The organism is Xanthobacter autotrophicus (genome assembly GCF_029991245.1).
GTDB classification, from domain to species: Bacteria; Pseudomonadota; Alphaproteobacteria; order Rhizobiales; family Xanthobacteraceae; genus Xanthobacter; species Xanthobacter autotrophicus_C.
The window spans coordinates 1-56,416 of sequence record NZ_JAIVFO010000008.1; the positions used below are offsets into that span (position 1 = coordinate 1).

Genomic DNA, 56,416 nt, shown 5'->3' on the forward strand with positions numbered 1-56,416 from the left:
CGCCACATCCCCGCGCACGCCCCCGGTGCCGCACCGGGAGCCGAGCCGAAGCCGGCGCGCCTCGGCGGACCGCTCGCGGTGCTGTTCTGGTGCTGCTGCGGCATCACCGCGCTGCCGCTCGCGGGCCTGTTCACGCTGGTCGCGGAATTCGGCATCGCGGGGGCCAGGTCCGCGCTGTTCGATTCCTTCGCCGGCCCCGGCCTGCAACAGCAGGTGCTGCGGTTCGGCCTGGTGCCGCAGATCCTGCTGTTCGCCTGGGCGGCGTCGGTGGTGGTGCTGACGGTGGCGAAGGCGCGCATCGCCCTTAGCCTGTTGCCGTGGATGCTGGTCGCGGTGGTGGCCGCCTCGGCCTACGGCCAGTTCGCCATCCGCGACGCCATCTCGCCCGATGGTGCCGACCTCGGCGCCTTCGCGGCGCTCATGCCGGGCCTGCTGGCCCAGGCGGTGGGAGCGGCCACCTTCTTCGGCTATTTCCGCGAGGGCCGGCGGCCGCAGGCCTATTACATCAAAGGTTAGAACTCAGGCCCCGCGCGGGCTGTGGGGCGGGACCTCCTCGTCCTGCTCCGGCCGCGCGCGACGGCGCCGGGCGGGTTCGGCCGCGGCACGGGCGGCAAGGCCCGAGGCCCAGCCGGACGCCGCGTGCAACGCCGCCCGCGCCGCGTGACGCGAGGCGGACGTGGCCGCCGCCACACCCCGCCGGGGCCGCGCGGGGGGCGCCGGAACGGCGGCCGGGGCCGGCGAGGGCATGGGCGGATGCGTGTGCGCGTCCGCGACATCCTGGTCCGGGATCAAGTCCGGCGCCGAAACCTCGGCATCCGGTGCGGCCGATGCCGCGATCTTGTCCATATGCAGCCGTGCCGCCAGCCGCACATGCCAATAGCCGGCGAAGCGCGCTACCCGGCCGGCCCAGCCGGACATAGGCGGCGCCGCGAACGGCTGGAGCAAGGCGATGCGGTCGTCCTTCTCGGCGATGGCGCCGCAGATGAGGCGGCCGGCGAGGAAGCCGTGGCTCAGCGCATCGCCGGCGGACGCGAGCGCATACCACACGCCCCGCTCCCCTTCGTGCACCAGCGGCATGCCGGCCGGTTCCGGCAGCAGGCGGCCGGCGGCCCCATCGGCAAGGCTCGACCCCACCGGATAGAGTTCGGCGGCATGGCGGCGCAAGACCCGGGCCGCGCCCACCCGCGTCATCACCCGCGTGGCGGTGGCGGCGCCAAGGGTCAGGCGGCCGGCATCGAAATGATAGCGCAGGCCGGTGAGCCCGGTCTCCTCGACCATGCCCGCATAGGGCACGTCCACCCCCGGCAGGCGGAAGCCGCCGTAGACCCACGGCGCGCGCGGCAGCACCGCCACCTTCGGGCCGAGCCGGACGAAGGCCTCCGGCCCGGTGATCACCACCTGGAAGGCCCGGATGCGCCAGCGGACCGCCGTCAGATATTTCCTCAAGCCCTTAAGGTCGGCCGCCAGCGGCCCCTCCACCGGGAGCGTGCGCACGCCCGCCGCCAGGACCTCGGCCTCCAGCGCCACCTTCAGGGTCGCGGGGGAAACACGCTCCGCCGGAACCACGCCGAGGCCGGCGGTGAAGGTGGAGGTGCCGAGCAGCGCGGCGAGATCCTGCGCGCCCACCAGCACGGTGGTATCGGGCGCAAGCTCCTGCCTCAGCTCATGTTCGCGAATGAGGGCCTCGGCCGCATGGGGGCGCGCCACCGAAAGCCGCCCGCGCGGCCCCACCGCCACGCCGGCCTTGTGGGCGAAGGCCAGCGCCCGCTCGGTCGCCTGGGCGGAAAGGATCAGAAGCTCCTGCGCATCGTGGCGCCCCACGCGATCCACCAGCGCGGGCGTGGCCATGGCGAAGCCGGGGGCCAGAATACCGTCGAGAGGCAGCGGCCGCGTGCCGCCGAAGGTGAGCAGGATGACCTCACGCCCCCGCCGCGCCAGATCAATGGCGATGGCAAGCCCCGCCACGTCGTCCCCGACGACGCAGATGTCGCAGTCATAGGTGCGCTTCAGCGCCGCGTCCGACCGCTCCCGGTCGGTAACATCCTGCGCCGCCGCGCGGGACGGGGCCGTATCGATCATGAAGACTGTCCGCTGAGCACCGGCTCATGCTGATGCCTTCCGCTTGAGAAACCGTTTATTTGCGGCGCTCTCGTGACATTTTGCGCGGGATGCCGGCGCTGGTATCGGGCGGGGCGTGACGCTCAAGCGCGGGCATTCTGGTTGCACTGCACACATTCCCTACGTCATAAGAAGCGGCATTTCGTTGATTGGTTTGGAAGCTCATGCGCCGTCTCATACTGCTGCGCCACGCCAAGTCCGACTGGCCGGACGGCATCGCCGACCCCGAGCGCCCGCTGGCGGTGCGGGGCCGCACGGCGGCGCCGCGCATCGGCGCCTATATCGCCCATGAGCAGTTGGTGGCCGACCGCGTGCTGGTCTCCCCGGCCCGCCGCACCCGTGAGACCTGGGACCTGGTGGCCGCCCAGTTACCGCCGGTGAAGGTGGTGGCCAGCGAGCCGCGCGTGTACGACGCCTCCGCCGCGCGGCTCCTGTCCGTGGTGCGCGAGCAGCCCAGGGAAGCCCACAGCCTCATGCTGGTGGGCCACAATCCGGGCCTCGGCGACCTTGCCGCGCTGCTTGTATCGACGGGGGCGGCTTCCCATCTGTCGAAAATGGCCGAGAAATTCCCCACCGGCGCCCTCGCCGTCATCGATCTTCCGGTGGATGAGTGGTGCGATGTCGTGCCCGCATCCGCGCGGCTCGATCGCTTCGTCACCCCGCGCGAGCTGTCTGGAAACGACTAGGCATGGCGCGCGTCACTGACGCCATGACCGGGGCGCGGACTGCGCTCAAAACCTTGGGTCACCGCGTGGAAGGCCTGGCCCAGCCCGCCCTGAGCCTGAGCGTTACCGACGCCATGGACGAGGCGCGGATCGCCCTTCGGACCCTGGCCGACCGGGTGGAGGGCATCGCCCATCCCACCCTGCGCCTCGGCGTCACCGGCCTGTCGCGGGCCGGCAAGACCATCTTCACCACCGCCCTCATCCATGCGCTGACCCGCGGCGGGCGCCTGCCGGTGTTCGAGGCGCTCCAGTCCGGCCGCATCGCCCGCGCCGAGCTGCAGCCGCAGCCGGACGACGCCGTGCCGCGCTTCGCCTATGAGGACCATCTGAAGGCGCTGGGCGAGGCGCGGCAATGGCCCTCCTCCACCACGCGGGTCAGCGAATTGCGGCTGTCCATCCGCTACGCAACGGCGCGCGGCAGCCTGCGCACCCTCACCCTGGATCTCGTGGACTATCCCGGCGAGTGGCTGCTCGACCTGCCGCTGCTCGACATGAGCTATGCCGACTTCTCCCGCCAGAGCCTCGCTTTGGCCCGCGCCCCGGCCCGCTCGGACGTGGCGGCGCCCTGGCTCGCGGCGGTGGCGGCCGCCCCGGTGGACGGGCCGCAGGATGAGACCCGCGCGCGGGAAGTCGCGGCGCTGTTCACCCAATACCTCTCCGCCTGCCGCAGCGAAAAGCTGGCCATGAGCCTCTTGCCGCCGGGCCGCTTCCTCATGCCCGGCGACCTTGAAGGCTCTCCGGCCCTCACCTTCGCCCCCCTCGACGTGGGCGCCAAGGCGCCGAAGGCGGGCAGCCTCGGGGCCATGATGGAGCGGCGCTTCGAGGCCTACAAGAATGCCGTGGTGCGGCCGTTCTTCCGCACCCATTTCGCCCGGCTTGACCGGCAGATCGTGCTGGTGGACACGCTGGCCGCGCTCAATGCCGGGCCGGCGGCGCTGGCGGATCTGGAACGGGCGCTGGACGGCATTCTCGCCGCCTTCCGCACCGGGCGAAACAGCCTGGTCAGCACCCTGTTCCGGCCGCGCATCGAGAAGGTGCTGTTCGCCGCCACCAAGGCCGACCACCTGCACCGCTCCAGCCATGACCGGCTGGAAGCAATCCTCGCCCGCCTCGTGGAGCGCGCCCGTGCCCGGGCGCAGGACCACGGCGCGGCGCTGGACGTGGTGGCGCTGGCCGCCATCCGTGCCACCCAGGAAGCGCGGGTGCGGCGCGACGGGCATGAACTCGACGCCATCGTCGGCACGCCGGAAGCGGGACAGGAGGCGGGCGGCCACCGCTTCGACGGCACGGAAGACATGGCGGTTTTCCCCGGCGACCTGCCGGAGGATCCCGATGCGCTGTTCGATCCTTCGGGGGCCGGCTTTCGCGGGCTCGCCACCGGTATCGACGGGGACGCGGACTTCCGCTTCCTGCGCTTCCGCCCGCCGGCGGGGATAGGCGACGGCCCGATCCCGCACATCCGCCTTGACCGGGCGCTGCACTTCCTGCTGGGCGACCGGCTGGCGTGAGGCGTTTGGGGGCCCCCGCGCCAGCCCGACGGCGGCGGCGCGAGGCGGCCCTCAGAGCATCGGGACGGGCGTGCTCAGAACTTCGCGGAAGCCCAGCGCACCATCTGCACCAGCACTTGTTCCTGCGCTGAATCGAGGGCGGCGGTTGCAGCCGGACCCGCCGTGGACGCGGCGGGTACCGCCGCCTTGAACACCTGCGCCGCGAGGATGCGCCCGCTCTGGGTGCCGATGAGCTTGGCCGACAGCTCCACCACCGCCACCGGCCCCTGGTCGGTGATGCGCAGGGCGAAGGTGCGGATGTCGATGACCAGCTGGTAGTCCGCATTCACCCCGTCGCCGGGGCGGGCGACGCGGCGCAGCTTGCTCGCATTCTCGAAGGCCTGGATGGTCCGCGCCTGGAGCAGCGCCGGCAGATTGTCGCTCCACTGGGCGTCGGAGAGATAGGCCACCTGGCCCGGCCCCGGCTCCACCATCACCTTGTCGGTGTTGAGCACGGCAAGCGCGGTGGGCGCCACCACCACCATCTGCCCGTTGCCGCTGCCGCCTGCCGTGAAGCCGCTGGGGGCGGAGAGGTTGTAGGTGGGGGTCGGCGTGGAGCCGCATCCCGCCAGCGCGAGGGCGAGGGACGCGCCGAACAGGAGGGCGGCGAGCCGCGGAACGACGGGAGCGAGGGAGGCGAGACGGCGAGCGATACGCTTCCTGCGAACGAAGGTCATGGTCGGCTCATCGCCCGTATTTCGGAATGGAATTGCCGCCGCCGAAGATGAACTGCTGCGGGTTGCGCTCGATGTTCCGGAGCACGCGGTCGATCTCGTTGAGGGTGCGGCGGCCATCGGTGGCCAGCGCCTCATACTGCTTCAGGCCCGGCCCGGTGAAGCGGCTGACCTGCTCGGTGAGCAGCGCCGTGCGCTGGTCCAGGTTGTCGGCGAGCCGGCGCACCGAGGTGGCGGCGTCGGTGGCCTGCACCAGCAGGCCGTCCTTGTCCTCGGTGGCCTTCTGCAGGTTCACCACCACCTTCTCGACCTTCTCGGCGACGCCGTTGAGCTGCTTGACCAGTGCGTTCGACTGCTCGATCAGGCTCGCCACATCCTCGGACTTCGAGGCCACAGCCTTCGAAAACGTATCGATGTTGGAGATGATGTTCTTGATGTCCTGCGGATTGATGGCGTCCAGCACCACCTCGATCTTCTTGGCCACGCCCTGGGCCGAGGCAAGGAGCCCGGCCATGCCCGCGCCGCCGTCGGCGGTGATGCGCGGAACGCCGTTCGGCCCCAGCGGCAGGGGCGGGGCGCCGGGACGGCCGCCGCGGATTGAGACCACGACGATGCCGGTCAGGCCCTGGGATTCGAGACCGGCCTCGGCATCCGACAGCACCGGCACGTCGTTGTTGATGGCAACCCGCGCCAGCACCTGACCCGGCTGGCCCGGCACCAGGCCGAGGCCGGTGACCTGGCCCACGGGGATGCCGTTGAAGAGCACGTTGTTGCCCTGGCGCAGGCCCGCCACCGAGCCGTCGAAGAGGACCTCGTAAGCCTTGCGCGCGGTGGAATCCTGCGGTCCGGCGAACCAGTACACAAAGCCGAACGCCGCGGCGAGAACCACGAGCGTGAAGGCTCCGATAATGGTGTAGTTGGCCCGTGTTTCCATACCTGATCCCGGCTCCGTTCCGACCTCGCCCCCGCTGTCCGGTCCGCTCCCTTACGTGTGTCTCATCGGCGCGCAGCCTGCACCGCCCGCGCCCGCGTGCCATGGAAATAGGCCCGCAGCCAAGGGTGCTGCTCGGCCATCATGTCCTCGATGGTGCCCTGCGCGATCACCTTGCCATCCGCCAGCGCGGCGATGCGATCGCACACGGTATGCAGACTGTCGAGATCGTGGGTTACCATGAAAACCGTAAGCCCCAAAGTCTGTTGCAACGTCCGGATAAGCTCGTCGAACTCGCCGGCGCCGATGGGATCGAGGCCGGAGGTGGGCTCATCCAGAAACAGGATTTCCGGGTCGAGGGCCAGCGAGCGGGCGAGCGCGGCGCGCTTGATCATGCCGCCGGACAGCTCCGACGGCAGCTTCTCGGCCACGTCGCACTTCAGGCCCACCATCTCGATCTTGGTATAGGCGATCTCGTCCAGCAGGCGCTGGGACAGCTGCAGATTCTCCCGCAGCGGAAACTGGATATTCTGCTTCACCGTAAGCGAGGAGAACAGCGCGCCCTGCTGGAACAGCACGCCCCAGCGCCGCTCCAGCGCCGAGCGTTCCCGCTCGGAGAGGTCGTCCAGGTTCTGGCCGAACACCTCCACGGTCCCGGACTGCTTGGGCACCAGGCCCAGGATGGTGCGGGTGAGCACCGACTTGCCCCCGCCCGAGGTGCCGACGAAGCCCAGGATCTCGCCGCGATACACGTCGAGGTCGAGATGGTTGAGAATCACCCGGTCACCAAAGCCCACCACGATGTCGTGGACGCTGATGATGGCTTCCCGATGGTTGGTCGCCTCGGCGGTGGTGGAGGTGCGCGCGTCCATGCCGCCTCACATGTCGATCGCGGCGAAGAACATGGCGAAGACGCCGTCCATCACGATGACGAGGAAGATGGCCTTCACCACCGACGCGGTGGTGTGCGCGCCGAGCGACTCGGCGCTGCCCCCCACCCGCAGGCCTTCGAGGCACGCCACGATGCCGATGGTGGCGGCCATGAAGGGCGCCTTGATCATGCCCACGTTGAACTGGTCCATGTCGATGGCGCCCTTGAGGCGGTCCAGGAACACGTCGGGCGTGATGCCGCCATAGCCCCACGAGACCAGCCCGGCCCCCAGCAGGGACGACATGGAGCCGATGAAGGTGAGCAGCGGCAAGGCGATGATGAGCGCCAGCAGGCGCGGCACCACCAGAACTTCCACCGGGTCGAACCCCATGACCCGCAGGGCGTCGACCTCCTCGCGCATGCGCATGGACCCGAGTTCGGCGGTGTAGGCGCTGCCGGAGCGGCCGGCGATCATGATGGCGACGATGAGCACACCCAGCTCGCGCAGCACCAGCACGCCCACCATGTCCACCACATAGATATCGGCACCGAAGCGGCGGAAATTGAAGATGCCCTGCTGGGCCAGGATGCAGCCGATGAGGAAGGTGATCAGGATGATGATCGGCACCGCCCGCAGGCCGACCCGGTCGAGCTGGTTCACCATGGCGGTGAAGCGGAAGCTGCGCGGACGCAACAGCACCCGCCCCATGGCGGCCACCGACGCCCCGACGAAATTCAGCAGCGCCCCGGCATCGGCGGCGACATTCACCGTCTCGTGGCCGAACCGCTCCAGGATCGCCTCGTGCCGGCGGGCCGGAGGGGGCTGCTCCTGCCCCATGCGGCCCATTTCCTCGATGAGCACCTTGTAGCGCGGGGCCAGCCCCTTCACCTGCGGCTCGACACCGGTGCCCTTCCACGACCGCTTCAGCCGCTCGAACAGCAGCGCGCCGAAGGTGTCCATGCGCTCGACGGCGGACAGGTCGATCTCGACGCCCTTGGGATGGGCGTAGGTGTGGGCGGTGTCGTCCACCGCCTGTTCCAGCTCGTCGGCATATTCGGACGTCCATGCGCCGCGCCCGGCCACGGTGAGCCGGTCGTCCTGGCTATGCACGGAAATCAGGGAGGCGTGGGGCAACGCTTGGTCTCCATGGGGGCGCCGCGAAACGGCGCGGCGCCGGCCTGTCCTTCTCGCCGGAGGCCGCGGGCGATCCGGCCCGGTCTGACCGAGCCGATGCCCCAACTTCCGACCGCCTGTCGCCCCGCATATGGGTGATGCGTGTCCGCAGGAACGCGCACTCACCCATTCAACTCTTATCAGCTTCGCCTGCTGCGATGCGACACGCAGCCGACACTGCGCCCGTGGAGGCACATCCCGGCGACCCCACGAACGATGGATTAAGCCATACAGACAACAGGCCCTTACGTCGAGATCACCAGGGACACACCCCGGCAGCATCCGCTCCCGCACCCGCGAAGCGGACCGCGGAATCGGATATTAAGCTTAATCCATGGCCCAACTCGCCCTCAGCATCGAGCGATTCCCCATCGCCGGCACCTTCACCATCGCCCGCGGCTCCAAGACCGAGGCGGTGGTGGTGGAGGCGCACCTCACCCACAACGGCGCCACCGGGCGCGGAGAATGCGTGCCCTATGCGCGCTACGGCGAGACGGTGGAGGGCGTCGCCGCCGCCATCGCGGCCCTCGGCCCCGACATCGCGGCGGGCCTCGATCGCGAAGCCCTGCAATACCGCCTGCCGCCGGGCGCCGCCCGCAACGCCCTCGATTGCGCCTTCTGGGACCTCGAAGCCAAGCTCTCGGGCATGCGGGTTGCAGAGCGCGCCGGCCTTGGCGCGCTTCACCCGCTGACCACCGCCTACACCTTGAGCCTCGATACGCCCGAGGCCATGGCGCAGGCCGCCGCCGCCGCAACGGCGGCCGGGCGCCCGCTGCTCAAGCTCAAGCTTGGTGCTCCCGGCGACCGTGCCCGGCTCCACGCCATCCGCGCGGCGGCGCCCGAGGCCCGCCTGATCGTGGATGCCAACGAAGGCTGGAGCCCGGCCGATTTGCCGGTGCTGCTGGATGCCTGCGCTATCGCCGGCGTCGAGCTGGTGGAACAGCCCCTGCCCGCCGCGGCCGACCACAGGCTGGCGCGCATGGAACGCCCGGTGCCGGTGTGCGCCGACGAGAGCGTCCACGACCGCGCGGGCCTCGCCGCCCTGCGCGAGCGCTATGACGCCGTGAACATCAAGCTGGACAAGGCCGGCGGCTTCACCGAGGCGCTGGCGCTGGCCGAGGCCGCCGAGGGGCTCGGCTTCCGCGTGATGGTGGGCTGCATGCTGGCCTCCTCCCTCGCCATGGCCCCTGCCCTGCTGGTGGCGCAGCGGGCGCAGGTGGTGGACCTCGACGGCCCGCTGCTGCTCGCCCGCGACCGCACGCCGGGGCTGAGATATGAGGGCGCCCTGGTCTATCCGCCGGAGCCGGAGCTGTGGGGCTGAAGCCGCGCCGCCACCAGCGCGGCCAGCGCCCCCGCCAGCCCGATGGCGCTGGAGACGAAGAAAGCCAGCGGCCCGAAGGCCGCCCACAGCGGGCCTGAGGCCACATTCGCCGACGACATCAGGATGCTGCCGATCCAGGCGGCGGCGGTCTGGCCGGTGCCGGAGCGGTGCTCGCTGACGCTGCGGCTCACCAGTTCCACCATGGCCAGGAAGGTGGCGGCGAAGGTGAAGGCGTGCAGCATCTGCAGCGGCACCAGCACGGCCAGCGGGGGGTCGAACGCCATGGCCGCGAAGCGCACCACCGCCGCCATCCCGCCCACGGCGATGAGCGCATGGGCCCCGAAGCGGACCACGAGGCGGGTGCCGAAGCGGAACAGCGCCATTTCCGCCGCCACGCCCACCGCCCACAGCACGCCGATGGTGGCGAGCGAATAGCCCTGCGCCTTCCAGCTCACCGACGCGAAGGCATAGAGGGTGGCGTGGCTCGCCTGCACCAGCGCCGCCGCCACGATGCCGGCGAGAACACCCAGTCGCGCCCGCCGCCCGGTGACCGGCGCGGGCCGGGGCTCCGGACGCGGCAGTTCCGGCAGGGCGAGGGTGGCGAGCACATAGGCGAGTTGCCCCGCCAGCATCATCAGCACCACGGAGCCGGCGCCCAGCATGCCGAGCAGCGCCCCGCCCACCAGATTGGCGACAAGGAAGGAGGCGGAGCCCCATTGCCGGGCCTTGCCATAGTCCGCCCGCCCCGCCCGCGCCTGCCGGGAGGCGTAGGAATCCAGCAGCGACAGGCTCGGCATCCAGGCCAGCGCGGTGCAGGCGAGGGTGACGAGAATGGCGAGGAAATCCACGCTGAGGGCGAGCACCGCCATGCCGCATGCCGCCGCCAGCGCCAGGGCCACCAGCATGGCCTTGGGGCGGCCAAACCGGTCGGAGAGCACGCCGAGCAGCGGCGTCGAGACGAGGCGCGCCAGCATGGGCACGGCCAGGGCCACGCCGATGGCTTCCGGCCCAAGGCCCCGGTCCTGCAGCCACAAGGGCAGGTAGGGCACCTGAATGCCCAGGGCGAGGAAGAAGGCGGCATAGGCGCCGCCAAGGCGCAGCCCCAGGGCCGGAGCTACACCCGGAGCCGGAGGCCGACCCGGCCGGCCGTCGCCCTCCCCCACCTGACGCGCCACCACCGGGCTCAGGCGGTGAGGCAGCGGATGAAGGTCTCGGGCTCCACATTGCCGCCGGAGAGCACGATGGCCACCGTGCCGCCGGAGACGCCGAGCCGGCCTTCCAGCAGGCAGGCCAGCGCCACCGCGCCGCCGGGCTCCACCACCAGCTTCAGCTCCAGGAAGGCGAAGGCCACCGCCCGCGCCACCTCGGCGTCGGTGACGGAGGCACCCTCGCCCACCAGCGGGCGGGTGATCTCGAAGGTCAGCGCGCCGGGGGTCGGCGCCAGCAGGGCGTCGCAGAACGAGCCCGAGGGCTCAGGATTGCGCTCGCGCACGCCGGAGCGGAACGAACGGGCATGGTCGTCGAAGCCGGCGGGCTCGCAGGCCACCACCCGGGCACCGGGCGCCCGCGCCTTCACCGCCAGGGCGATGCCGGCCACGAGGCCGCCGCCGGAGACGTTCGCCGCCACAAGATCGGGCACAAGGCCGAGCGCGGCGAGATCCTGCACGATCTCGAGGCCCACCGTGCCCTGCCCGGCGATGATGTGCGGATCGTCATAGGGCGGCACCAGGGTCGCGCCGCGCGCCTGCGCGATGGCACGGGCGATGGCGTCGCGGTCCTCGGTGCGGCGGTCATAGCCCACCACCTCGGCCCCCAGCGCCCGGGTGCGGTCGCGCTTCAGGGCCGGTGCGTCGCGGGGCATGACGATCACCGCCGGCATGCCCAGCAGCCTCGCGGAGGCAGCCACCCCCTGCGCGTGGTTGCCGGACGAGCAGGCGACCACGCCGGCGGGCCGGTCCGCCTCGGGGATCTGTACCATGCGGTTGTAGGCGCCGCGGAACTTGAAGGAGCCGGTGCGCTGGAGCGTCTCCGGCTTCAGGAACACGCGCGCGCCGGTGCGCTCGCTGAGGATCGGGGAAAAGACCAGCGGCGTGCGCACGGCGACGCCGGCGATCCGGCGGGCGGCGGCCTCCACGTCATCGGCGGAAGGAATCGGGACGGAACCGGGGATGGGTTGGGCGCTCATGCCCCGGACGCTATCCGACGCCGGCGGCGAAGGCGATAGCGGCGGGCGATGGGCCCGATGTCGTGGGCGATGAGCACGTTGTCGATGAACTGGCGGGCGCTCTCGCGCCACGTGTAGCGCAGCGCGAAGCGCCGCGCCGCCGCCGGCGACAGTTCCAGCGCCTTCAGGCAGGCGGTCCGCAGGTCGTTGTCGAGGATGCCCACCGGTTCGGTGGCATCCGCCAGCACGTCGGTGGGGCCGGTGACGGGATAGGCGGCCACCGGCAGGCCGCTCGCCAGCGCTTCCAGCAGCACGATGCCGAAGGTGTCGGTGCGCGAGGGGAAGCAGAACACGTCGCAGGCGGCATAGACCTGCGCCAGATCCTCGCCCTCCTTCGGCCCGAGGAAATGGGCCGCGGGGAACCGCTCCTTCAGGCTGTTCAGCGCCGGGCCGCCGCCCACCACCACCTTGGAGCCCGGCAGGTCCAGCTCCAGAAACGCCTCGATGTTCTTCTCCACCGCCACCCGGCCGACGAACAGATAGACCGGGCGGGGCAGGTTCAGCGTCGCCTCCGGGCGGGGGCGGAACAGCTCCGCATCCACCCCGCGCGACCAGCGCATCAGCCGCTTGAAGCCCCGCGCCTCAAGGTCGCGCTCCAGCGTCGCGGTGGAGACCATGACGCCGCCGCCCGCATTGTGGAACGAGCGCAGCCAGGCATAGGTCAGCCGCTCCGGCACCGGGGCCCGGGCGGAGAGATATTCGGGAAACTTGGTATGATAGGAAGTGGTGAAGGTCCGCCGCGAGGCGATGCAGGCCCGCCGCACCAGGATGCCGATGGGGCCTTCCGTTGCGATATGCACGAAATCCGGCTGCATGGCCTCGATCCGCCGCATGATCATGCGCGGCGTGGCCAGCGCCAGGCGGATCTCGTTGTAGCTGGGCATGGGAATGGACCGGAACCCCTGCGGGCTCAGGAATTCCAGTTCTGCACCGAGGGCGACCGCTTCATTTGCGGTGTACTCCAGGGAGCGCACCACACCATTGATCTGTGGATGCCACGCATCGGTGGCCACAAGAACCCGCATCAAGCCGCCGCGCGCGCCCCCTCGACCATGTCCTGCTGCTCCGCCGGGGCCTTCTGGAGGTTCCGCGTCCAGCAGATGATCTCCAGGTGGCCGTCCTCATATTCGGCGATGGCGGTGCAGCTTTCCACCCAGTCGCCGCAATTCACATAGCTGACGCCGAACTGGTCGTGAATGACGGCGTGGTGGATATGGCCGCAGATGACGCCGTCCACCCCGTGGCGCTTGGCCTCGTCGGCCACCGCCTCCTCGAACTTGCCGATGTAGTTGACGGCGTTCTTCACCTTGAGCTTGGCCCACTGGCTCAGGGACCAGTAGGTGAGGCCGAGCCGGCGACGCACCTTGTTCACGTAGGTGTTGGTGGTCAGCGCGGCGGAATAGGCCCAGTCGCCGAGAAAGGCGAGCCACTTGGCGTGGCGCACCACCACGTCGAACACGTCGCCGTGGATGACGAGGTAGCGCTTGCCGTCCGCCGCCTCGTGGATGGCGGTTTCCACCACCTCGATGCCGCCGAAATGGGTGCCGTAATAATCGCGCAGGAATTCATCGTGGTTGCCGGGCAGGTAGACCATGCGCGTGCCCTTGCGGCCCTTGCGCAGCAGCTTCTGCACCACGTCGTTGTGCTTCTGCGGCCAGTACCAGGAGGACTTCAGCCGCCAGCCGTCCACGATATCGCCCACCAGATAGATGGTGTCGGCGTCGTGATACTTCAGGAAGTCGATGAGGAGGTCCGCCTGGCACCCCTTGGTGCCCAGATGGACATCGGAAATGAAAAGGGCGCGGAAGCGGCGCGCTTGGGGACTGTCGCTCACGCAATCATCTCCCGCCTTGACCTGCCGCTAGGGAATTTCCCTTGGCGGACAGGCGACTTGCGACGGCCTTTCGACGTCGAAGTCTCTACAGCTGACCTTGCGCCGTCAAAGCGCAGCCCGGACTTAGCCGGAGTCGTGTTTCCCTTTTATGACGCCTGCGCGAAAAACGGAAGCACCAACGCTCATCGTTGCGTCATGATCAGAAAAACAGCAGTAATACGCTGGCCGCTACAGAGGCGGCTAAAAGTCCATTGACGCGGCGGCGCAGCTTTTCATCGGACAGCAGCTGCGACAACGCGACGCCGAACACCGCCCAAAGCGCCAGGGATGGCAGCGCCGTCGCCGAGAATACCAGCGCCACGGCCAGAACCTGCGGCAGGACATCTCGCGCAGGGTCGACGAAAGTCGGAATGACGCTGAGGGCCACCGTCCACGCCTTCGGATTGACCCACTGGAAGGCCGCGGTCCCGAGGAAGGAGGGCGCCGACTCAGTCCCATCCTCCCCGGCGTTCGGCGCATCGGCATGCAGCAGGCTCCAGGCAAGATAGAGCAGATAGGCGGCACCGGCGAGCTTGAGCGCCAGATGCAAGGCCGGCACCGCCACGAACACGCCGCCGAGCCCCATGCCGATGGCGATGACCAGCAGCGGAAACCCCGCCGCCACCCCCAGCATCTGCGGCACGGTCCGGCGGAAGCCGAAGCGCGAGCCCGACGCCGCGGCAATCAGATTGTTGGGGCCCGGCGTCACGCTGGCCGCAAACGAGAACAGGACGAGGGGCAGGATCTGGTCGGTCATCGGCAGGTTCGGGGCATGGCATGCATTTTCTTGGAGCCCCACCATTGACCAATGCCCGCGTCCGCGCCAGCGTGCGCGCCCGGCGAGCGACCGCGCGCCGCACGCGCTTGACATTCAATGATACCACTAGGGAGTTCGACCGATGAAGCTGGTCCGCTTCGGGGACAAAGGGCAGGAAAAGCCGGGTCTAATCGATTCAACCGGCAAGGTGCGCGACCTGTCCCCAGTCATCCCCGACCTCGCCGGCGAGGCGCTCTCGCCTGCCAGCCTGAACAAGATCGCGGCGGTCGATCCGGCCTCCCTGCCGCTGGCCCCCGAGGGCGTGCGGCTCGGCTCCTGCGTGGCACGGCCCGGCAATTTCATCGCCGTGGGCCTCAATTTCGCGGACCACGCGGCCGAGACCAACAACCCCATCCCCGAGGAGCCGGTGCTGTTCAACAAGGCACCGAACTGCGTGGTCGGCCCCGATGACGACGTGATGATCCCCAAGGGCTCGCTGAAGCTCGACTGGGAGGTGGAGCTGGCCTTCGTCATCGGCACCCGCGCCCGCTATGTGGAAGAGAAGGACGCCCTCGCCCACGTGGCCGGCTATTTCATCTGCAACGACGTGTCCGAGCGCCATTTCCAGATCGAGCGCTCCGGCCAGTGGGCCAAGGGCAAGGGCTGCGAGACCTTCGGCCCGCTCGGCCCCTGGCTCGTGACCACGGACGAGCTGACCGATACCTCGGACCTTGCCATGTGGCTGGAGGTGAACGGCGAGAAGGTGCAGAACGGCTCCACCAGAACCATGATCTTCCGGATTCCGTTCCTGGTGCACTACATCAGCCAGTTCATGGTGCTGGAGCCCGGCGACGTGATCACCACGGGCACCCCGCCCGGCGTCGGCCTCGGCTTCAAGCCGCCGCGCTTCCTGAAGGCCGGCGACGTGATGCGCGTGGGCATCGCCGGCCTCGGCGAGCAGCAGCAGACCGTGGTGCCGTTCAAGCTGTGAGGCCTGTCCTGCGGCAGCGGTCTTTGGCCGCTGCCGCAGGGACTCCGCTCATGGGCCCGTCCATCAGCCTTCCCTCACTGCAGCGTGGTGTGGGCCAGCCAGGTCTTCACCGCGTCGAGGGCATCGCCGCGCTTGCCGGTGCGGTGATGGGCTTCCTGGAAGACCGCCAACTGCACGTCGGCGCTGGTGCCCGCCTCGGCGATGGTGCGCACGTGCAGGAGGGCGTCGAGGCAGCCCAGCGCCTCCGCGTCCTCTCCCACCAGATGGACGAGGCCGTCCACCGCATCGCGCACCGAAACCGCGCGGCGCTGGGCCAGATCCACGAACGAGCCGTGGATGCCGTAGCGCTGGGCGCGCCACTTGTTCTCGTCGGCGATGGCCCGGTCCACCGTGCCCACATCCTTGTTGTGGTGGCGGTTGCGCACCAGGAAGCGCACCAGGGCGCGATACAGCGCCGCGATCGCCACCGTGTCCTCGATGCGGGTGCAGCTGTCGGGCGCGCGCAGCTCCAGCGTGGGCAGCTGGCGCGACGGGCGGATCGCCCACCACACATAGCTCGAATCGGTGATCGCCCGCGCCTCCACCATGGCATCCACATAGCGCTCGTAGGCGGCGGCGTTCTCGAACATCTCGGGCAGGCCGGTGCGCGGCAGCTCGTCATAGGCCGCCAGCCGGTAGCCCATGAGCCCGGTCTGCTTCGCCCCCCAGAACGGGGATGAGGTGGACAGGGCGATGAAATGGGGAATGTAGGGCACCATGCGGCGCATCACGTCCACCCGCTCGTCGGGGTCGGGCAGTTCCACATGCACGTGCAGGCCGCACACCATGTTGCGCTCGCCCAGCATCTTCAGGTCGTTCATGACGCCGTCGTAGCGGTTGGCCTTGGTGGCGCGCACGCCGTCCCAGGTGGCGGTGGGATGGGTGCCGGCGGCGATGAGCCCCAGCCCATGCTCCGCCGCCACGTCCGCCACGGTGCGGCGCAACCCCTTCAACTGGTCGAGGGCGCTGCCCGCCCCGGTGGAGGGCCGGGTCGCAAGTTCCAGCTGGGACTGGAGCATCTCCACCGAAACGCTGTCGCCCAGAATGTCCTTCAGCTCGTCGAAAAAGCCTGACGGCATGCGCCTTTGGACCGCCTTCGTCTCTGCGTTCACGACGAAGAACTCTTCTTCGATGCCGAAGCTGTAATCGTACGACACGCAAGCCTCCCGCAGAAAATGCCAAAAAATATGCGCCAATAACGCCCGACCAACGGCCAAGTTCCGGACAGACTGACGCCGAATCCGACAAAAATGCGGCACCACGATGATGGCTTGTAAGATCTACTCTTTCGATATTTTAGCAAAATGCGACATGCTACGAATCACTTGTTTGAAAGTGTTTCAGGATTCGCTGAAATTCTTATGGGTGGGACGGGAACAAAACCGCCGTTCGCGCGTTTCTGGCGTTCTGACCAACGGCCCCGGTCCTTGACCGGCGCCGAGTGGGTTGCGCTCAGCCGCCCCGCGCCGCTCCCACCAGGGCGAGGGCAGCCACCGCCGCCGTATCCGCCCGCAGGATGCGCGGGCCGAGGGACAGTGTCACCGCGCGCGGGGCGATAAGGGCGCGCTCGTCCGGGCTGAAGCCGCCTTCCGGCCCGATCAGCACGCTCACCGGCCCCTCGGGTGCCGTGCGCAGGGCGTGAATGGGATCATGGTCGGCGGCGGCTTCGTCGCAGAAGACGAGCACCCGCTCGGGGGGCAGCGCCTCCAGCCACTGGGCCAGCGGGCGCGGCTCGGCGACGCGCGGCAGGCTGAGGAGGCCGCATTGCTCCGCCGCTTCCACCGCATTGGCCGCCATGCGCTCCAGGTTGATGCGCGACACCTGGGTGTAGCGGGTGATGACGGGCGAGAGCACGCCGGCGCCCATCTCCACCGCCTTCTGCACCATGTAATCGAGGCGGGCGTGCTTCAGGGGCGCGAAGGCGTATTCCAGCGTCGGCGCCACCGGCTGGGGGCGAACCTTGGTCGTCACCTCCAGGCGCACCTCGCGCTTGCCGCCAGCGACGCGGGTGGCCCGCCACTCCCCGTCGCGCCCGTTGAACAGCAGCAGATCCTGTCCCACGGCGAGCCGGATCACGTTCGCAACGTAATGGGCCTGCTCGGGTGCGAGCAGAACGGCGGCGTCGGGGCCAAGCGCGGCGTCCACGCAAAGGCGCTGCGCACGGAAATCATGATCGGGCATGGGATGGTGCTCCTCCGGTCCGGGAGGGACACCACGAGACGCCGGTATTTGGCAAGTTCCACCGCGACCAGACGGATAAGCCGTGCCTGGTCCAACCCGGAGGCGCGATGCCGTCGGGAACAGGCGAGGTCCCAAGAAGACCCCGCCTGCCGCCCCCCAACCGAACGGGTGAGGGTGCTTGCCCTGACCGGCACAACCCTTGATGGCTGAAGCGTGGCCGGCCTTCATCCCCCAAATGCGGGATGAGGTATCACTGCACGTGCGATAGGGGCCCTTGGCCGGGCCGCGTCGCCGGCCTTACTTCTTGCTGCCGTCGGCGTTGAACTGGGCGAGGAAGGCGATGAGGTCCTTGCGCTCGTCCTCGTTCTTGATGCCGGCGAAGGCCATCTTGCCCTTGGGGGCGAGCGCCTTGGGGTTGGTGACGTAGGCGTCGAGGGTGGCCTCGTCCCACACCTTGCCGGCGGCACCGCCGTCCTTGATGTCGGCGGAATAGGCATAGCCGTCGAAATGCGCCCACTTGGCGCCGACGATGCCGTTGAGCGGCGGGCCCACCTTCGCCTTGGCGTCGGGGCCGACGGCGTGGCACGCCATGCACTTCTTGAAGGCGATCTCGCCCTTTGCCACATCGGGATCCGCAAGGGCCGAGCCGGTCGCGGCGAGCACGAGAACCGAAGCCAGAATGAGACGCATGAAGCTTTCCTCTCTCAACTGTCGCGACCGGTCATGTTCTTCACATACTCGAATATACGAAAAACACCCGCATCGCCCAAACCCTTGCTGCAGCGCACAAAACTCCTCCATTGGAGGCAGCGCCGCGCCTCCTTAGCATGACTCCAGCAAACCCACCGATGCGACCTTGAGACCGAGCGGGAGACCACGTGACCATCATCGTGAAGATCGGCGGCAGCCTGACGCGGGGCGCCGCGCCGCGCCGCCTGCTGGCGCGCCTTGCCGCTGGACAGGGGCTGGTGGTGGTCCCCGGCGGCGGAGCGCTGGCCGACCAGGTCCGCGCCGTTCAGCCGCAGTTGGGCCTGTCCGATGCCGCCGCCCACCGCATGGCCCTGCTCGCCATGGAGCAGATGGCCCATGCCATGCTGGACCTCGAACCCCGCCTGCAGCCCGCCCGCACCCCCGCCGAGCTGGCGGCGGCAGCGATGCGGGGCGCCGCCCTGTGGTTCCCGGCCGCCATGACGCTGGGCCACGCCGACATTCCCGAAAGCTGGGACATAACGTCTGACAGCCTGGCCCTGTGGCTCGCGGCCGAGATGGGGGCGGAACGGCTGGTGCTGGTGAAGGCGCCGGGCGCGCCAGTTCTCGCCCCCTCCGGCGCCCGCGCCGCCGACATGGCGGCCTGGACTGCGACCGGACTGGTGGATGCGGCCTTTGCGACCATGGCGGTCCGGTTTACAGGCGATATTCTCGCCGTCCCCGCCGACGATGGGGACCGGCTCGACGCCGCCCTGCGCACCAAGGCGGGCACAGCCGCAATAAACGAGGAAACCAGGGAAGGCCCGCGCCTGTCATGACCGCCAAAGCGCCCCGCGCGAAAACGCCCCGCTGGGCCTGGGCCCTCACCGGCTCCGGGCACTATTTCACGGAGAGCATCGAGATCATCCGCGCGCTCCAGGACGTGGACCTGTTCATCTCGGACGCGGCCGACGAAGTGCTGCGCATGTACAAGCAGGACAAGGAGCCGCTGCCGGAACAGACCCAGGTGTTCCGCGACAACAGCGCCTCCTCCGCCTCCATCGGCCGCTTCTATCACGGCGAGTACCACACCCTGGTGGTGTCGCCCGCCTCGTCCAACACGGTGGCGAAGGCGGTGCATGGCATCTCCGACACCCTCGTCACCAATTGCTTCGCCCAGGCCGGCAAGTGCCGGGTGCCTTGCATCGTCTTCGCCTGCGACAGCATGCCGGAGATGATCACCATGGCCCCCGAAGGCCCGGTGCCGGTCTATCCGCGCCGCATCGACCTGGAAAACACGCGCCTGCTCAAGGAGTTCGATGCCACCGTGGTGGCCGAGACGCTGGACGAGCTGCGCGCCGCCATCGCCCGCCGCCGGGCGGAACTCGCCCAGCTCTTCCCCGCGCCGGCGGCCTGAGATGGCCGAGCGCGTCGCCCTCGTCACCGGGTCGCTGGCCGAGCCGCGCATCCGCCGCATCGCACAGGAGATCGCGGATGACGCCCTCGACCCGGTGGTGGTGAATGTGGGCGTGAAGGTCGCCGCCCTGATGACGGCGGAGATCGTGGAACGGCGCCTGAAGCTGCCGGAGCGCATCGACCGCGTGCTCATGCCCGGCCGCTTCCGCGGCGACCTCGACCGCCTCGCCACCCGCTTCGGCCTGCCCTTCGCGCGCGGGCCGGAGGAGGCAGCGGATATCCCCGCCTATTTCGGCAGGGGCCGGGGCGGCGCCGTAAACCTCGACCGGCAGGACGTGCTGCTGTTCGCCGAGATCGTGGACGCCACCCGCTTGTCCATCGACGAACTTCTCACCCGCGCCCGCTTCCTGAAGGACGAGGGCGCGGACGTGATCGACCTCGGCGCCCTGCCCGACAATCCCTTCCCCCATCTGGAAGAGGCCATCGCCGCACTGAAGGCGGACGGCTTCAGGGTGAGCGTGGACAGCTTCGACCCGCAGGAGCTGGCACGCGGCACCCGCGCCGGGGCCGATTATCTCCTCAGCCTCAACGAGCACACCCTTGCCATCGCCGAGGAAGGCCCCGCCGTGCCGGTTCTGGTGCCGGCGCAGGCGGGGGACCTTGCCTCCCTCATCCGGGCGATCGAGATATGCGAGGCCAAAGGCCGGCCGTTCCTCGCCGATCCCATCCTCGATCCCATCCATCTGGGCTTCACCGCCTCGCTGCTGCGCTACGCCGAGCTGCGGCGGCTGAAGCCGGACATCCCCATCCTCATGGGCATCGGCAATGTCACCGAGCTGACCGATGCCGACACCACCGGCATGAACGCCTTGCTCATGGGCATCATCTCCGAGCTTCGCCTGAACGCGGTGCTGGCGGTGCAGGTGAGCCCCCATTGCCGCACCGCCATCCGCGAGTTCGACCGGGCGCGGCGGGAATTCTTCGCCGCGCGGGAGGCCGGCGCCCTGCCCCAGGGCTTCGGCGGCGGCCTCATGGCCCTGCGCGACCGGCGCCCCTTCACCACCACGCCCGAGGAGGTGGATCGCCTCGCCGGCACGGTGGCCGACCGCAACTTCCGCATCGAGGTGACGGAACAGGGCATCCACGCCTACAACCGCGACGGCCACCACGTGGCGCGCGACCCGTTCGACCTCTTCCCCCATCTCAAGGTGGAGGACGACGGCGCCCACGCCTTCTATCTCGGCGTGGAGACGGCGCGGGCCGAGATCGCCCTGAAGCTGGGCAAGCGCTACGCCCAGGACGAGCCGCTGAAATGGGGCGTGGCGGGCGAGACCGGCAGCAGCGCCGAGGACGCCCACCGGTTGACTTTCAAGGAAGCGGGCTCGACCCTTTCCGCAAAGAAGAAAGGCGACGCCACGTGATCCGGGAGACCATCGTCAGCACCCAATCGGCTGCGGGAGAGCCCCATGTGGCGCCCATGGGCGCGACCCTCGTGGAGGGCGGCTACCTGCTCCAGCCGTTCCGGCCGTCGCGGACCCTGGACAACATGGCGGCCCATGGGGTGGCGGTGGTGAATTTCACCGACGATGCCCGCGTGTTTGCCGGCTGCATCACCGGCCGGCACCGGTCCTGGCCCACCGTCCCCGCCACACGGCTCGACGGCGCGGTGCGCCTCGACCGGTGCCTCGCCCATGACGAGGTGGAAGTGACGCGGATGGAGGACGACCCCACCCGCCCGCGCTTCTTCTGCCGCATCGTCCACCGCGAGCAGCATGCCCCCTTCCTCGGCCTCAACCGGGCGGTGGCGGCGGTGCTGGAAGGCGCGGTGCTGGTCTCGCGCCTGCACATGATGGACCCCGAGCGGGTGGACCGGGAGATGAACTATCTCTCCATCGCCATCGAGAAGACCGCCGGCCCCGCCGAGCGCGAGGCCTGGGACTGGCTGTGCGAGACCATCGCCGACCATCGCGCGCGGGTGGCGTCATGACCGTGCATGTGACCCTGCCCGCGGCAACGCGCCCGGGCCTGCTCGCCTCCGTGGCCACGCTCGCCGAGATGGAGGTCGCGCTTGGCGCCGGCGCCGACATCGTCGACCTGAAGAACCCGGCTGAAGGGGCACTGGGCGCCTGGGCGGAGGCGCCGCTGCGGGCCGCCGTCGCCCGCTGGCGCGCGACGGGCTGCCTCACCGGCCTCAGCGCCACCGTGGGCGACCAGCCCCTTGATGCGGCCACCATCCTCGCCGCCGCCCGGCGCACCGCCGCCACCGGCGTGCCGCTGGTGAAGATCGGCTTTTCCCTGCCCGCCGACGGTGCCGGGGCGGCGCTGGCCCCGGTCCTCGAAGCCCTGCGGCCGCTGGCGCGGGAGACACGCCTCATCGCCGTGCTGTTCGCCGACCAGCATCCGGACCTCGCCACCCTTCCCCGCTTCGCCGAGGCCGGCTTCCACGGGGTGATGCTGGATACGGCGGACAAGGCGGCCGGCGGCCTTCTCGCCCATCTGGGGGTGGAACGCCTCGCCGGCTTCGTGGCAGAGGCCAAGGCGGCCGGCCTGCTCACCGGCCTTGCGGGCTCGCTGAAGCTTGAGGACATCGCGCCTCTGGCGGCGCTTCAGCCGCACTATCTCGGCTTCCGCGGCGCCCTGTGCGCCACCGGGCGTACCAGCACCCTCGATCCGGCGCGGCTCGCTCGGGTGCGCGACGAACTGAAGGGGCGGGTGGCGGCTTAAGCGTCGCCCACGGCCAAAGGTTTCACCGCGTTACCACGTCGCCCGGAAATTCCGGTAAAGCTGCTCCGCCGCCGTCCGGAACACCGGCATCTTCTCTTCCACCGCCTTCACCAGCAGCGCCCCGCCGCCGGGGCCGGTGATGGCCTCCAGCGCGCAGCGGTATTCGGTGATCTCGCCCCATTCGGGCACCGTGTCGTCGGTCAGTTCCACGTGATACTGGATGCCGAACGCCCGTTCCCCCACCTGTAGCGCCTGGATGGCGCAATGGTCGTTGTGCGCCAGCACCTTGGCCCCCTCCGGCAGCTTCAGCACGGCGGCGCCGTGCCACTGCAGGGTCGGGAAGGTGGGCGGCAGGCCGGTGAAGAACACCGACTCCTGCCCCGCCTGCGTCAAAGACACGTCGGTCACCCCCACCTCGGGGCGCGGCATGAGGCCGACCTTGCCGCCCAGCGCGTCGGCCAGCAGCTGGTGGCCGAGGCAGACGCCGAGATAAGGCTTGCCCGTGGCCGTCCACGCGCGGATCGCCGCCTTCTCGGCCACCAGCCAGGGGTGCTCCTCCTCCTGCCACACATCCATGGGGCCGCCGAACACCATGAGGGCGTCATAACCGTCGAGGGCGGGAATGGCCTCCCCCTCGTCCAGCTCCACGGCGTCCCAGGTCACGCCGTCGGCGCGCATGAAGTCGCGGAAGCTGCCGGGATGCTCGGCGGCCACATGCTGGAAAACGAGGACTCTCAAGGGATTCTCCCGAGGCGGGCGAGGCGGGCACCGGCCATACTGGCGCACCGCCTGCCGGGGCGGCAAGGGCGCCACCGGGTTGGGGATATCGCGAACCGGTATCATTATAAAGTATGATGCTAGGTTTGACCCGCCCGCCCCCTGCCGCCTCGGCCTCGCCATCCTCATCGCGCATCTGAGCGCCTGAGGCTATCCCAAGGCGGTCCCGAGGCCCTCTGGCGCCGGGCGGTGTCTCAGTTTGAAAAGAAGCGCCGGTGGGCCCCGCCCTCCATCCCGTGCCGGCCAACTCCCTCCCCCGCACGCGGGAGAGGGTTCCGGGGTGCACTTGGTCGAAGCCGCAGATGTTTAAGTTGAAATACCGCCTCGTGCCGGCAAACATTGACTCGGACACGGTTCGCGATTAAGAACCCGCCACCTTTCGGGCCGTCAGCGGCCCGTTCGGCGTTTCACGCACCCGTGGCATCGTTCGGCAGCGCGCTGGATGAGCCTGTCGGTGGAAGGGGTCCCGGCACTGCGCTGGAATCTCGTCCGCAGAGGAGGGGCGCGATCCCAATTCAACCAAGACCATCAAGGATCCGCGTTACATGAGCAAGCGCATTGCGGCCAAGCACAAGATCGATCGCCGTATGGGCGAGAACATCTGGGGCCGCTCCAAGAGCCCGGTGAATCGTCGTGAATACGGTCCCGGCCAGCACGGCCAGCGCCGCAAGGGCAAGCTGTCCGACTTCGGCGTGCAGCTGCGCGCCAAGCAGAAGCTGAAGGGCTATTACGGCTCCATCGGCGAGAAGCAGTTCCACAAGGTGTATGTCGAGGCCTCGCGCCTCAAGGGCGACACCGGTGCCAACCTGATCGGCCTGCTGGAGCGCCGGCTCGACGCGGTGGTGTACCGCGCCAAGTTTGTGCCCACCATCTTCGCCGCCCGCCAGTTCGTCTCCCACGGTCACGTGAAGGTGAACGGCCAGCGCGTGAACATCCCGTCCTACCTGGTGAAGGTCGGCGACGTGGTGGAGGTGAAGGAAGCCTCCCGCCAGATGACCCTGGTGCTGGAAGCCCAGCAGCTCGGCGAGCGTGACGTGCCCGACTACATCGAGCTCGACACCAACAAGCTGGCCGCCCGCTTCGCCCGCATCCCGGAGCTGAACGAGGTGCCCTACCCGGTCCAGATGGAACCGAACCTCGTGGTCGAGTTCTATTCGCGCTGACCTGATCGGCGCCCGCCAAACGAAAAGGCCGCCCTCCCGGGCGGCCTTTTTTGCTTTGAGGATCATCGGGGATCCCGGACAGGGCCGGCCGCCATGCGGACGACCCCAGCCCGGCAACGGGCGTTCAGCCCGCCTTCACCTCGGCCGCGGCCAGGGCAAGGAACTCGTCCATGTTGCGGCGGATCTGGTGGTCGGACACGTCCACGCCCTTGGCGTCGAAGTCGCCCCGCAGCTTGCGGAACACATCTTCGTCACCGGCCTCCTGGAGGTCAGCGACCACCACTTCCTTGGCATAGGCTTCAGCTGCCTCGCCGCTGAGGCCGAGGACCTGGGCGGCCCACAGGCCGAGCTTCTTGTTCCGACGGGCGACCGCCTTGAAGCGGGCTTCCTCGTCGAGGGCGAAGCGCTTCTCGAATCCTTCTTCGCGCTTGTCGAACGTGGTCATGGCATCCCTCTTCTGACGCTTTGGCGACCGACGGCCGGCCGGGATCGGATTGGCGGTCCCACGACCGCACGCGTGCCTTGAATATCTCTCACGTCACCCCAGATCAACGGCAGTCAAGCGCTGCCCCATGTCGCGTCCCGCCGCAGGCGGCGAAAACCGGGTGCTGCCGACGGCAGTGCAGTGTTGGAAACACAGGCGGCGCGCAAAGACCAGAGAGCAGGCATGCACAGGCGAACGTGGACGCGCGTTGTGTCGCGGCGCCTGATCGGCTAGTGTCCAAACGGGCCTGGTGTGAACTGGCAACATTCACCCCCCGGTCCCGCCGAGGAGCGTCACCAGAACGGAGCCTTGGCAAACCCATGGATTTCCTCAATCAGCGGTATATTCCCATGAGCCGCCGCCGCCGAATCTACGAAGGCAAGGCGAAAGTCCTTTATGAAGGACCCGAGCCCGGCACACTCATCCAGCACTTCAAAGACGATGCCACCGCCTTCAATGCGAAGAAGCACGATGTCATCGACGGCAAGGGTGTGCTGAACAACCGGATCTCGGAGTACATCTTCTCCCGGTTGAACGACATCGGAGTGCCGACTCACTTCATCCGCCGGCTGAACATGCGCGAGCAGCTCATCCGCGAAGTGGAGATCATTCCGCTCGAGATCGTGGTGCGCAACGTCGCCGCAGGCTCCATCTCGACCCGTCTCGGGATCGAGGAAGGCACGCCGCTGCCGCGCTCCATCATCGAGTTCTATTACAAGAACGACGCGCTCAACGACCCGATGGTGTCGGAAGAGCACATCACCGCCTTCGGCTGGGCCACCACCCAGGAGATCGACGACATCATCGCGCTTGCGATCCGCGTCAACGACTTCCTGTCCGGCCTGTTCCTCGGTGCCGGCATCCGTCTTGTGGATTTCAAGATGGAATGCGGGCGCCTGTGGGAAAACGACATGATGCGGATCGTGGTGGCCGACGAGATCAGCCCCGATTCGTGCCGGCTGTGGGACATGAAGTCCAACGACAAGATGGACAAGGACCGCTTCCGCCGCGACATGGGCGGCCTCGTGGAGGCCTACAGCGAAGTGGCGCGCCGGCTCGGCATCCTCATGGAGAACGACCCGACCCAGGGCAAGGGTCCGGTTCTGGTGAAGTGAGGCGTTGAGCCTTGCTGCCGAAAAATGCTAGGCGGGGGCCGCAATCGGCCCCGGGACATGGCGGGACGGGGGCCTGAAAGGCCCCCGTTTGCATTACGGCCCGGTCCAGATGCCCTGCGTCACGGGCCAAGCCGCGTCGCAGGCCAATACAGAGCAACAGGTGTCATGAAGGCAAAGGTGTCATGAAGGCCCGTGTGATCGTCACCCTGAAGTCGGCGGTGCTGGACCCGCAGGGCAAGGCCATCGAGGGCGCGCTGCGCTCGCTGGGCGTCGCGGGCGTGCAGAGCGTGCGGCAGGGCAAGGTCTTCGACGTGGAACTGGCCGGCAACGACCGCGCTTCCGCCGAGGGCGCCCTGAAGGATGCCTGCGACAAGCTTCTCGCCAATACCGTGATCGAGACCTACAAGGTCGAGTTCGCGGAGTGATGCGCCATGGGCGGCAGGCGCGCATGTGCGGTGCTGCGTCGCCCTTTCGAACGCCGGCTCGACCCAGCCTGTGCCATTGGCCCGTGCCACTGGCCTGCGCCCATTGAGAGATCATGAAACCAGCTGTCATCCTCTTCCCCGGCTCCAACCGTGAGCAGGACGCCGTGCGCGCGCTGCGCCTTGTCGCGGGCGCGAAGCCGCAGGTGGTCTGGCACGCCGAGCATGAACTGCCCCCCGGCACCGACCTCGTCGTGCTGCCCGGCGGCTTCTCCTACGGCGACTATCTGAGGTGCGGCGCCATCGCGGCGCGCGCCAACATCATGGAGGCCGTGCGCGCCCATGCCGCCAGGGGCGGCCTGGTGCTCGGCATCTGCAACGGCTTCCAGATCCTGTGCGAGGCCGGCCTGCTGCCCGGCGTGCTGGTGCGCAACGCCCGCCTGCGCTTCGTCTGCCGCGAGGTGCTGCTGCGGGTGGAGCGGGCCGATACCGCCTTCACCAAGGCCTATCGCAAGAGCGACCTCATCCGCATTCCCGTCGCCCATGGCGAGGGCAACTACACCGCGGACGAGGGCACCATCACCCGGCTGGAGCATGACGGCCGCATCGCCTTCCGCTACGCCCGCCGCGACGGCCAGATCGACCAGACCGACGGCCCCAACGGTGCCATCAACGGCATCGCCGGCATCTATTCCGAAAAGTTCAACGTGCTGGGAATGATGCCGCATCCCGAAAACTACATCGAGCCGGAAATCGGCCCCACCGACGGCCGCGGCCTGTTCGAGAGCCTTGCCGGAGCCCTGAAGGCGGCGTGACCACGCCCCTCAATTCGGATCGAACCGCTGTGAACTCCATCCCCAACACGTCCCGCATCACCCCGGAGCTGGTGGCCGAGCATGGCCTGAAGCCCGAGGAGTACGAGCACTTCGTGAAGCTGATCGGCCGCGAGCCGTCGATCACCGAGCTTGGCATCGTCTCCGCCATGTGGAACGAGCACTGCTCCTACAAGTCGTCCAAGGTCTGGTTGCGCACCCTGCCCACCAAGGGCAAGCGCGTGATCCAGGGGCCGGGCGAGAATGCCGGCGTGGTGGACATCGGCGACGGCCTCGCGGTCATCTTCAAGATGGAAAGCCACAACCACCCCTCCTTCATCGAGCCCTACCAGGGTGCGGGAACGGGCGTGGGCGGCATCCTGCGCGACGTGTTCACCATGGGCGCGCGGCCCATCGCAGCGCTCAACTTCCTGCGCTTCGGCGACTGCCACAATGTGAAGACCCGCCGGCTGCTGGCGGGCGTGGTGGCCGGCATCGGCGGCTATGGCAATTCCTTCGGCGTGCCCACGGTGGGCGGCTCGGTGGGCTTCCACAAGCGCTACAATGGCAACATCCTGGTCAACGCCATGGCGGTGGGCCTCGCCAGGACCGACGAGATCTTCTACGCGGCCGCCACCGGCGTGGGCCGCGCCATCGTCTATCTCGGCTCCAAGACCGGCCGCGACGGCATCCACGGCGCCACCATGGCCTCGGCCGAGTTCGGCGCCGACGCCGAGGAGAAGCGCCCGACCGTGCAGGTGGGCGACCCCTTCGCCGAGAAGCTGCTGCTGGAAGCCTGCCTTGAAATCATGAAGGCGGGCTGCGTGGTGGCGATCCAGGACATGGGCGCCGCCGGCCTCACCAGTTCCGCGGTGGAGATGGGCGCCAAGGGCGGCCTCGGCGTGGAGCTGAACCTCGACGCCGTGCCCTGCCGCGAGACCGGCATGAGCGCCTATGAGATGATGCTGTCCGAGAGCCAGGAGCGCATGCTCATGGTAATCGCCGACGGCAAGGAAGACGAGGCCGAGGCCATCTTCCGCAAGTGGGGGCTGGACTTCGCCATCGTCGGCCGCACCACCGACACCCTGCGCTTCGTGGTGACGCACAACGGCGTGGTGGAAGCGGACCTGCCCATCAAGGACCTGGGCGACCAGGCCCCCGAATACCGCCGCCCCTATGAGGAGCCGCTGCCGCGTCCGGTGGTGGCCCCCGAGGACGTGCGCACCAACGCCTCCGTGGCCGATGCCCTGGAGCGGCTCATCGCCTCGCCGGACCTGTGCTCCAAGCGCTGGGTGTGGGAGCAGTACGACCACCTCATCCTCGGCAACACGGTGCAGCGGCCCGGCGGCGACGCGGCCGTGGTGCGCATCGAAGACGGCCCCAAGGCCCTGGCCCTGACCACCGACGTGACGCCGCGCTATTGCGAGGCCGATCCCTTCGAGGGCGGCAAGCAGGCGGTGGCGGAAGCCTGGCGCAACCTGACCGCCGTGGGCGCGACCCCCATCGCCGTCACCGACAACCTCAATTTCGGCAATCCCGAGAAGCCGGAGATCATGGGCCAGTTCGTGGCCTGCGTGAAAGGCATCGGCGCGGCCTGCGAGGCGCTGGACTTCCCGGTCGTGTCCGGCAACGTCAGCCTCTACAACGAGACCAACGGCAAGGGCATCCTGCCCACCCCCGCCATCGGCGGCGTCGGCCTGATCGAGGACCTCCACACCTCCATGACCCTGGCCTTCAAGGCCGCCGGCGAGCCGGTGCTGCTGGTGGGCAAGACCCAGGGCTGGCTCGGGGCTTCGGCCTTCCTCGCCACCGTCTGCGAGCGCGAGGATGGAGCGCCGCCCCCGGTGGACCTCATCGCCGAGAAGCGCAACGGCGACTTCGTGCGCGGCCTGATCCGCGACGGCCTCGCCACCGCCGTGCATGACATTTCCGACGGCGGCCTCCTCATCGCCATCGCCGAGATGGCCATGGCCGGGCGCGTGGGCACCTCGCTGGAAGACCCGCCGGCCGGCATGGACCCCTACGCCTGGTGGTTCGGCGAGGACCAGGCCCGTTATGTGGTGACTGTTCCCGCCGGCCAGGGCGCCGAGGTGATCCACAAGGCGGAAATGGCGGGCGTGCCCATGGTCAAGATCGGCAAGACCGGCGGAGATCGCTTGATCCTCCCCGACGACCGCTCGATAGTTGTGGAATCGCTTCGCGACCGGCACGAGACGTGGCTGCCCATCTACATGGGTGCCTCGTCCTGAACCGCTCCGCCGTTTTGAGGACCCTGCGACCATGCCCATGAATGCCCGCGAGATCGAGCAGCTCATCAAGGACGCGCTGCCCGACGCGACGGTGGTGATCGAGGATCTGGCCGGCGACGGCGACCACTACGCCGCCCGTATCGTGTCCGCGGCGTTCCGCGGCAAGAGCCGGGTGCAGCAGCACCAGATGGTCTATGCCGCGCTCAAGGGGAACATGGGCGGCGTGCTCCACGCCCTCGCCCTCCAGACCGCCGCGCCGGACTAGATCCGGGGACCTGCGCCCCCGCGCGCCGGCGGTGCGCTCACGCGGCAGTGCACAATGCCCCGGACGCGCCCCCATGGACCCCCCTTGCGCTTTGCCACGCGAGGGCCGATCTTGAAGAATGCTGGCCCTCATTCGGCCGATCAGAATGGATTTGAGACCATGGGTATTCGTGAAGACATCGACGCCATCGTGAAGTCTGGTGACGTGGTCCTGTTCATGAAGGGCACGCCCCAGTTTCCGCAGTGCGGCTTTTCCGGGCAGGTGGTGCAGATCCTCGACCACGTGGGCGTCCCCTTCAAGGGCGTGAACGTGCTCGAAAACGACGCCGTCCGGCAGGGCATCAAGGACTACGCCAGCTGGCCGACCATCCCGCAGCTCTACATCAAGGGCGAGTTCGTGGGTGGCTGCGACATCGTGCGCGAGATGTTCCAGGCCGGCGAACTGGCGACCTTCCTTGAGGAAAAGGGTGTCGCCATCCGCGATCGCGCCGTCGGCTGAGTATTCGAGCGACGTGACCACGCCTGATCAGGCTGCCGCCGCGCCGCTCGCCCTCAAGCTCGCCATCAGCCTGGGGCTGCTGGCGAACGCTGGCCTTGCGATCCTGCTCATCGCCATTTCCGGATTCGTCTTCGGCGCCCAGGAGGGCGCCAACGGCGAAGCCTCTGCGGTGGCTGGCTGGGGCTCGACCCTCGCCATCAGCGTGCTGGCCCCTGCCCTCGGCCTGATGATGTGGCGCCGCGGCCGGCATCAACTGGCCCTCGCCATGGTCTGGCTGCCACCTCTGGCGTTGCTGGTCGGCGCTCTGGTCGTTCTCTGAAGTGGCAGCTCTCTGAGGGGGCAGCCCCAGGGCTTGTCGCCGTCTGGTTCCAAGGCCCGGTGAGCCACGCTCACCAGGCCTTGTCTCATTCCAGCCCGGCCTGCCGCTTGGCAGCGGTGAGGGTGTTCTGGAGCAGGCAGGCGATGGTCATGGGGCCGACCCCGCCCGGCACCGGGGTGATCAGGCCGGCGATGCCCTGCGCTTCCTGATAGGCCACGTCGCCCACGAGGCGCGTCTTGCCGTCGGGCTTGGGAATGCGGTTGATGCCCACGTCGATCACGGTCGCACCGGGCTTGATCCAGTCGCCGCGGACCATCTCCGGCCGGCCCACGGCGGCCACGAGGATGTCAGCGGTGCGGCACTCGCCCGGCAGGTCGCGGGTGCGCGAATGGGCGATGGTGACGGTGCAATCCTCCTTCAGCAGCAGTTGCGCCGCCGGCTTGCCGACGATGTTGGAGCGCCCCAGCACCACCGCCCTGAGGCCCGAAAGGTTGCCCAGATGGTGCTTCAGCAGCATCACGCAGCCGAGCGGCGTGCACGGCACCAGGGCGTCGAGGCCCACCGCGAGGCGGCCGGCATTCACCACATGGAAGCCGTCCACGTCCTTGGCGGGATCGATGGTGGAGAGCACCTTCATGGCATCGATCTGCCCCGGAAGCGGCAGCTGAACCAGAATGCCGTTCACCGCCGGATCGGCGTTGAGCCTGGCGATCAGCGCCAGCAGGTCCGCCTCGGGCGTGTCCACCGCGAGCTTGTGCTCGAAGGAGGTCATGCCGGCCTCCAGGGTCTGGGCCGCCTTGTTGCGCACATAGACCTGGCTGGCCGGGTCCTCGCCCACGAGGACCACCGCGAGCCCTGGCTTGAGACCGTGGGCCGCGCCAAGGCGCGCCACCTCCTGTGCGATGCGGGCCCGCAGCCCGGCTGCGAACGCCTTTCCGTCGATGGGCTTGGTCTCGATCACCACATCCCCCAAATGCTTTGCCCCGCCAGCCGTGGTGCGCCTCGTCCAGCGGAAGGCGGCGCCGCTCGCGGGCCTGATGTTCACCGACCTTGTGTCCACCGCGTCGCGCAAAGGCAAGGCCAGAACGGCGCCTCATCGCCGCAGCGCAGGCAACGCCGCGGCACGCCGCAGATGCCCCAAGGTCGGAGCAATGCCTCTTATAGAGATAATTATTTTCTTGAAAAGAAAATTATCATCCTAGCCCGGTGCGCGCCGCGTGGTCGACGCAACCGACCCCTCGGGCGCATGCTCCCCCACACGGCCGACGGAGGACGCAGGCTCGCCGGAGGCGGCAGCGTCATCCGACGCGACACCGGCATCCGCCACGTGCTGCCGCTCCAGCATGGCGGCCGCGGCCACGAGGGGCAGCGGCGGCGCGAACAGATAGCCCTGCGCCTGCTGGGCGCCGAAGGCCCTGAGGAAGCGCAACTGCTCGCGCGTCTCCACCCCTTCCGCGGTCAGGGTAATGCCGAGGGAGCGGCCGAGCCGGATCACGTATTCCACGATGGCCGACGCATCCCGGTCGGTACCCATGTTGAGGATGAAGGACTTGTCGATCTTGATCTTGGTGATGGGAAAGCGCCGCACATGCACCAGCGAGGCATGGCCGGTGCCGAAATCGTCGAGGGCGAGCCTCACCCCCATGTCCCGCAGCTTCTGGAGCGCCTCCTGGCCCTCGCTGGAGGCGTCGAGGATGGCGCTTTCGGTGATCTCGATCTCCAGCCGGGCCGGATCGAACCCGGTTTCGGCGAGCGCCGCGACCACCATGCCGGCGATGGCGCCCTGGCGCAGGTTGAGCGCCGACATGTTCACCGACAGCGTCACCTCCGGCAGCGCCCGCGCGTCCAGCAGGGCGGCGCGCAGCACATAGGCGTCGAACCGGCCCATGAGGCGGGAGGTCTCGGCCACGGCCAGGAAGGCGCCCGGCAGGAGCCGTCCCTGGGTGGGATGGTCCCAGCGCGCCAGCGCCTCGAAGCCGATGATGCGCTCGCTCTCCACATCCACCTGGGGCTGGTAGACCAGCGTGATCTCGCCCTTGTCCAGCGCCGCCGCGAGTTCCAGCTCGATGCGCCGGTGCTCGATCCGCGCCGCGTCGAACCCCGGCTCGAACAGGCGGTAGAGGCCGGTGCCGTCGGCCTTGGCCTGGTAGAGGGCGACATCGGCGAGCCGCAGCAGGTCCGCGCCGTTGGCGGCGTCCTGGGGCAGGCGCGCGGCGCCCACGCAGGCGCTCAGGCACATCTCGCCGCCCCGCTCCAGCAGGACCGGAGGCGCCAGCGCCTTGAACAGCCGTTGGACCATGCGATCGAGGTCGCCGTCCTCCCGGCAGTGGACCACGGCCACGAATTCATCGCCGCCGAACCGTGCAACCACGCCGCCTTCCCCCAGCGCCTCCTCCGTCCGCCGGGCGAAGGCGCGCAGCAGGTCGTCGCCGGCAGCGTGGCCGGCGCTGTCGTTGATCTCCTTGAAGTCGTCGAGATCCACGAACAGCAGCGCCAGCGTCTCGCCGTTCCGGCGCCGGGCAATGGCGGCGTCCAGCGCCTCGATGAAGGCGCCGCGATTGAGCAGGCCGGTCAGGTAATCCCGCGCGGCCAGCTCCCGCGCCCTGGCCTCGCTGGTGACGAGGTCGGCCGCCATCCGGCGCGCCCGGACCATGAGCACCAGAAACAGCACGGCGAGAAGGGAGGTGAGCACGGCGGCGGCCGGCAGCAGCCCCCACAGCATCTTGCTGCCGGGATGCGCGCCCCGCCACACCAGCTCCGCCTCCGAGCCGTCATAGAGATTGGGGATGAAAACGCCGGTATGCAGCCCGCCACGACCCGGCTGATGGATCAGCTCCACCTCCTCCAGGCTGGCGGGGGCACCCACCATCCGCAGGAATTCAGGGTCGATGACATCCACCGTGATGGCCACCAGCGGCTGCGCCACATCGAGCCCCTCGACCTTTACGTCGAACGGTCGGGCCACCAAAAGGCCCGCGGCATCCTCGGTGGCGACCACGCCTGAGAGCGCCGCCTTCTGCCCGTCGGCGAGAGCCCGCACGACGGCGGGGCGGATCCAGCCGAACGCCCGCAGCTCGTTCTGCTCTCCCCGCTCGGAGGAATAGATGACGCGCCCCCTGGCGTCGGTGATGTAGACGAACTCGAAGCCGAAGCCGCTATTGAGCTTCATGCCGAAACGGCGATGCAGGGGGGTCATGTCCCCGAGCGCCAGATGGTGGAGCGTTTCCTGCTCGTCGGTGGTGGCGACCAGCGCCTGCTCCATCACCGTTTCGCGGGCGTGCAGGGAGGCGAGCAGCGCGGCGCGCTCTCGGGTGCGCGCCTTGTCGTCCTGGCGCAGGCCGGCCAGCACGAAGACCGTGACGAGGCCCGCCACCAGAAGCGCCAGCGCCACCAGGCCCGCCAGAAGGGAACGATAACCAGGGCTGCCCTGTCGGCGGGGAATGGCAGTGCCCTCCTTCATGGGCGGCGTTCAGGCTGGCCGGGGGTCGCGTCACAACGCGCGCGCGGGGCGCGGCAGAGGGCTGATTTGTCCGACAGATTCCCCAGCGGCGCAAGGGGCAGCGGCTTCCCTGCACACACCGCATCCGACGCCAAAAGCCATGCAGCTAGAAGAGGGCCTTGCACCGCTCAGGTTGAAATGCCTGGCGTGAAGGCACCTCTAGGCGCCGAACCACCAGGTGGCGAGGCCGAGGAAGGCGAAGAAGCCCACCGTGTCCGTCACCGTGGTCACGAACACGCCCGACGCCACGGCCGGGTCGAGCTTCAGCCACGAGATGGCGAGCGGAATGAGGATGCCGAACAGGCCCGCCGCCATCATGTTCAAAACCAGCGCGCTGGCGATGACCGCCCCGAGCTGCGCGTTGGCAAACCACGCGCCGGCGATGAGGCCGAGCAGGCACGCCAGCGCCAGCCCGTTGAACAGCCCCACCAGCACCTCGCGCGAGACGATGCGGCGGGCATTGTGGCTGGACAGGTCCTTGGTGGCGAGCGCGCGCACCGCCACGGTCATGGTCTGGGTGGCGGCATTGCCCCCCATGGAGGCGACGATGGGCATGAGCACCGCCAGCGCCACCATCTTCTCGATGGTGGCCTCGAACAGGCCGATGATGGAGGCGGAGATGAAGGCGGTGCCGAGATTGACCACCAGCCAGGGCAGGCGGCTCCTGGCCGTGTAGGCGACGCTGTCGGAAAGCTCCTCGTCGCTGCCCACGCCGGCGAGGGCGCGCAGGTCCTCGTCCGCCTCCTCCTGGATCACGTCCACCACGTCGTCGATGGTCATGACGCCCACGAGCCGGCCGGCATCGTCCACCACCGGGGCCGAGACCAGGTTGTAGCGCTCGAACAGGCGCGCCACGTCCTCCTGGTCGTCGGTGGCCTTCACCCCCTTCAGCTGCTCGGTCTTCACCTGGGTCACCAGCATGGTGCGCCGGGTGCGCAGCAGCCGGTCGAGGGAGACCGAGCCCACCAGCCGGTAGGCCGGGTCCACCACGAACACCTCGTAGAAGGTCTCCGGCAGGTCCGGCGTCTCGCGCATGTAGTCGATGGTGCGGCCCACGGTCCAGAACGGCGGCACGGCGATGAACTCGGTCTGCATGCGCCGGCCGGCGCTGTCCTCGGGATAGTCGAGGGAGCGCCGCAGGGCCACGCGCTCGGGCGCCGGAAGGTGCTGCAGCACCGCGCCCATCTCTTCCTCGTCGAGATCTTCGAGGATGTAGACGGCATCGTCCGAATCGATGTCGCGCATGCCGCGCGCGATGGTGAGCGGCGACAGCCCGCGCAGGATGCCGAGGCGCACCGTCTCGTCCAGCTCGGTCAGCGCGGTGAAGTCGAAGGCGGGACCCAGCAGCTCGATGAGCCGGCGGCGCTCATCGCCGTCCAGCTCCTCGATGAGATCGCCCATGTCGGCTTCGTGGAGGTCGCCGGTGAGCGCCGTCAGCCGGTCCACGTCGCGCGCGGCGATGGCCTCGCGGATGGCCTGCCGGAACCCGTCGGCCAGGGTGCCGTCGGAGTCGCGGACTTCGGGCGCGGCATCCGCACCTTCAGCGACAGGCGCGTCGGCATCCTCGCGCATGGGGTCCTCCCGGTCTTCGAGGCGGGGGTCGGGTGCCCGCTCGGTCGGAGCTTGGGCACGGGTCGGGGATCTGGGGCAGGAAGTCCCGCCAAGCAACGGTGACGGATCGACACCCGTCCGTCGCTCTAGAGGGAAGGCAGTCGTTTGTGAAGCCTTATCCGGCAGATACCGCAGCCCAATGCCCGGGTGGCAGCCCCGCCCGCAGCGCCGGACTTCTGATCCGCCCTTTGGGCGGCCGTGCGCGATCAGCGAAGTGCGGGGCGCACGGCGAGGTCGAGGTTCCTGACCCGATCGAAGCCGATGGCTTCGTCGAGGCCGCGCAGGTCCCAAAGGCGTGCCGAGTTCACGTCCGCACCGGTGAAGGTGGCGCCGGCGACCGTCGCGCCGGTGAGGTTCGCGCCGCCGAGTTCCGCTCCCGTGAGAGTCGCGCGGGACAGGTTCGCGCCGGACAGATCGGCATATTCGAGCATGGTTCGTCCGAGATTGGCGCCGGTGAGGTCGGCCCCGGCAAGATTCGCCGAGGTGAGGTCCCCGCGCATCAGGCCCATGGACTGGTTGCGCATGTCGGCGGAAAGGTCTGCCCCCGCCAGCCGGGCACCCGCCAGGCTGGCGCCGGTGAGATTGGCGGTGATGCGGGCGCCGGCGAGATCCGCCCGATCGAGGCGCGCGCCGATCATCTGGGTACCGAAGAGGCTGGCGCCGGCCAGATGCGCATCGCTGAGGTCCGCGCCCATGAGCCACGCCTGATCCAGCACCACGCCGTCCAGGCGCGCGCCCCTGAGCCGGGCCTTGTTGAGGCGTGCGGTGCGCAACCGCGCGTGGCGCAAGTCGAGACCCGAAAGATCCAGGCCGTTGAGCTGCTTGCCCGTGAGATCGGCGGGATGCTCGGGCGTGGCGGCGGCGAGAAGGGCGACCACCTCGTCCCGTGTCATCTCGGCCTGCGTCATCGCCGGGCCCTGCATGTCGGTATGGCTCAGAAGGCCCTGTGTCCGGGCGCCGGAGGCGGGCAGCACCGCCAGCGTGGCCGATACGACGATCCGGGCGAGAGGGTTGGCATGGCGCACGGCATCCTCCACATGTTCGTTGGGCTGTTATTCGCCACAAAGGCGTGGAAATTACACTCGCCCGGCATCACGGCTGTGTGTGCCGGCCCGTGGCGCGACAGGGACGGCCCTGCCCCGCCACGGCTGGCGCCAAGCATCCGGGAGCGGGCATGACCCAGTCCGGGCCGAACGCGAGCGTAACGCCCCTTGCCCCCGCAGGGTGAACGAAAGGACCACGCGGAAAACGCCATGCCAGCCTCCCTGCGGCGCGCCGCAACGCTTGGTCTCTTCCTTCTTGCGGCCGCCGGCGCAAGCGCCCCCTCCGCGAACGCCGCCGAGACGTGCCCCGGCCGTCCCGACGCCCTCGGCACCGCGCGCGTGCTGGAGATCGAGCCCAAGGGCGTGCGGGTGGGGACGAAGTCGTTTCCCGCCACCCTGCCGCTGGCGCCCAGGGAGGTGGTGCTCACCTTCGACGACGGCCCATGGCCCAAGACCACCGCTGCCGTCCTCGACGCCCTGAAGGCGGAATGCGTCCACGCCACCTTCTTCCTCATCGGCGAGAACGCCAGGGCGCGGCCCGAGCTGGTGCGCCGCGCCCTGGCGGAGGGCCACACCATCGCCCACCACACCCTGACCCATCCCGCCGCGACCCTGGCCAGGATGCCGTTCGAGGCGGCGGTGAAGGAAATCGAGCGCGGCATCGCCGCCGACGAAAAGGCCGCCTATGGCGCGAGCGGGCCGGCGGCCCGGGTGCCCTTCTTCCGCTTCCCCGGCTTCGCCGCGACGCCCGAACTGCTCACCTTTCTGGACGGCAAGGGCATCGCCGTGTTCGGCGCCGATTTCTGGGCCAGCGACTGGAACGTGATGACGCCCGAGGCGGAGCTGGACCTGGTGCTGAAGCGGCTCGATGCGGCGGGCGGGGGCATCGTGCTGTTCCACGACACCAAGACCTACACCGCCGCCATGATTCCCGCCTTCCTGCGCGCCCTCGCCGAGCGCGGTTACACGGTGGTGCACATGGTGCCGAAGCAACCGGGCTGAAGCCCGCGGACGCGAAAGGCCGCCGCGCCGGACTGATACGAAACGGGGCCGGAAACGAAAACGGCGGCCCGAAGGCCGCCGTTTTCGTGGCTTGCGCGCCGTGCGCTGCAAGCTCACCAATCCACTGGTGCGGACGAGAGGACTCGAACCTCCACGGGTCTCCCCACTAGCACCTCAAGCTAGCGCGTCTACCAATTCCGCCACGACCGCAGTCAGGGATGGCTCCGTCCGGGGGTTCCTGTAAGGACCGCTCCCAGCCGGGGGCCATCGTCTAACAGATCGGATTGGCGGCTACAAGTGTCTCCCGTACCGCCCCGCCCGATCCGCGCCCAGCCTGTGGATGACGCATCCCGGCGGGCGGGCGGCACCCGATCCGGTTGACGCCGCCGACCGGGAACGTCCGCTCAGCCATCCCCGGCCGGACGACGGCCGCGTGCTCCGGGGACTGGACCGCGCGGCACGACGGATTATACCAACGGCCGATGAACGGCCTCACCGGCCGTTGGTATCGAGCCGGGCGGCGATCGGTTCTGGCTGTTGCCGAAACCGGCCTTGCTCGGCATCGGTCGAAGCCCCAGCGGCGACTGAGCCTTCTGCCGGATGAATTCCGGCGCAAAGGTATGTAAGCATCTGTCCATGACCGCCTCTGCCCCCCGCGCCAGCCTCGAAACCCAGTTCCAGCCGACCGGCGCCGACGCCCCGGCCGTGGAATGGGCCATCAGCGACGGCCCCATCCCCTACCCCGCCGCGCTTGCCGCCATGGAAGCACGGGTCGCCGCCATCGCCGAGGGCACCGCGCGAGAGTGCGTGTGGCTCTTGGAGCACCCGCCGCTCTACACCGCCGGCACCAGCGCCCGCCCCGAGGACCTCGTGGACGCGCGCTTTCCCGTCTACGAAACCGGGCGCGGCGGGCAGTTCACCTATCACGGCCCGGGCCAGCGCGTGGCCTATGTGATGCTCGACCTGAAGCGCCGCTCACCGGACGTGCGGCGCTATGTGAGCGCGCTGGAGGCCTGGATCATCGCAACCCTGTCGGCATTCAACGTGACCGGCGAGCGGCGGGAAGACCGGGTCGGCGTCTGGGTCCGCCGGCGCGGCGGCGGCGAGGACAAGATCGCCGCCATCGGCATTCGGGTGCGCCGCTGGGTGACGTTCCACGGCATCTCTGTGAACGTGGAGCCGGACCTGTCCCATTTCGGCGGCATCGTGCCCTGCGGCGTGCGCGAGCATGGGGTGACGAGCCTTGCCGACCTCGGCCTGCCGGTGAGCATGGGCGAGGTCGATGCGGTGCTGCGCGTGGCCTTCGAGGCCGTCTTCGGCCCGACCATGCCAGCCGCGGCGCCGACCGCTGTGGCGGCGACGGAAGGCTAGAGCACGCGCCGATCAGCTTGCATCGCAAGCTGATCGGCGAACGCGTTCTCAATCCTAGAGTTAGAGGGCGATTCACCGATCAGGTTGAGTCAATCTGACCGGATCGCGCGAGAGCGCCCAGACGCGGGATGACGCCGGGCGCCCTCCCCTGCGCACGCAGGAGGACGGGCCCCAGTTCCTGGCCGGGATCTAGAGCGTTTTCAAGCGAAGTGGATACCGGTTCGCGTAAAGAAAACGCGTCAAAACAAGATTCTAGAGCATTTCCCGTGAGCCGATGCGAACGGAAAACGCTCTAGCCGGCCAGCGCCGCCGCAATGGCGTCGAGGGCGGCTTCCGCCTTGGCGCCGTCCGGACCGCCGGCCTGTGCCAGGTCGGGACGGCCACCGCCGCCTTTCCCGCCCAGGGCTTCCGAGCCCAGACGCACCAACGCGACCGCGTCGAAGCGGGCGGTGAGATCGGCGGTGACGCCGACCACGATGCCGGCCTTGCCGTCGGAGGTGACGCCGACGATGGCCACCACGCCGGACCCGATCTGCTTCTTGCCCTCGTCCACCAGGCCCTTGAGATCCTTGATCTCGATGCCCTCCACCCGCCGCGCGAGGAGCTTGATGTCGCCTGCGGTGCGCACCGCGTCGCCGGATGCCTCGCCACCGCCGCCCATGGCCAGCTTCTTGCGGGCCTCCGCCAGTTCGCGCTCGAGCCGGCGGCGCTCCTCCACCAGGGTCGCCACCCGCGCCTCCACCTCAGCCACCGGCGCCTTGAGCACCGCCGCAGTCCCCGCCAAAGCGGCGGAGGCAGCGTTGAGGTGCCGGCGCGCGGCGTCGGCGGTCAGCGCCTCGATGCGCCGGACGCCCGACCCCACGGCGCCTTCCGACACCACCGAGATGAGGCCGATGTCACCGGTGCGCTTCACATGGGTGCCACCGCACAGCTCCACTGAATAGGGCGCGCCGTTGCCGTCATCGGTCCCCATGGAGACCACGCGCACCTCGTCACCGTATTTCTCGCCGAACAATGCCCGCGCGCCCGAGGTGATGGCGTCGTCCACGGCCATGACGCGGGTTTCCACCGGCTCGTTGCGCAGCACGAAGCGGTTGGCGATGGTCTCCACCTCGGCGAGTTCCCCGTCGCTGAGGGGCTTGGAATGGGAGAAATCGAACCGCAAGCGGTCCGGTGCCACCAGCGAGCCCTTCTGGGCCACGTGGTCGCCGAGCACCCGCCGCAACGCCTCGTGCAGCAGGTGGGTGGCGGAATGGTTGGCGCGCACGGCGGCCCGGCGGGTGTGGTCCACCTCCAGCACCAGCGCGATGCCGCGCTTCAGGGTGCCGGCCTCGACCTTCACCTCATGGACGAAGAGATCGCCGAGCTTCTTCTGGGTGGCCACCACTTGCGCGGTGACGCCGCCCTCCCCGCTCACCCGCCCGACATCACCCACCTGGCCGCCCGATTCGGCATAGAACGGGGTCTGGTTGAGGATGATCAGGCCCTTCTCGCCAGCAGCAAGGCTGTCCACCACGGCGCCGTCACGCACCAGGGCCGCAACGACGCCCTCCGCCTTCTCCGTCTCATAGCCAAGAAACTCGGTGGCCCCTACCTCGTCGCGCACGGAGAACCACAGCGTATCAGTGGCCGCCTCGCCCGAGCCGGCCCAGCTCGCCCGGGCCTCCGCCTTCTGCCGCGCCATGGCGGCATCGAACGCCGTGGTGTCCACCGAAATGCCGCGGGCGCGCAGGGCATCCTGGGTCAGATCGAGGGGGAAACCGTAGGTGTCATAGAGCTTGAACGCCACCTCCCCGGGGAACTGCCCGCCGGACGTCAGCCCCGTGCTCTCCTCCTCCAGGATGGAGAGGCCGCGCTCGAGGGTGCGGCGGAAGCGCGTCTCCTCCAGCAGCAAGGTCTCTTCGGCGAGGGATTCGGCGCGCACGATCTCGGGGTAGGCCCGGCCCATCTCCCGCACCAGGATCGGCACCAGGCGATGCATCAGGGGATCCTTGGCGCCCAGCAGCTGCGCGTGGCGCATGGCCCGGCGCATGATCCGGCGCAGCACGTAGCCGCGCCCCTCGTTGGAGGGCAGCACCCCATCCGCCGTCAGGAAGACCGACGCCCGCAGGTGGTCGGCGATGACCCGGTGGCTCGCCTTCTGCGGACCGTCCGGGTCCACCGAGGTCAGTTCGGCCACCTCGGCGATGAGGGCGCGCATGAGGTCGGTGTCATAATTGTCGTGCACGCCCTGGAGCACGGCCGAGACCCGTTCAAGCCCCATGCCGGTGTCGATGGACGGCCGCGGCAGCGCCAGGCGCTCGCCCCCCGGCAGCTGCTCGAACTGCATGAAGACGAGGTTCCAGATCTCGATGAAGCGGTCGCCGTCCTGGTCTGCCGAGCCGGGGGGACCGCCGGGCACGTGCGGGCCGTGGTCAAAAAAGATCTCCGAGCAGGGGCCGCACGGGCCGGTGTCGCCCATGGACCAGAAATTGTCGGAGGTGGGGATGCGGATGATCTTGTCGTCGCTCAGGCCGGCGATCTTCTTCCACAGGCCGTAGGCTTCCTCGTCCTCGCTGAAGACGGTGACCACGAGGCGATCGCGCGGCAGGTCGAAGGTGCGGGTGACGAGATTCCAGGCCAACTCGATGGCCCGATCCTTGAAATAGTCCCCGAACGAGAAATTGCCGAGCATCTCGAAGAAGGTGTGGTGCCGCGCGGTATAGCCCACATTGTCGAGGTCGTTGTGCTTGCCGCCGGCGCGCACGCACTTCTGGGAGGTCGCAGCACGGGAATAGGGCCGCTTCTCGACGCCGGTGAAGACGTTCTTGAACTGCACCATGCCCGCATTGGTGAACATGAGCGTCGGGTCGTTCTGCGGCACGAGGGGCGAGGAGGCGACCGCCTCGTGGCCCTCTTTGACGAAGTAGTCGATGAAGCTCGACCGGATCTCGTTGACGCCGCTCATGTGCCGGCCACAATCCTTAGGTGCCGGTCCCAGCGTGGAAGCCGGCTCTGGTGATCGCTTCGCGCCAGCGCCGCCCGAAGGCCCGCCGCGCGGTTCCCGCGAAGGCGAAATGACGCCCGCCGGAACCGGGTTCGTTTAGCGATGGGTGCGCCGCTTGTCCAGAAACGCCTCGGCGAGCCCTGCTCAGGCGTCGGCCGGGTCGCCGTCGGCATCCTCCTCCGGCGTTCCGGCAAGGATCTTTTCGGCGATGAGGCCCGCATTCTGGCGGATCGCCGCCTCGATGCGGCCGGCCACCTCCTGGTTCTGCTTCAGGAAGGTCTTGGCGTTCTCGCGGCCCTGGCCCAGGCGCTGGCTGTCGTGGGAAAACCAGGCGCCGGACTTCTCCACCACGCCGGCCTTGACGCCGAGATCGAGCAGTTCGCCGGTCTTGGAGATCCCCTCGCCGTACATGATGTCGAACTCCACCTGCTTGAAGGGCGGCGCGAGCTTGTTCTTCACCACCTTCACGCGGGTCTGGTTGCCCACCACTTCGTCGCGCTCCTTGATCATGCCGATGCGACGGATGTCGAGCCGCACCGAGGCATAGAATTTGAGCGCGTTGCCGCCGGTGGTGGTCTCCGGCGAACCGTACATGACGCCGATCTTCATCCGGATCTGGTTGATGAAGATGACCATGGTGTTGGACTTGGAGATGGATGCCGTAAGCTTGCGGAGCGCCTGGCTCATGAGGCGCGCCTGCATGCCGGGCTGGCTGTCGCCCATCTCGCCGTCGAGTTCGGCGCGCGGGGTGAGCGCCGCCACCGAATCAACCACCAGCACGTCGATGGCGCCCGAGCGCACCAGCGTGTCGGCGATTTCCAGCGCCTGCTCTCCCGCGTCGGGCTGGGAGATGAGCAGCTCATCGAGATTGACGCCGAGCTTGCGCGCATAGATCGGGTCGAGGGCATGCTCGGCATCGATGAAGGCGCAGGTGCCGCCGCGCTTCTGCGCTTCCGCCACCGTGTGGAGCGCCAGGGTGGTCTTGCCGGACGATTCCGGTCCGAAGATCTCGACGACGCGCCCCTTGGGCAGGCCGCCGATGCCGATGGCAATGTCGAGCCCGAGCGAGCCGGTGGGAATGCTCTCGATTTCCAAGGCTTTGCCGCCCTTGCCGAGCCGCATGATCGAGCCCTTGCCGAAATGCCGCTCAATCTGGGAGAGAGCGGCATCCAGCGCCTTGGTCTTATCCATGGAAGAACCTTCGACGAGTCTGAGTGTCGACTGAGTCATCGCCGCGCTCCGGTGCTGGTGCAAGGGGAAATGAGAACGCAGCACATGTACATGCTTTGTTCTCAGTTCGCAATATGTTCTCATTTCCCGCGCCCTCGCATTTTCGCCCGCTCGCCGCCGAAGCCCGACCTGCACCCTCCGCCTCCCCGCTTGACAGCCGCATTTCTTGATCAATAATCAGATTGTCGGACAAACAGAATAACGACGCTCAAAGAGGCGCCGAAGGTGTCCGCGGGGAGGAAAGCATGGCAATGAAACGGATTTGCGCGGGCCTCGTCGGCGCGGCGCTGCTGGCGGCCGCCGGCACGGCGGCGGCCCAGGTGCCGGCGCGGGGCATCAAGGTCGGCGTGCTCACCGATCTCAGCGGTGTCTACACCGACCTCGTGGGGCAAGGCTCCATCGAGGCCGCCAGGATGGCGGTGGAGGATTTCGGCGGCACCATCGACGGCAAGCCCATCACCATCGTCTCCGCCGACGGGCAGAACAAGGCGGACGTGGGCGCCTCCATCGCCCGGCGCTGGATCGACGAAGAGAATGTGGACGTGATCGTGGACGTGCCGAACACGGCCATCGCCCTCGCGGTGCAGGAGATCACCCGCGCCAAGAACAAGGTGCTGCTGAACACCGGCGCCGGCTCCACGGTCTTCACCAACAAGGCCTGCTCGCCCACCTCGTTCCACTGGGTCTATGATTCCTACGCCATGGCCAATGGCACCGCCCGCTCGGTGGTCGCCGAGGGCGGCGACAGCTGGTACTTCCTGACGGCGGACTACGCCTTCGGCCAGTCGCTGGAGCGGGACGCGTCCGAGGTCATCCGCGCCAATGGCGGCAAGGTGCTGGGCTCGGTGCGCCACCCGCTGAGCAATGCGGATTTCTCCTCCTTCCTGCTGCAGGCACAGGCCTCCGGCGCCAAGGTGATCGCATTCGCCAACGGCGGGGCGGACCTGATCACTTCCCTCAAGCAGGCCCATGAATTCGGCATCGGCGGCGACAAGCAGCGCCTCGCGGCCATGGTCATCTTCATCACCGACATCCACGCCCTTGGCCTCACCCGGGCGCAGGGCCTGCTGCTGACCACCGGCTTCTATTGGGACATGGATGCGCAGAACCGCGCCTGGTCCGAACGCTGGGCCAGGCGCATGGGCGGCCGCAAGCCCACCATGCTGCATGCGGGGGTCTATTCGGCGGTGCTGCACTTCCTGCGCTCCGCCAAGGCCGCCAATTCGGTGGAGGGCAATGTGGTGGCCGACAAGATGCGCGAACTGCCCATCGACGACTTCTTCGCCCGCAACGGCTCCATCCGCCCCGACGGCCGGATGATCCACGACATGTATCTGGCCCAGGTGAAGACCCCGGCCGAATCCAAGGGGCCGTGGGACTATCTGAAGATCGTCCGCACCATTCCCGCGGCGGATGCCTTCCAGCCCCTGTCGCGCAGCGAATGCCCGCTGGTGAAGAAATGACCCTTCAGCGGGGGTGGGGCCGCGCGCCCCGGCTCCCGCGCACGCAACAGGACCGCCTTCCCGATCCGCATGGGACGCGCTCCCGGCCGCTTTTGACGCGAGGATCCATGCCTGTCGCACCTCCCCCTGTCGCACCCACGCCTGTCGCAGCCCCACCGGCACCGGCCGCCGCAGGTTTCGATGCCGAAGCGCTGGCGCGCCATCTCGCCGCGCGCGTGCCGGGCTTCTGCGGGCCGGTGGGGGTAGAACCGATCTCCGGTGGGCAGTCCAATCCCACCTTCTTCGTGGACAGTCCCAGCCACCGGCTGGTGCTGCGCAAGCAGCCGGGCGGGCCGGTTTTGCCCTCGGCCCACGCGGTGGACCGCGAGCACCGCATCCAGCACGCCCTGCGCGACAGCGCGGTGCCGGTGCCGCGCATGGTGCACTTCTGCGCTGACCCGGCGGTGATCGGCACGCCCTTCTATGTGATGGAGCGGCTGGACGGCCGGGTGTTCGGCGATTGCGGCCTTGCCGCCGCGCCGGTGGGCGAGCGCAAGGCCATGTACCGCAGCGCCGCCGACATGCTGGCGCGGCTCCATGGGGTGGATTGGCGCGCTGCGGGGCTCGGCGATTATGGCCGGCCCGACGGCTATTTCGAGCGGCAGGTGGCGCGCTGGACCCGGCAGTGGCAGCAATCGCGCACCCGCGAGCTGGCGGAGGTGGACGCGCTCATCGACTGGCTGCCGCGCCACTTCCCCGCCTCCGGCGCACCCGCCATCGCCCATGGGGATTTTCGCATCGGCAACCTCATGTTCCACCCCGTGGAGCCGCGGGTGATCGGCGTGCTGGACTGGGAACTGTCCACCATCGGCGATCCCATGGCGGATGTGGCCCATTTCGGCGTCACCTGGGACACAAGGCCGGAGGAATACGGCGGCCTCAGGGGCACCGATCTGGCCGCGCAGGGCCTGCCGGAGCGGGAGGATTTCCTTAGCTGGTATGGCGCCGCCGGCGGCCGGGCGGAGGATTTTGCACCGTTCCACCGGGTGTTCGCCCTGTTCCGTTTCGCCGTGATCTTCGAGGGCATCGCCGCCCGCGCCAGGAACGGCAACGCCGCCGCCGAAGGCGCCGAACGCGTCGGCCGCCTGTCCGAGAATTACGCGCGCCGCGCCGTCGAACTCATCACCACGGGCGCCGCCTGAGGGCCGCCTGCGGGAACAAGGAAGACAAGAGATGGATTTTGCCTATTCCGACAAGGTCGAGGGGCTGCGCGCGCGTGTCAGCGACTTCATGGCGGCGCACGTGCTGCCGGCCAACACCCAGTGGCACCGCGAGGTGGAGGCGGGCCGCTATCCCCTCGACCTGATCGAGCGGCTGAAGGCGAAGGCCTATTCGGAGGGCCTGTGGAACCTCTTCCTGCCCGCCCTGAAGGACGACGAGCCGGGCATGCGCCTCACCAATCTGGAATATGCCCCGCTGGCGGAGATCATGGGCCGCATTCCCTGGGCAGCGGAAGTGTTCAACTGCAACGCGCCGGACACCGGGAACATGGAGATCCTCCACATGTTCGCCACGCCGGCGCAGCGCGAACAATGGCTTTTGCCGCTGCTGGAGGGGCGCATCCGCTCCTGCGTCGGCATCACCGAACCGGACACCGCCTCCTCCGACCCTACCAATTTGCAGACCACCATCCTGCGTGACGGCGACGACTACGTCATCAACGGCCGCAAGTGGTTCACCACCGGCGCCAAGCACCCCAACAACCGCTTCGTGATCGTGATGGGCCTGTCCGATCCACGGCCGGAGGCCGATCCCCACGCCCGCCATTCCATGGTCATCGTGCCGTTCGATACGCCAGGCGTGCGGCTGGTGCGGGATGTGCCCATCATGCACCACCATGCGCCGGAGGGGCATTGCGAGGTGCTGCTGCGCGACGTGCGGGTGCCCGCGGAGAACCTCCTCGGGCAGGAGGGACAGGGCTTTGCGCTGGCCCAGGCACGGCTCGGGCCGGGGCGGGTGCATCACTGCATGCGCACCATCGGCCAGTGCGAATTGGCGCTGGAGCTGCTGATGGAGCGCGCGCTGGAGCGGCGCACCTTCGGGCGCCACCTCGCCGACTATGCCAACATCCAGGACTGGATCGCCCAGTCCCGTATCGAGATCGACCAGCTGCGCCTGCACGTGCTGCGCGCCGCATGGCTCATGGACCGGGCCGGCAACCAGGCCGCCCGCATCGAGGTCTCCGCCATCAAGGTGGCGGCGGCGCGGGTGCAGACGCAGGTGGTGGACCGGGCCATCCAGGTGTTCGGCGCCATGGGCCTCACCCCCGACACGCCGCTGTCCTACCTGTGGACCTGGGGCCGGGCCATGCGCTTCATCGACGGGCCGGACGAGGTGCACCTGCGCACCATCGCCCGCGACGAGCTGAAGAAGGCCAAGGCCCGGCGCGGCAGCACCGCCGCCTATCTCATCCCCCCCAGCGCCCATCAGGCGTGATCGCAGAAAGGGGTCCGCCATGCGTGGCTGGCGCGTGCATGAGATTACCGAAGACGGCGCCATGGTGTTCGGCGACTGCCCGGACCCGCGCGCCACCGGCGACGGCTGCGTGGTGAAGGTGGCGGCGGCGGGGGTCAACTTCCTCGATACGCTGATGATCCGCGGCCGCTACCAGGTGAAGCCGCCCCTGCCCTTCACCCCCGGCATCGAGGTGGCGGGCACGGTGGTGGAGGCCGGGCCGGACAGCCGGTTCCGCCCCGGCGACCGGCTGTGCGCGCTCATGGACCACGGCGGCTTCGCCGATCATGCAGCGGTGCCGGCGCTGGGCGCGCAGAAGCTGCCCGACGACTTCCCCCTGCGCGAGGCCGTGGCCCTGCCGGTGATCTATCCCACCGCCCATCTCGCCCTGCGCCACCGCGCCGGCCTGAAGGCGGGCGAGACGGTGCTGGTGCATGCGGGGGCGGGCGGCGTCGGGTCCGCGGCGATCCAGCTGGCGCGTCACTGGGGGGCACGGGTGATCGCAACCGCCGGCGGGCCGCAGAAAACGGCCCTGTGCCGTGACCTCGGCGCCGACGAGATCATCGACTATGCCGCCGAGCCGCTGGTGGAGCGGGTGAAGGAGATCACCCACGGCCGGGGCGTGGATGTCATCGTCGATCCGGTGGGCGGCAAGGTCGCGGTGGACAGCCTGAGGTGCCTCGCCTGGGGCGGGCGGCTCGTCATCGTGGGCTTTGCCGGCGGGGCGGTGGCGGACCTGCCCTCCAACCGGCTGCTGCTGAAGAACGCCGCCGCCATGGGTGTCTATTGGGGCGCCTACCGCCAGCATCGTCCCGAGCTGGTGGGCGTCCTGTTCGACGAATTGTTCGCGCTGCGCCGGACCGGGGCCATTGTCCCGCTCATCCGCGACGTGTTCCCGCTCGCGCAGGCGCCGGCGGCGCTGGAGGCGCTGGCGGGCCGGCGCACCGTGGGCAAGGTGGTGCTGGAGCCGTGAGCGGGGGACGGGCCTCGCATAAAGTGATTTGAACGCCAGCGGACGGGTCCCGCGAAGCGGCCGCAAGTGCCGCGCGGGGGCGCTCCGGGAGGAAGCCATGATCAGACACGAAGTCCATTTCGGCCGGGTCGTGCCGTGCTTCATCGACCGCCCGCCCAGCGTCGATGCCCTGTTCCGGTCCTGGGCGGCGCGCACGCCGGATGCCCTCGCCGTGGTGGATGGCGGGCGGCGCGTCACCTATGGCGCGCTGGACGCGGCGGTGGAGCGGCTGGCGGACGGGCTCTTCGCCCATGGGGTGCGCAAGGGCGCGCGCGTCGCCACGCTGGTGGGCAACCATCTGGCGGTGGTGGAGCTGTCGCTGGCCTGCGCGCGCATCGGCGCCATCCATGTCACCCTCGACATCCGCCAGCGGCGGCCGGAGATCGCCTATATCCTCGCCCAGAGCGGGGCCATGCTGCTGGTCCACGACGCCGCCTGCGCCGCCGAGCTGCCGGAGGCCGCCGAGGTGCCCGAGCTGCGCTACCGCTTCGTCGCCGGCGGCGTTGCGGCGGGCTCCGTGCCCTACGAGGAACTGTTCACGCCGCTGGCGCCCGACCGCGCCGCGCAAGTCCTGGCAGCCGAGGTCTTTGAAGAAGATCCCTTCTGCATCCTCTACACCTCCGGCACCACCGGAAAGCCGAAGGGCGCGGTGCTGACCCATCTGGGCGTCATCCATTCCTGCCTGCATTACCGTTACGCGCTGGGGCTGGAGCCCGGCGACCGCACCGTGCTCGCAGTGCCGAACGCCCACATGACCGGGCTGGTGGGCGTCATCCACGGCACGCTGGCGGCGGGGGCGTGCCTCATCCTCATGGGCCAGTTCAAGGCCCGGCTGTTCCTGGAGCTGGCGGCGCGGGAGAAGCTGACCGCCGCGCTCATGGTGCCGGCCATGTACAACCTCTGCCTGCTCGATCCGCAGTTCGAGCAGTTGGACCTGTCCAGCTGGCGCATCGCGGCCTTCGGCGGCGCCCCCATGCCGGAGGCTAGCGCCCGCCGGCTGAAGGAGAAGAGCCCGAAGCTCACCTTGTTCAACGTCTATGGCGCCACCGAGACCAGTTCGCCCGTCGCCATCCTGCCCCGCGATGCCCCGCCCGAGCGGCTCGACAGCGTCGGCCGGCTGATGCCCTGCATCGACCTCAAGGTCATGGACGAGGACGGCCGCGAGGTGCCCCCCGGCACTCCGGGCGAATTGTGGATCGCCGGCGCCTCCATCGTGCCCGGCTACTGGCGCAATCCCGAGGCCGACGCCACCGCCTTCGTCGGCGGCTACTGGCGCTCGGGCGATGTGGGTTCCATGGACGCCGAGGGCTACCTCAAGGTGTTCGACCGCAAGAAGGACATGATCAACCGCGCCGGCTACAAGGTCTATTCGGCCGAGGTGGAGAGCGTGCTGGTGTTCCACCCGGACGTGAGCGAAGCCGCCGTGGTGGGCTATCCCGATCCGGTGCTGGGCGAGCGGGTGGAGGCCTTCGTGGTGGCCGGTGCCGACCTCAGCGTGGACGAACTGCGCCGCTTCTGCGCCGCGCGGCTCTCCGACTACAAGGTGCCGGACCGCGTCACCATCCTGCCGGACGGCCTGCCGCGCAATCCCAACGGCAAGGTGATGAAGAGCGTGCTGCGCGAACGCGCGGCGGGCTGACCGGCGCCTCGACAGGATTTGCCAGTCAGCCTATGTCAGGATGTGGCCCCGATGGCCGCCAATGCGGGACGAGAGCGAGGACAGATGGCGCAGACCAAGGAGGCGCGCGAGGCCGGGACGGCGGAACCGTCTTCCGTGTTCGCGCCCATCACGCCCGCACCGGCCTACAAGCTGGTGGCGGATGCCATCGAGCGGCAGATCGTCTCCGGCCGGGTGCGGGCCGGCGATGCCCTGGGCACCGAAGCGGAGCTGGTGCGCCAGTTCGGCGTCAACCGCTCCACCGTGCGCGAGGGCATCCGGCTTTTGGAGCAGAGCGGCCTGATCCGGCGCGATTCCAGCCGCCGGCTGTTTGCCGCCGTGCCCCATTACGACCGGTTCGCGGGCGGTATCAGCCGCGCCTTCGTGCTCAACGAGATCACCTTCCGCGAGCTGTGGGAATCCACCCTGGCCATCGAGACCGCGGTGGCGGAGCTGGCGGCGGAGCGCATCACGGACGAAATTCTCGCCGAGCTGGAAGACAACATGAAGAAATCGGAGAAGGCGCTGAAGAAGCCCTCCGAACTGGCGCTGCTCGACATCGAGTTCCACGACATCCTCGCCCGCGCCTCCGGCAACCGCGTGCTGCAGTTCGCCCGCGAGCCGGAGAACAAGCTGTTCTTCCCCACCACCGAGATGCTGTTCCGGCGCAACGCCCGCGCCGCCGAGCGGAACAAAGAGGCCCACGCCGCCATCATCGCGGCCCTGCGCGCCCGCGACAAGGCGCAGGCGGTGCTCTGGATGCGGCGGCACATCAACGACTGGAAGCGCGGCTTCGAGCTGATCGGCAAGTCCATCGACCAGGCCATCGACCGCACCTACGCCGAAGACTGAGACCTGCCACGCCCCGATGCGGGCCGCTGCATTGCCTTGACCATAAAGTTACTCATGAGTAACATCCATTCCGACAGGTCGGATGGCATCCTCGCATGCTGCATTCACCCTCCCAGCCGGACCTTAGCGATGGCGCCGCCGAAACCCACCGATACCGCGCTGGCGGACCCCTCGCCCTGGCGCTCTCCCGCCCAGCGCGGGCGCGACCGGGCGCTGAAGCGCGAGGCGGTGCTGAAGGCGGCGGCACGGCTGTTCAACGAGAAGGGGTTCCACGCCACCTCGCTGGACGACGTGGCGCGGCAACTGAACGTCACCAAGCCGACCCTCTACCATTACTTCCGCAGCAAGGACGATGTGCTGTTCGAATGCTGCCGCATGGGGCTGGAGATGATCGAGGCGGCGGCGGCGCCGGGTCCCGGCTCGAGCGCCAGCGGGCTCGAACGGCTGCGGGCGCTGATGGAGCAATATGCGCAGGCCATGACCATGGATTTCGGCATGAGCATCACCCGCACCCCGGACACCGCCCTGTCGCCCGAGAACCGCGCCGAGCTGCGGCGCCTGAAATCGCAGATCGACCGGGCCCTGCGCGGCGTGATCCAAAGCGGCATCGAGGATGGTTCCATCGCCCCCTGCGATGTGCGCACCGCCGCCTTCGCCATCGCCGGGGCGCTGAACGCCATCGCCCACTGGTACCGGCCCGGCGGCCCCCTCGCGCCGGCCGAGATCGCCCGGCAGACCGCCGATTTTCTCATCCAGGGGCTCGCGCCGCGCGCCCCCAAACGACGCCAGCCCCGGCGCTGAGCCTCGCCCCACAACGGAGGACACCCCATGGCCCTGCCTGCCGCGTTCCGCGATCTTGCCATCCCGGCCATCGCCTCGCCCATGTTCCTCGCCTCCGGCCCCGACCTGGTGGTGGAGGTGTGCCGCAGCGGCCTGGTGGGCACCTTCCCGGCCCTCAATGCGCGCACCGGCGAAGCCTATGCGGCCTGGCTCGGCGAGATCGAGGATCGGCTTGCCGCAGCGGCGCAGGCCGGCCCGCGCCCGGCGCCCTATGGGGTCAACCTCATCGTCCACAAGTCCAACCCGCGCCTTGCCGCCGACATCGAGCTGACGGTGAAGCACAAGGTGCCCCTCGTCATCACCTCCCTCGGCGCGGTGCCCGAGGTGGTGGATGCGGTGCACAGCTATGGCGGCGCCATCTTCCACGACGTGGTCAACATGCGCCACGCCCGCAAGGCGGCGGAAGCCGGCGTGGACGGCATCATCGCCGTGTGCGCGGGGGCCGGCGGACATGCGGGCACCCTGAGCCCGTTCGCCCTCATTCCCGAGATCGCCAGCTTCTTCACCGGCACCATCATCTTGTCCGGGGCCATGAGCACCGGCCGCCACATTGCCGCCGCCCGCATGCTCGGCGCCGACATGGCGTATCTCGGCACCCGCTTCCTCGCCACGCGGGAGTGCATGGTGCCCGATGCGCAGAAGGAGATGGTGGTCGGGGCCAGCGCCGACGACATCGTCTATACCCCGAAGGTCAGCGGCGTACCGGCGAATTTCCTGCGCCAGAGCCTTGCCGCCGCCGGCATCGACCTCGACCAGCCGAAGCATGAGGGCGGGCTGGACATGGCCAGCGAGGCCAAGGCCTGGAAGACCGTGTGGTCGGCCGGACAGGGCGTCGGCTCGGTGCGCGAGGTGCTGCCCGCCGCCGAGCTGTGCCGCCAGTTGATCGCGGAGTACCACGCTGCCCGCCGCGAGGTGGCGCAGGAGGAAGCCGCCGCCCTCACCCCCGCCGCCTGACGCGAAACGCCCGGGCCAGCCGCACCGCCGGCCCGGTTCATCATCCGACGTGTTGACAAGGCCGGGGCCGGCTGGAATAGTTTGTCGGACAAACCGATAAACCACTCAACGATGGACAGCCTCCGGCGCAGTCACCCTGCCGGCGCGTGTGACCATCGGCACAACCAAATTCAGGGGAAACGCATGGCACAGGTGGTGGTGGGCGGGGTGGGCATGACGTGCTTCGTGAAGCCGAGCGAAAGCCCGAGCTACGTGGCGCTGGCCGGCGAGGCGGTGCGCAGCGCGCTGGCGGATGCAGGCATCGACTATGCCAAGGTCCAGCAAGCCTATGTGGGCTATGTCTACGGCGATTCCACCAGCGGCCAGAAGGCGCTCTACGGCGTGGGCCTCACCGGCATCCCGGTGGTGAACGTGAACAACAATTGCGCCACCGGCTCCACCGCCCTGTGGCTGGCCCGCAATGCGGTGCTGTCGGGACAGGCCGAGTGCGTGCTGGCGCTGGGCTTCGAGCAGATGCAGCCGGGCGCCCTGGTGGAGCACTGGAAGGACCGGCCGGGTCCGCTGGAAGACTTCATCAAGGTCACCACCGATGTGGCCTATGACGGCGACGTGCCCATGGCGCCGAAGATGTTCGGCGGCGCCGGCATCGCCCATCAGAACAAGTACGGCACCAAGGACACCACCTTCGCCGCCATCCGCGCCAAGGCGAGCCGCCATGCGGTCCACAATGCCCGCGCCATCTTCCGCAAGGAGGTGAGCGTGGAGGAGGTGATGGCCTCACCTCCGGTGACGCGCCTGCTCACCCGCCTGCAATGCTGCCCGCCCACCTGCGGCGCGGCCGCCGCCATCCTGTGCACGCCGGAGTTCGCGCGGCGCCACGGCATCGACGCCACCGTGACCATCGCCGCCCAGGCCATGACCACGGATTTTCCCTCCAGCTTCGAGCCGGACCTGATGCGGGTGGTCGGCTACGACATGACCGCCGCGGCGGCGGCCTCGGTCTGGGCGCAGGCGGGCCTCGGCCCCGACGAGGTGGACGTGGCCGAGCTGCACGACTGCTTCACCGCCAACGAGCTGATCACCTATGAGGGCCTCGGCTTCTGCCCCGAGGGCGGGGCGGAGAAGTTCATCCTCGACGGCGACAACACCTATGGCGGCAAGGTGGTCACCAATCCCTCGGGCGGGCTGCTCTCCAAGGGCCATCCGCTGGGGGCCACCGGGCTTGCCCAGTGCTTCGAGCTGACCGGCCAGCTGCGCGGCACCATGGAGGCGCGGCAGGTGGAGGGGGCGCGGGTGGCGCTCCAGCACAATCTCGGCCTCGGCGGCGCCTGCGTGGTCACGCTCTACACGGCGGACCGGGGCGCACGATGATCGACCGCAGCTTCATCGGCCACGTGTTCGATCCGTTCACGGTGGAGGTGGAGAAGGGGCGCATCCGCTTCTTCGCCCGCACCATCGGCGAGACCAATCCCGTCTTCACCGACGAAGAGGCGGCCCACGCGGCGGGCTATGCCTCCCTGCCCCTCCCGCCGACGCAGCTCTTCTGCCTGGAGATGGACGGGCCGGACCCGTTCCTGTTCTTCAACCGCCTCGGCCTGGACTTCGCGCGGCTGCTGCACGGCGAGCAGTCCTTCGCCTATAAGCGGGTGGTGTGCGCCGGCGAGCGGCTGACCTTCACCCAGAAGGTAGCCGACATCTACGACAAGAAGAACGGCGCTCTGGAATTCGTGCTGCGCGAGACCGCCGTGGACGATGAGGCCGGCCGGCGCGTCGCCGATCTGAAATCCACCCTCGTGATCCGCAACAGCTAGGGGCTCGCAACCATGACGCACGCCCCTGCCCTCGCGGTCGGCGACATCTTCGCCACGCTGGAGCTTGCCCCCGTCACCCGCACCCAGCTGGCGCTCTATGCCGGCGCGTCGGGGGACCACAACCCGATCCATATCGACATGGATTTCGCCCACGCCGCCGGGGAAAAGGACGTGTTCGCCCAGGGCATGTTCGTGATGGCCTCCCTCAGCCGCCTGCTGACGGCCAATGTGCCGCTCACCGCCCTGCGCTCCTTCGGAACGCGGTTCCTGGCCATGACCCACCTCGGCGACCGCCTCACCCTCACCGCGACCGTGGCGGAGCTGTTCGAGGCGGAGGGGGAGCAACGCATGCGCCTCGACCTCGCCGTCCGCGACCAGAACGGCGAACAGAAACTTGCGGGCGCGGCAATCCTCGCGCTCACGTCCCAGAACAGCTGAAGGTCGCAGTCATGAAGAAGCTTTCGGGCAAGGTCGCCTATGTGACCGGGGCCGGCCGCGGCATCGGCCGCGCCATCGCCCTGAAACTGGCGGGCGAAGGGGCGCGCCTCGTCCTCAACGATCTGGATGCCGAGCCGATGGAGGCCGTCCGCGCCGAGATCCTGGCGCTGGGCGGCGAGGCCATCACCGTGCCCGGATCGGTGACCGCCGAGGGCTTCGCCCAGAGCTTCATCGATCGCGGCATCGCGGCGTTCGACGGCGTGGACATCATCGTCAACAATGCCGGCTACACGTGGGACAGCCTGATCGGCAAGATGAGCGACGCGCAGTTCGACGCCATCCTCGACGTGCACCTGAAGGCGCCGTTCCAGATCCTGCGGGCCGCCGCCGAGCCGATCCGCATCCGCGCGGCGCAGGAGGCCGCCGAGGGGCGCGAGGTGTTCCGCAAGGTGGTGAACATCTCCTCCATCGCCGGCACCGGCGGCAACATGGGCCAGGCCAATTATGCCTCCGCCAAGGCCGGAATCATCGGCCTCACCAAGACGCTGTCGAAGGAGTGGGGGCGCTTCAAGGTGAATGTGAACTGCGTCGCCTTCGGCCTCATCGAGACCCGGATGACGGCCGCCTCCGAGACCAAGGCGTCCATTACTGTGGAGGGCAACGCGGTTTCCATCGGCCTGCCGCCCAAGGTGCTGGACGGCTTCCGCAGCCTTATCCCGCTGGGCCGCGCCGGCACGCCGGAGGAGGCAGCCGACGGCGTCTATCTCTTCTGCGCGCCGGAATCCAACTATGTCAGCGGGCAGGTGCTGGTGGTCGGCGGCGGCATCTCTTTCTAGTACCATCGGCCTCGGTCTTCGACCGATGCCAAGTGGGTACGCTCCATAACTCGGGTATTCCCGAGTTATGGCTTTTTAAGACCGGTTCCGGCAATGGCCGGAGCCGGGTGCCGCGCGGGCTTGACCAATGCCCCATGAGCAAAGCTCACGGGCATTGGCGCGCCGCACACCACCGCACCTGCGGGAAGTTGGCCCCAACCTTGCGTGTTCTCCTTCACCAGCGTTCCGCGCGGATGAAGAGGTCAGCAATGTCGGACGAAGCCCTGCAGTCGGTGGTCGTGGCCAGGAAGACGGTCGAGGCCGAAAACATGGTCTCCTTCGAACTCGTCCCCGCCGAGGGCGGCGAATTGGCGCCCTTCACGGCGGGCGCGCATGTGGATGTGACCATTCCCGGCGGCCTCATGCGCCAGTATTCCCTGTGCAACAGCGCCAGCGAGCGGCACCGCTACGTGATCGGCGTGTGGCAGGATGCCAACAGCCGCGGCGGCTCCAAGGCCTTGTTCCAGCAGGTGAACGAGGGTGACCGCCTGCAGGTGGGCGAGCCGCGCAACCGCTTCGAGGTGCCGCGCGACGTGAAGCGCGCCCTGCTGTTCGCCCGCGGCATCGGCGCCACGCCGGTGCTCTCCATCGCCGATCACCTGAAGGCGAAGAACATCCCGTTCGAGTTCCACTATCTGTTCGCCGGCGGCTCGCCGGGCTCGTTCCGCGCCACCATCGAGGCCTCGGCCTTCGCCGAGAACACCACCTTCTATTTCGAGGCCGCCGAGCCGCGCCTCAACCCGGCGGCCCTGCTCGCCGACCGGCCGGACGACACCCACCTGTTCCTGTGCGGCGTGGACTGGTGGCTCGACCCGGTCATCGCCAACGCCCAGCAGAAGGGCTACGGCGTGAACCGCATCCATGTGGAGCGCTTCACCGCCAAGGCGCCCCCGCCGCTGCTGGACAAGGTGTTCGAGGTGAA

At 68.9% G+C, this 56,416-nt stretch carries 54 protein-coding genes and 1 tRNA gene (1 of these 55 cut by a window edge); 33 read left to right on the plus strand and 22 right to left on the minus strand.

Going from position 1 to position 56,416, the window contains the following annotated elements:
- The coding region (locus K9U41_RS02930) for a hypothetical protein (protein ID WP_282639372.1) at window positions 1-516 on the plus strand (516 nt) is incomplete at its 5' end.
- 3 nt (window positions 517-519) lie between these two features.
- Here K9U41_RS02930 and K9U41_RS02935 read toward each other — a convergent pair.
- Window positions 520-2,079 carry an FAD-dependent oxidoreductase gene (locus K9U41_RS02935; protein ID WP_282639373.1) on the minus strand — a complete coding sequence of 520 codons (1,560 nt, stop codon included), beginning with the start codon at window positions 2,077-2,079 and terminating at the stop codon, window positions 520-522.
- Window positions 2,080-2,282: 203 nt separating this feature from the next.
- On the opposite strand from K9U41_RS02935, the gene K9U41_RS02940 reads away from it, so the two are divergent.
- Together K9U41_RS02940 and K9U41_RS02945 are read left to right on the plus strand one after the other, a co-directional pair.
- The gene (locus K9U41_RS02940; RefSeq protein ID WP_282639374.1) at window positions 2,283-2,804 is read left to right on the plus strand and encodes a SixA phosphatase family protein; all 522 of its coding nucleotides are present in this window, start codon (window positions 2,283-2,285) and stop codon (window positions 2,802-2,804) included.
- A gap of 113 nt (window positions 2,805-2,917) precedes the next feature.
- The gene (locus K9U41_RS02945; RefSeq protein WP_432715719.1) at window positions 2,918-4,351 is read left to right on the plus strand and encodes a YcjX family protein; all 1,434 of its coding nucleotides are present in this window, start codon (window positions 2,918-2,920) and stop codon (window positions 4,349-4,351) included.
- A gap of 74 nt (window positions 4,352-4,425) precedes the next feature.
- On the opposite strand, the gene K9U41_RS02950 is transcribed toward K9U41_RS02945, so the two are convergent.
- From K9U41_RS02950 to K9U41_RS02965, 4 genes are all read right to left on the minus strand, one after another.
- On the minus strand, window positions 4,426-5,067 hold the full coding sequence (locus K9U41_RS02950; protein ID WP_282639375.1) for an ABC-type transport auxiliary lipoprotein family protein: 642 nt from the start codon (window positions 5,065-5,067) through the stop codon (window positions 4,426-4,428).
- A 7-nt stretch (window positions 5,068-5,074) separates the two neighbouring features.
- Entirely contained in the window at window positions 5,075-5,998 is a 924-nt protein-coding gene (locus tag K9U41_RS02955; RefSeq protein WP_282639376.1) for an MlaD family protein, read from the minus strand.
- Window positions 5,999-6,060: 62 nt separating this feature from the next.
- A complete protein-coding gene (locus K9U41_RS02960; protein ID WP_282639377.1) occupies window positions 6,061-6,867 on the minus strand; it encodes an ABC transporter ATP-binding protein in 807 nt (268 codons plus the stop codon).
- A 6-nt stretch (window positions 6,868-6,873) separates the two neighbouring features.
- Window positions 6,874-8,001 (minus strand): MlaE family lipid ABC transporter permease subunit, encoded by a 1,128-nt coding sequence (locus K9U41_RS02965; RefSeq protein ID WP_432715718.1) that lies wholly within the window; start codon window positions 7,999-8,001, stop codon window positions 6,874-6,876.
- A 373-nt stretch (window positions 8,002-8,374) separates the two neighbouring features.
- Between K9U41_RS02965 and dgcA the strand changes: the two genes are divergently transcribed.
- Window positions 8,375-9,361, plus strand: coding sequence for an N-acetyl-D-Glu racemase DgcA (gene dgcA, locus K9U41_RS02970; protein ID WP_282639378.1), 987 nt, complete (start codon window positions 8,375-8,377; stop codon window positions 9,359-9,361).
- On the opposite strand, the gene K9U41_RS02975 is transcribed toward dgcA, so the two are convergent.
- From K9U41_RS02975 to K9U41_RS02995, 5 genes are all read right to left on the minus strand, one after another.
- Complete coding sequence (locus K9U41_RS02975; protein ID WP_282639379.1) at window positions 9,331-10,536, minus strand: MFS transporter; 1,206 nt, start codon at window positions 10,534-10,536, stop codon at window positions 9,331-9,333. The two genes, dgcA and K9U41_RS02975, sit on opposite strands and share 31 nt — an antisense overlap.
- An 8-nt stretch (window positions 10,537-10,544) precedes the next feature.
- Window positions 10,545-11,546 (minus strand): threonine ammonia-lyase, encoded by a 1,002-nt coding sequence (locus K9U41_RS02980; RefSeq protein WP_282639380.1) that lies wholly within the window; start codon window positions 11,544-11,546, stop codon window positions 10,545-10,547.
- On the minus strand, window positions 11,543-12,610 hold the full coding sequence (locus K9U41_RS02985; RefSeq protein ID WP_282639381.1) for a glycosyltransferase family 4 protein: 1,068 nt from the start codon (window positions 12,608-12,610) through the stop codon (window positions 11,543-11,545). Before K9U41_RS02985 ends, K9U41_RS02980 begins: the two co-directional genes overlap by 4 nt.
- On the minus strand, window positions 12,610-13,419 hold the full coding sequence (locus K9U41_RS02990) for a UDP-2,3-diacylglucosamine diphosphatase (RefSeq protein WP_282639382.1): 810 nt from the start codon (window positions 13,417-13,419) through the stop codon (window positions 12,610-12,612). Before K9U41_RS02990 ends, K9U41_RS02985 begins: the two co-directional genes overlap by 1 nt.
- A gap of 199 nt (window positions 13,420-13,618) precedes the next feature.
- Complete coding sequence (locus K9U41_RS02995; RefSeq protein WP_282639383.1) at window positions 13,619-14,215, minus strand: LysE family translocator; 597 nt, start codon at window positions 14,213-14,215, stop codon at window positions 13,619-13,621.
- Between the two features lie 142 nt (window positions 14,216-14,357).
- Between K9U41_RS02995 and K9U41_RS03000 the strand changes: the two genes are divergently transcribed.
- Entirely contained in the window at window positions 14,358-15,206 is an 849-nt protein-coding gene (locus K9U41_RS03000; RefSeq protein WP_282639384.1) for a fumarylacetoacetate hydrolase family protein, read from the plus strand.
- A gap of 74 nt (window positions 15,207-15,280) precedes the next feature.
- On the opposite strand, the gene K9U41_RS03005 is transcribed toward K9U41_RS03000, so the two are convergent.
- The 3 genes from K9U41_RS03005 to K9U41_RS03015 form a co-directional block, all read right to left on the minus strand.
- Window positions 15,281-16,402: a carboxylate-amine ligase gene (locus K9U41_RS03005; protein WP_282639385.1), complete on the minus strand. Its 1,122-nt coding sequence runs from the start codon at window positions 16,400-16,402 to the stop codon at window positions 15,281-15,283.
- Window positions 16,403-16,697: 295 nt separating this feature from the next.
- On the minus strand, window positions 16,698-17,426 hold the full coding sequence (locus K9U41_RS03010; protein ID WP_282639386.1) for a 16S rRNA (uracil(1498)-N(3))-methyltransferase: 729 nt from the start codon (window positions 17,424-17,426) through the stop codon (window positions 16,698-16,700).
- Between the two features lie 297 nt (window positions 17,427-17,723).
- On the minus strand, window positions 17,724-18,116 hold the full coding sequence (locus tag K9U41_RS03015; protein WP_282639387.1) for a c-type cytochrome: 393 nt from the start codon (window positions 18,114-18,116) through the stop codon (window positions 17,724-17,726).
- 188 nt (window positions 18,117-18,304) lie between these two features.
- On the opposite strand from K9U41_RS03015, the gene K9U41_RS03020 reads away from it, so the two are divergent.
- The 5 genes from K9U41_RS03020 to K9U41_RS03040 are packed head-to-tail and all read left to right on the plus strand — an operon-like array spanning window position 18,305 to window position 22,253.
- The gene (locus K9U41_RS03020) at window positions 18,305-18,952 is read left to right on the plus strand and encodes an aspartate kinase (protein ID WP_282639388.1); all 648 of its coding nucleotides are present in this window, start codon (window positions 18,305-18,307) and stop codon (window positions 18,950-18,952) included.
- On the plus strand, window positions 18,949-19,530 hold the full coding sequence (locus K9U41_RS03025) for a flavoprotein (RefSeq protein ID WP_282639389.1): 582 nt from the start codon (window positions 18,949-18,951) through the stop codon (window positions 19,528-19,530). Before K9U41_RS03020 ends, K9U41_RS03025 begins: the two co-directional genes overlap by 4 nt.
- Window position 19,531: 1 nt before the next feature.
- Window positions 19,532-20,950, plus strand: coding sequence for a DUF6513 domain-containing protein (locus K9U41_RS03030; protein WP_282639390.1), 1,419 nt, complete (start codon window positions 19,532-19,534; stop codon window positions 20,948-20,950).
- Window positions 20,947-21,516 (plus strand): DUF447 domain-containing protein, encoded by a 570-nt coding sequence (locus tag K9U41_RS03035; RefSeq protein WP_282639391.1) that lies wholly within the window; start codon window positions 20,947-20,949, stop codon window positions 21,514-21,516. Before K9U41_RS03030 ends, K9U41_RS03035 begins: the two co-directional genes overlap by 4 nt.
- A complete protein-coding gene (locus tag K9U41_RS03040; RefSeq protein WP_282639392.1) occupies window positions 21,513-22,253 on the plus strand; it encodes a (5-formylfuran-3-yl)methyl phosphate synthase in 741 nt (246 codons plus the stop codon). The genes K9U41_RS03035 and K9U41_RS03040 overlap by 4 nt, the downstream gene beginning before the upstream one ends.
- A 30-nt stretch (window positions 22,254-22,283) precedes the next feature.
- Here K9U41_RS03040 and K9U41_RS03045 read toward each other — a convergent pair whose 3' ends face one another.
- Window positions 22,284-22,991, minus strand: a complete 708-nt coding sequence (locus tag K9U41_RS03045; RefSeq protein ID WP_282639393.1) for a type 1 glutamine amidotransferase — start codon at window positions 22,989-22,991, stop codon at window positions 22,284-22,286.
- A 584-nt stretch (window positions 22,992-23,575) separates the two neighbouring features.
- On the opposite strand from K9U41_RS03045, the gene rpsD reads away from it, so the two are divergent.
- Window positions 23,576-24,193 carry a 30S ribosomal protein S4 gene (rpsD, locus tag K9U41_RS03050; protein ID WP_138398902.1) on the plus strand — a complete coding sequence of 206 codons (618 nt, stop codon included), beginning with the start codon at window positions 23,576-23,578 and terminating at the stop codon, window positions 24,191-24,193.
- A 124-nt stretch (window positions 24,194-24,317) separates the two neighbouring features.
- Here rpsD and K9U41_RS03055 read toward each other — a convergent pair whose 3' ends face one another.
- Window positions 24,318-24,638: a DUF1476 domain-containing protein gene (locus K9U41_RS03055; protein ID WP_282639394.1), complete on the minus strand. Its 321-nt coding sequence runs from the start codon at window positions 24,636-24,638 to the stop codon at window positions 24,318-24,320.
- A gap of 359 nt (window positions 24,639-24,997) precedes the next feature.
- Between K9U41_RS03055 and purC the strand changes: the two genes are divergently transcribed.
- From purC to K9U41_RS03090, 7 genes are all read left to right on the plus strand, one after another.
- Window positions 24,998-25,792, plus strand: a complete 795-nt coding sequence (gene purC, locus K9U41_RS03060) for a phosphoribosylaminoimidazolesuccinocarboxamide synthase (protein WP_138398904.1) — start codon at window positions 24,998-25,000, stop codon at window positions 25,790-25,792.
- Window positions 25,793-25,974: 182 nt separating this feature from the next.
- Complete coding sequence (gene purS, locus K9U41_RS03065) at window positions 25,975-26,217, plus strand: phosphoribosylformylglycinamidine synthase subunit PurS (protein WP_012116060.1); 243 nt, start codon at window positions 25,975-25,977, stop codon at window positions 26,215-26,217.
- A gap of 113 nt (window positions 26,218-26,330) precedes the next feature.
- A complete protein-coding gene (purQ, locus tag K9U41_RS03070; RefSeq protein WP_282639395.1) occupies window positions 26,331-27,029 on the plus strand; it encodes a phosphoribosylformylglycinamidine synthase subunit PurQ in 699 nt (232 codons plus the stop codon).
- Entirely contained in the window at window positions 27,026-29,275 is a 2,250-nt protein-coding gene (gene purL, locus K9U41_RS03075; protein ID WP_282639396.1) for a phosphoribosylformylglycinamidine synthase subunit PurL, read from the plus strand. The genes purQ and purL overlap by 4 nt, the downstream gene beginning before the upstream one ends.
- A gap of 31 nt (window positions 29,276-29,306) precedes the next feature.
- On the plus strand, window positions 29,307-29,540 hold the full coding sequence (locus tag K9U41_RS03080; RefSeq protein ID WP_012116057.1) for a BolA family protein: 234 nt from the start codon (window positions 29,307-29,309) through the stop codon (window positions 29,538-29,540).
- 159 nt (window positions 29,541-29,699) lie between these two features.
- On the plus strand, window positions 29,700-30,038 hold the full coding sequence (gene grxD, locus K9U41_RS03085; protein ID WP_282639397.1) for a Grx4 family monothiol glutaredoxin: 339 nt from the start codon (window positions 29,700-29,702) through the stop codon (window positions 30,036-30,038).
- A 13-nt stretch (window positions 30,039-30,051) separates the two neighbouring features.
- Window positions 30,052-30,357, plus strand: coding sequence for a hypothetical protein (locus K9U41_RS03090; protein WP_282639398.1), 306 nt, complete (start codon window positions 30,052-30,054; stop codon window positions 30,355-30,357).
- An 85-nt stretch (window positions 30,358-30,442) separates the two neighbouring features.
- Here K9U41_RS03090 and folD read toward each other — a convergent pair whose 3' ends face one another.
- The 4 genes from folD to K9U41_RS03110 form a co-directional block, all read right to left on the minus strand.
- Window positions 30,443-31,315 carry a bifunctional methylenetetrahydrofolate dehydrogenase/methenyltetrahydrofolate cyclohydrolase FolD gene (folD, locus tag K9U41_RS03095; RefSeq protein ID WP_282639428.1) on the minus strand — a complete coding sequence of 291 codons (873 nt, stop codon included), beginning with the start codon at window positions 31,313-31,315 and terminating at the stop codon, window positions 30,443-30,445.
- A gap of 240 nt (window positions 31,316-31,555) precedes the next feature.
- The gene (locus K9U41_RS03100; RefSeq protein WP_282639399.1) at window positions 31,556-33,817 is read right to left on the minus strand and encodes a putative bifunctional diguanylate cyclase/phosphodiesterase; all 2,262 of its coding nucleotides are present in this window, start codon (window positions 33,815-33,817) and stop codon (window positions 31,556-31,558) included.
- 198 nt (window positions 33,818-34,015) lie between these two features.
- Entirely contained in the window at window positions 34,016-35,428 is a 1,413-nt protein-coding gene (gene mgtE / locus K9U41_RS03105; RefSeq protein WP_282639400.1) for a magnesium transporter, read from the minus strand.
- A 245-nt stretch (window positions 35,429-35,673) separates the two neighbouring features.
- Entirely contained in the window at window positions 35,674-36,492 is an 819-nt protein-coding gene (locus tag K9U41_RS03110; RefSeq protein WP_282639401.1) for a pentapeptide repeat-containing protein, read from the minus strand.
- 228 nt (window positions 36,493-36,720) lie between these two features.
- Between K9U41_RS03110 and K9U41_RS03115 the strand changes: the two genes are divergently transcribed.
- Entirely contained in the window at window positions 36,721-37,512 is a 792-nt protein-coding gene (locus K9U41_RS03115) for a polysaccharide deacetylase family protein (protein WP_282639402.1), read from the plus strand.
- Between the two features lie 125 nt (window positions 37,513-37,637).
- On the opposite strand, the gene K9U41_RS03120 is transcribed toward K9U41_RS03115, so the two are convergent.
- Window positions 37,638-37,722, minus strand: a tRNA-Leu gene (locus tag K9U41_RS03120).
- Window positions 37,723-38,148: 426 nt separating this feature from the next.
- Here K9U41_RS03120 and lipB point away from each other — a divergent pair.
- Window positions 38,149-38,883, plus strand: coding sequence for a lipoyl(octanoyl) transferase LipB (lipB, locus tag K9U41_RS03125; RefSeq protein ID WP_282639403.1), 735 nt, complete (start codon window positions 38,149-38,151; stop codon window positions 38,881-38,883).
- Between the two features lie 292 nt (window positions 38,884-39,175).
- On the opposite strand, the gene alaS is transcribed toward lipB, so the two are convergent.
- Together alaS and recA are read right to left on the minus strand one after the other, a co-directional pair.
- Window positions 39,176-41,830 carry an alanine--tRNA ligase gene (gene alaS / locus K9U41_RS03130; RefSeq protein ID WP_282639404.1) on the minus strand — a complete coding sequence of 885 codons (2,655 nt, stop codon included), beginning with the start codon at window positions 41,828-41,830 and terminating at the stop codon, window positions 39,176-39,178.
- Window positions 41,831-42,013: 183 nt separating this feature from the next.
- The gene (gene recA / locus K9U41_RS03135) at window positions 42,014-43,099 is read right to left on the minus strand and encodes a recombinase RecA (protein ID WP_282639405.1); all 1,086 of its coding nucleotides are present in this window, start codon (window positions 43,097-43,099) and stop codon (window positions 42,014-42,016) included.
- Between the two features lie 245 nt (window positions 43,100-43,344).
- Between recA and K9U41_RS03140 the strand changes: the two genes are divergently transcribed.
- From K9U41_RS03140 to K9U41_RS03200, 13 genes are all read left to right on the plus strand, one after another.
- Window positions 43,345-44,562 carry an ABC transporter substrate-binding protein gene (locus K9U41_RS03140; protein ID WP_282639406.1) on the plus strand — a complete coding sequence of 406 codons (1,218 nt, stop codon included), beginning with the start codon at window positions 43,345-43,347 and terminating at the stop codon, window positions 44,560-44,562.
- A gap of 107 nt (window positions 44,563-44,669) precedes the next feature.
- Window positions 44,670-45,743: a phosphotransferase family protein gene (locus K9U41_RS03145; protein WP_282639407.1), complete on the plus strand. Its 1,074-nt coding sequence runs from the start codon at window positions 44,670-44,672 to the stop codon at window positions 45,741-45,743.
- A 31-nt stretch (window positions 45,744-45,774) separates the two neighbouring features.
- Window positions 45,775-47,037: an acyl-CoA dehydrogenase family protein gene (locus K9U41_RS03150; RefSeq protein WP_282639408.1), complete on the plus strand. Its 1,263-nt coding sequence runs from the start codon at window positions 45,775-45,777 to the stop codon at window positions 47,035-47,037.
- 19 nt (window positions 47,038-47,056) lie between these two features.
- Window positions 47,057-48,028, plus strand: a complete 972-nt coding sequence (locus tag K9U41_RS03155; protein ID WP_282639409.1) for an NADPH:quinone oxidoreductase family protein — start codon at window positions 47,057-47,059, stop codon at window positions 48,026-48,028.
- Between the two features lie 97 nt (window positions 48,029-48,125).
- Window positions 48,126-49,706 carry a class I adenylate-forming enzyme family protein gene (locus K9U41_RS03160; protein WP_282639410.1) on the plus strand — a complete coding sequence of 527 codons (1,581 nt, stop codon included), beginning with the start codon at window positions 48,126-48,128 and terminating at the stop codon, window positions 49,704-49,706.
- 84 nt (window positions 49,707-49,790) lie between these two features.
- Window positions 49,791-50,576 (plus strand): FadR/GntR family transcriptional regulator, encoded by a 786-nt coding sequence (locus K9U41_RS03165; RefSeq protein ID WP_282639411.1) that lies wholly within the window; start codon window positions 49,791-49,793, stop codon window positions 50,574-50,576.
- A gap of 129 nt (window positions 50,577-50,705) precedes the next feature.
- Complete coding sequence (locus K9U41_RS03170) at window positions 50,706-51,377, plus strand: TetR/AcrR family transcriptional regulator (RefSeq protein ID WP_282639412.1); 672 nt, start codon at window positions 50,706-50,708, stop codon at window positions 51,375-51,377.
- Window positions 51,378-51,404: 27 nt separating this feature from the next.
- The gene (locus K9U41_RS03175) at window positions 51,405-52,370 is read left to right on the plus strand and encodes an NAD(P)H-dependent flavin oxidoreductase (protein WP_282639413.1); all 966 of its coding nucleotides are present in this window, start codon (window positions 51,405-51,407) and stop codon (window positions 52,368-52,370) included.
- A 183-nt stretch (window positions 52,371-52,553) separates the two neighbouring features.
- Entirely contained in the window at window positions 52,554-53,741 is a 1,188-nt protein-coding gene (locus K9U41_RS03180) for a lipid-transfer protein (RefSeq protein WP_282639414.1), read from the plus strand.
- Window positions 53,738-54,181, plus strand: coding sequence for a MaoC family dehydratase N-terminal domain-containing protein (locus K9U41_RS03185; protein WP_282639415.1), 444 nt, complete (start codon window positions 53,738-53,740; stop codon window positions 54,179-54,181). Before K9U41_RS03180 ends, K9U41_RS03185 begins: the two co-directional genes overlap by 4 nt.
- A 12-nt stretch (window positions 54,182-54,193) precedes the next feature.
- Window positions 54,194-54,619, plus strand: a complete 426-nt coding sequence (locus K9U41_RS03190; protein WP_282639416.1) for a MaoC/PaaZ C-terminal domain-containing protein — start codon at window positions 54,194-54,196, stop codon at window positions 54,617-54,619.
- Between the two features lie 11 nt (window positions 54,620-54,630).
- Complete coding sequence (locus K9U41_RS03195; RefSeq protein ID WP_282639417.1) at window positions 54,631-55,455, plus strand: SDR family NAD(P)-dependent oxidoreductase; 825 nt, start codon at window positions 54,631-54,633, stop codon at window positions 55,453-55,455.
- A 248-nt stretch (window positions 55,456-55,703) separates the two neighbouring features.
- On the plus strand, window positions 55,704-56,416 hold the 5' portion of the coding sequence (locus K9U41_RS03200; RefSeq protein ID WP_282639418.1) for a PDR/VanB family oxidoreductase. It continues 247 nt past the right edge of the window; 713 of the gene's 960 nt are visible here — the first part of the coding sequence; its start codon is at window positions 55,704-55,706; its stop codon lies off the right edge, out of view.

Coding starts and splice junctions, on each gene's coding strand:
- K9U41_RS02935 (WP_282639373.1), bottom strand. CDS start 2,079: ATGATCGATACGGCCCCGTCCCGCGCGGCGGCGCAGGATGTTACCGAC.
- K9U41_RS02940 (WP_282639374.1), top strand. CDS start 2,283: ATGCGCCGTCTCATACTGCTGCGCCACGCCAAGTCCGACTGGCCGGAC.
- K9U41_RS02945 (WP_432715719.1), top strand. CDS start 2,918: ATGGACGAGGCGCGGATCGCCCTTCGGACCCTGGCCGACCGGGTGGAG.
- K9U41_RS02950 (WP_282639375.1), bottom strand. CDS start 5,067: ATGACCTTCGTTCGCAGGAAGCGTATCGCTCGCCGTCTCGCCTCCCTC.
- K9U41_RS02955 (WP_282639376.1), bottom strand. CDS start 5,998: ATGGAAACACGGGCCAACTACACCATTATCGGAGCCTTCACGCTCGTG.
- K9U41_RS02960 (WP_282639377.1), bottom strand. CDS start 6,867: ATGGACGCGCGCACCTCCACCACCGCCGAGGCGACCAACCATCGGGAA.
- dgcA (WP_282639378.1), top strand. CDS start 8,375: ATGGCCCAACTCGCCCTCAGCATCGAGCGATTCCCCATCGCCGGCACC.
- K9U41_RS02980 (WP_282639380.1), bottom strand. CDS start 11,546: ATGAGCGCCCAACCCATCCCCGGTTCCGTCCCGATTCCTTCCGCCGAT.
- K9U41_RS02985 (WP_282639381.1), bottom strand. CDS start 12,610: ATGCGGGTTCTTGTGGCCACCGATGCGTGGCATCCACAGATCAATGGT.
- K9U41_RS02995 (WP_282639383.1), bottom strand. CDS start 14,215: ATGACCGACCAGATCCTGCCCCTCGTCCTGTTCTCGTTTGCGGCCAGC.
- K9U41_RS03000 (WP_282639384.1), top strand. CDS start 14,358: ATGAAGCTGGTCCGCTTCGGGGACAAAGGGCAGGAAAAGCCGGGTCTA.
- K9U41_RS03010 (WP_282639386.1), bottom strand. CDS start 17,426: ATGCCCGATCATGATTTCCGTGCGCAGCGCCTTTGCGTGGACGCCGCG.
- K9U41_RS03015 (WP_282639387.1), bottom strand. CDS start 18,116: ATGCGTCTCATTCTGGCTTCGGTTCTCGTGCTCGCCGCGACCGGCTCG.
- K9U41_RS03025 (WP_282639389.1), top strand. CDS start 18,949: ATGACCGCCAAAGCGCCCCGCGCGAAAACGCCCCGCTGGGCCTGGGCC.
- K9U41_RS03030 (WP_282639390.1), top strand. CDS start 19,532: ATGGCCGAGCGCGTCGCCCTCGTCACCGGGTCGCTGGCCGAGCCGCGC.
- K9U41_RS03040 (WP_282639392.1), top strand. CDS start 21,513: ATGACCGTGCATGTGACCCTGCCCGCGGCAACGCGCCCGGGCCTGCTC.
- rpsD (WP_138398902.1), top strand. CDS start 23,576: ATGAGCAAGCGCATTGCGGCCAAGCACAAGATCGATCGCCGTATGGGC.
- K9U41_RS03055 (WP_282639394.1), bottom strand. CDS start 24,638: ATGACCACGTTCGACAAGCGCGAAGAAGGATTCGAGAAGCGCTTCGCC.
- purC (WP_138398904.1), top strand. CDS start 24,998: ATGGATTTCCTCAATCAGCGGTATATTCCCATGAGCCGCCGCCGCCGA.
- purS (WP_012116060.1), top strand. CDS start 25,975: ATGAAGGCCCGTGTGATCGTCACCCTGAAGTCGGCGGTGCTGGACCCG.
- purQ (WP_282639395.1), top strand. CDS start 26,331: ATGAAACCAGCTGTCATCCTCTTCCCCGGCTCCAACCGTGAGCAGGAC.
- K9U41_RS03080 (WP_012116057.1), top strand. CDS start 29,307: ATGCCCATGAATGCCCGCGAGATCGAGCAGCTCATCAAGGACGCGCTG.
- grxD (WP_282639397.1), top strand. CDS start 29,700: ATGGGTATTCGTGAAGACATCGACGCCATCGTGAAGTCTGGTGACGTG.
- K9U41_RS03100 (WP_282639399.1), bottom strand. CDS start 33,817: ATGAAGGAGGGCACTGCCATTCCCCGCCGACAGGGCAGCCCTGGTTAT.
- mgtE (WP_282639400.1), bottom strand. CDS start 35,428: ATGCGCGAGGATGCCGACGCGCCTGTCGCTGAAGGTGCGGATGCCGCG.
- K9U41_RS03115 (WP_282639402.1), top strand. CDS start 36,721: ATGCCAGCCTCCCTGCGGCGCGCCGCAACGCTTGGTCTCTTCCTTCTT.
- lipB (WP_282639403.1), top strand. CDS start 38,149: ATGACCGCCTCTGCCCCCCGCGCCAGCCTCGAAACCCAGTTCCAGCCG.
- alaS (WP_282639404.1), bottom strand. CDS start 41,830: ATGAGCGGCGTCAACGAGATCCGGTCGAGCTTCATCGACTACTTCGTC.
- recA (WP_282639405.1), bottom strand. CDS start 43,099: ATGACTCAGTCGACACTCAGACTCGTCGAAGGTTCTTCCATGGATAAG.
- K9U41_RS03140 (WP_282639406.1), top strand. CDS start 43,345: ATGGCAATGAAACGGATTTGCGCGGGCCTCGTCGGCGCGGCGCTGCTG.
- K9U41_RS03145 (WP_282639407.1), top strand. CDS start 44,670: ATGCCTGTCGCACCTCCCCCTGTCGCACCCACGCCTGTCGCAGCCCCA.
- K9U41_RS03150 (WP_282639408.1), top strand. CDS start 45,775: ATGGATTTTGCCTATTCCGACAAGGTCGAGGGGCTGCGCGCGCGTGTC.
- K9U41_RS03155 (WP_282639409.1), top strand. CDS start 47,057: ATGCGTGGCTGGCGCGTGCATGAGATTACCGAAGACGGCGCCATGGTG.
- K9U41_RS03160 (WP_282639410.1), top strand. CDS start 48,126: ATGATCAGACACGAAGTCCATTTCGGCCGGGTCGTGCCGTGCTTCATC.
- K9U41_RS03165 (WP_282639411.1), top strand. CDS start 49,791: ATGGCGCAGACCAAGGAGGCGCGCGAGGCCGGGACGGCGGAACCGTCT.
- K9U41_RS03170 (WP_282639412.1), top strand. CDS start 50,706: ATGGCGCCGCCGAAACCCACCGATACCGCGCTGGCGGACCCCTCGCCC.
- K9U41_RS03175 (WP_282639413.1), top strand. CDS start 51,405: ATGGCCCTGCCTGCCGCGTTCCGCGATCTTGCCATCCCGGCCATCGCC.
- K9U41_RS03180 (WP_282639414.1), top strand. CDS start 52,554: ATGGCACAGGTGGTGGTGGGCGGGGTGGGCATGACGTGCTTCGTGAAG.
- K9U41_RS03185 (WP_282639415.1), top strand. CDS start 53,738: ATGATCGACCGCAGCTTCATCGGCCACGTGTTCGATCCGTTCACGGTG.
- K9U41_RS03190 (WP_282639416.1), top strand. CDS start 54,194: ATGACGCACGCCCCTGCCCTCGCGGTCGGCGACATCTTCGCCACGCTG.
- K9U41_RS03195 (WP_282639417.1), top strand. CDS start 54,631: ATGAAGAAGCTTTCGGGCAAGGTCGCCTATGTGACCGGGGCCGGCCGC.